Source organism: Synechococcus sp. MU1651 (genome assembly GCF_023630635.1).
GTDB lineage: Bacteria > Cyanobacteriota > Cyanobacteriia > PCC-6307 > Cyanobiaceae > Parasynechococcus.
On record NZ_JAKUHJ010000002.1, the window covers coordinates 111,617 to 165,744 of the forward strand.

The window sequence follows — 54,128 nt, forward strand, 5'->3', positions numbered from 1 at the left end:
CCGAAGACCCCCAGATCCAGTCCCTACGCGAGGCCATTGCCCGGGTGAAGGCGGAGTACGACGCGGTGGTGAAGCAGGAGGAATCACGCGTGCGCGAGGCCGGCGGCCTTCACGTGATCGGCACCGAACGGCATGAGTCCCGCCGGGTCGACAATCAACTGCGCGGCCGGGCCGGCCGCCAGGGCGACCCCGGTTCCACCCGCTTCTTCCTCTCGTTGGGGGACAACCTGCTGCGGATCTTCGGAGGGGATCGCGTTGCCGGCCTGATGAATGCTTTCCGCGTGGAGGAAGACATGCCGATTGAATCCGGCATGCTCACCCGCTCCTTGGAGGGGGCCCAGAAAAAGGTGGAGACGTATTACTACGACATCCGCAAGCAGGTGTTCGAGTACGACGAGGTGATGAACAACCAGCGCCGGGCGGTGTATTCCGAGCGCCGGCGGGTGCTCGATGGCCGGGCCTTGAAAAAGCAGGTGATCGGCTACGGCGAACGCACCATGGCGGAGATTGTGGAGGCCTATGTGAATCCCGATCTGCCGCCCGAGGAATGGGATCTGGCTCAGCTAGTGGGCAAGGTGAAGGAGTTCATCTATCTCCTCGAAGACCTCACCCCCGAGCAGGTGCAGGGCCTTGGCATGGAGGAACTCAAGGCGTTCCTGCAGGAGCAACTTCGCAATGCCTACGACCTCAAAGAGGGACAGATCGAGCAGCAACGGCCAGGGTTGATGCGGGAGGCGGAGCGCTTCTTCATCCTTCAGCAGATCGACACCCTCTGGCGGGAACATCTCCAGGCGATGGATGCCCTGCGGGAGTCCGTCGGCCTGCGTGGCTACGGCCAGAAGGACCCCCTGATCGAATACAAGAACGAGGGCTACGACATGTTCCTCGAGATGATGACCAACATGCGCCGGAACGTGATCTTTTCGATGTTCATGTTCCAGCCCTCCCGCTCTGCATCTGAGGCCTGAGGCGCCAGCTTCAGCTGGTTTCTTCGCCCAGAAACTCCAGGATCTCCCGGTCTTTGAGGTTCTGGGCCTCACCGCGGCACACCTCGCGCAGCGCCCGGCCTTCCGCCACTTCCCGCAGGCAGCGCTGCAGGTTGCTCACGGTGCTTTCCAGTTCATCGATCCGCTCCATCAGGTTGCGGATTACGTTGGCTTCGGCGTCCGGCAGGGCGGAGTGGGCCAGGGGATTGATCCGCACGCCGCTCTGGTGGATCACCCGTCCGGGGATGCCCACCACGGTGCAGTCGCTTTCCACATCGCGCACCACCACGGAGCCAGCGCCGATGCGGGTGTTGGTGCCGATCGTGATCGCACCCAGCACCTTGGCGCCGGCTCCCACCACCACGTTCTCGGCAAGCGTGGGGTGGCGTTTGCCGTGCTCTTTGCCCGTGCCCCCCAGGGTCACCCCCTGGTAGAGCAGGCAACGGTTGCCGATTTCAGCGGTTTCACCGATCACCACGCCCATGCCGTGGTCAATGAACACCCCATGACCGATCGTGGCGCCCGGGTGAATCTCCACGCCGGTCAAGCTCCGACCCACTTGGCTCAATAACCGTGCTGGCAACTTCAGCGGGAGCCTGGAGCGCCACAGCCGGTGACTCAGGCGGTGCATGGTCAGTGCCTGGAAGCCTGGATAGCAGAGCAAAATTTCCAGCGGCCCGCGGGCAGCCGGATCACGCTCGCGGATGATCGCGAGGTCGGCACGGATGTGATCAAACATCGCAGGAGGGTCAGCTGGTGGCCACTGGGGTCTGCAGGCCAATCTCCTTGCGGAGCAGGTCGATCGTATCGGTGCTGAGATAGTTCTCGGCGCAATGCACCTGGGGCATGCGCATCAGTTGGGCCCGGTTCTGGCGCAAGCTCTGCTCCACCAGGGGAAGGCTGGGGCGATCGCAGAGCACGTGGCTGGACGCCCGCAGCAGGGCCAGAAGCCGGCTGCCCACATCCGGTGTTGCGGTCATCAGCAGCAGTTCATTGCCGCGCATTGAGTGGAGAATTACCTCCGCGGCGCGCAGGATGCCGGGGCTGATGCTCACCAGCCCCACGCAGCTGCCGGGGCGCAGCTCCTTAAGCATTGCCAGTTCCTGGCGGAAGTCGTTGAGGTCAATAGCCACGGCACGAACGCTGTGCTTTTTGGCGAGATCCTCCACCGGTTGGAGGAAATAGCGGCTGGTCACTACCGTGCCGTTGCTCGAGTTTTCCAGCACGCTCTCGAGCTCCTCCATTGGCACCACTTCGACCGGCACATCCAGGCAGGGTTCCAGTTCCTCGGCGATCAGCATTGAGGCACCGATGTCTTCCCGTGGCGTGCTCACCAGCACGCGGGCGCCGCAGCGCAGCCGCCAGTCGATCTCCCGTGTCAGCAGTTCCCGGGTCTGCTGCAGTGTGCAGCCGGCATTGAGCAGGCCATCCACGCATTTGCGCACTTCCCGGTCGAGGTCGGTGACGCCCCGATTGCGGATGTGCGGCGGCGTCTTGATTTCCCGGGGCTTTTGCTGGTCGCGCACGTAGATGCCGGAGCCGGCCATGGCTTCCACCACGCCATCGGTTTCCAGCTGGCGGTACACCTTGCTGATCGTGTTGCGGTGCAATCCCGTTTGCATCGCCAGCTGCCGGGTGCTGGGGAGGCGATGCCCCGGCGGGTAGTGCCGCGCTGCGATGGCAAAACAGATCTGGTTGTAAAGCTGCGTCGATGCCGGAATGTCGCTTTCCTGTTGGATATGGAATCGCACGCCGGTGGGACAGGTCGGAATGCGGCCACCATACGGAGCGAATTGCCTGGTGACAATTGGGGGTGTGTCCTGTGGGCCTGTGACAATGTCCAGCTTCCCTTCGCCTGGCTGGGTTGAACTTGCCAATGGCGTTGTGCCACTGCGCTGCTGGTGGGCGCCACCGCAGGTCATTATTAACGATATCGAGTCGAAATCGTTAATAATGCGTGTCTATATCGTGCTGCCTGAGGTGTTTGGGCTCAATGCCTGGGTGCGTAGCGTGGCGGATCGCTTGGCCGCCCAGGGGTATCCAGCCCTGGCAGTGCCGTTGTTCTCCCGTACGGCTCCAGATCTGGAGTTGGCTTACGACGCCTCCGATCTGGCTGAAGGACGCCGCCATAAGGACGCCACCACCAGCGAGCAGATCGTTGCTGATGTCGCCGCCGCAGTCAGCTGGTTCAGGGCTCGTTACCCGCAGGCCGCCATCCATGTGGTGGGCTTCTGTTTCGGGGGGCATGCCGCTTTTCTTGCGGCCACGCTGCCCGGGGTTGAGCACGCTTTTGATTTTTACGGTGCCGGTGTGAGCCGAATGCGGCCTGGTGGTGGTGAGCCCTCTTTGGCTCTGCTGCCTGAGATCAAGGCGCGGCTCACCTGTGTCTTCGGGATGGCTGATCCTTTGATCCCTCAAGAGGATCGCGAAGCCATAGGGGCCGCCCTAAGCAAGGTCGATCCCGCCGGCCATCGCTTGCGCGTTGTGGAGTATGCCGGTGCCGATCACGGCTTCATGTGCGAAGCCCGCAGTGCTTTCAATCCCCAGGCTTCAGCCCAGGGATGGCGCTTACTGCTGGCTGGCGACCCTGTGGCTTAGCCCTGGGGGCTGGCCACCTTGGCGGCGGTGGGCTTTGGCGGTGCGGGGATGGTGCGCACGGCCTTGTTGGCGGCCTGCTCCTTGTCCTCTTTCTTCACCAGCGGCGTTTTGCGCGGGGTGAGGAACATGATCATGTTGCGGCCCTCCCGCTTGGGCGCCTGCTGGATTTCGGCCTTCTCCTCAAGATCCTTGGCCATCCGCCGCAGCAGCGTTTCCGCCAGCGCCGTGTGCTGAATTTCGCGGCCGCGGAAGATCACGGTGCATTTCACCTTGTCGCCCGCCTTGAGGAAGCGCTGGGCCTGACCGATCCGCACGTCGTAGTCGTGCTGGTCGATCTTGTAGCGCATCTTGACCTCCTTAACTTCGGTCTGGTGCGACTTCTTCTTGGCTTCCTTGGCTTTCTTTTCCTGCTCGAACTTGAACTTGCCGTAGTCCATGATCCGGCAGACCGGGGGGTCAGCCTTCTCGCTCACCAGCACCAGATCCAGTTCCCGGTCGCGGGCCACATCCAGGGCTTCTTCGCGGCTGATCACGCCCAGCTGAGCGCCGTCTGAGTCGACCACCCGCAACTGGGGGTAGTTGATCCGGTCGTTGATGTTGGGCAGCTCCCGAACCGGGGCACGACGGTCAAAACGGGGACGTGGGGGCATTCAGGCGGTGACGGGGACAGGTGCAGACAACTTCGCTTAATACAACGTCTGCATCCTTCACCTTAGATGTTGCTCGATCAACGTCATGGCATTCGTCAGCGTTGCCTGGTCGGCCAGCCAGTGGGGGCTGTGCTGACGCCGGAACCAGGTGCGTTGGCGTTTGGCGAACTGGCGGGTGCGTTGGCTGGTGATCCTCACCGCATCTGCAGTGCTCAGGCTGCTGCCGATCACCTGCAGTGCTTCGCCGTAGCCGATGGTCTGCAGCAGCGGCAGATCAGCGCCGTAGCGCTCGCTCAGGCGCCGGGTCTCGTCCACTAGCCCATCGCAGTACAGCTGCTCGGTGCGTTGCTGGATGCGCTGGCGCAGGTTGGCGGGGTTGAGGCCCAGTTCCAGCACCCGCCAGGGCGGAGGCGTTGCTGTGGCCTGGCGGCTCATCGGTTGCCCGGAGGCGTAGAGCACCTCCAGGGCGCGCTGGGTGCGCACCGCATCAGCGGGGGCGATTTTGGCGGCGGCCGTGGGGTCGGCGGCCTGCAGCAGGGGGTGGCAGATGCCCTGGCCCAGGGCCGTCAGCTGCTGGCGCAGCTGTGGTTGGGGTGCAACGGCCGGAGGTTGCAGGCCACTGGTGAGGGCCTTGAGATACAGACCGCTGCCGCCCACCAGCAAGGCCACGCCCCGCTGCTCCAGCGCTTTGTTGATGCAGGGGGTCGCGATCGCCTGGAATTCCTGCAGGGTGATTGGCTGATCCGGCGAACGCAGGTCCAGCAGATGGTGCGGCACCCGCGCCTGTTGCTCCGCCGTAGGCTTGGCGGTTCCGATGTCCATCTCCCGGTAGAGCTGGCGGGAATCCACGTTGATCACTGGTAGATCCAGCCGTTCGGCGATGTCCAGCGCCAGGGCGGTTTTGCCGCTGGCGGTGGGCCCGAGCAGGGTGATCACCAGGGGGTGGGAGCTGTTCAAAAGGGTGAGGGGGTGCAGCCCGGCTTGGGATGGGCGCTGAGAGGCCTCTGCAAGCCTCTATAGACAGCCGGTGGTAGATTGACATTGTCAGGTCGAGGTTTAGAGCCGTTGCGCCCGCCCATGACCCGGTTTCCTGGCTTGAGACTTTCTGAATGAGCGACGCTTCCAAGGTCCAGAACGCCTACGGCGCTGAGCAGATTCAGGTGCTGGAGGGGCTTGAGCCCGTTCGCAAGCGCCCGGGCATGTACATCGGTTCCACCGGACCGCGGGGCCTGCACCATCTGGTGTACGAGGTTGTTGATAACTCGGTCGATGAAGCCCTGGCGGGCCATTGCGACCGCATTGTTGTGGTGCTGGGAGAAGACGGTTCCGCCTCGGTGAGCGACAACGGCCGCGGCATTCCCACCGATGTGCACCCGCGCACGGGCAAGAGCGCCCTGGAGACGGTGCTCACCGTGCTGCACGCCGGCGGCAAGTTTGGCGCTGGTGGTTACAAGGTGTCCGGCGGTCTGCACGGTGTTGGCGTCTCGGTGGTGAACGCCCTGAGCGAATGGGTGCAGGTGACGGTGCGCCGTCAGGGCCAGGTGCATCGCCAGCGTTTTGAGCGCGGCGCGGCCATCGGGGGGCTGGCGTCGGAGTCGCAGCCCGCAGATGAGTCCGGCGAGACCGGCACCACCGTTTGCTTCAAGCCTGACCTCGAAATTTTCACTGGCGGCATCGTTTTCGACTACGCCACCCTCTCGGCCCGTTTGAGGGAGCTGGCCTACCTCAACGGCGGCGTGCGGATCGTGTTCCGCGATGAGCGGGAGGCGGCCCGGGATGAGGAAGGGAATCCCCATGAAGAGACCTACTTCTACGAGGGCGGCATCAAGGAATACGTCGCCTACATGAACAAGGAGAAGGACGCCCTTCATCCGGACATCATTTACGTGAATTCCGAGAAGGACGGCGTTCAGGTGGAGGCAGCCCTGCAGTGGTGCTCCGATGCCTACTCCGACAGCATCCTTGGGTTTGCCAACAACATCCGCACCGTGGATGGCGGCACCCACATCGAAGGCCTGAAGACGGTGCTCACCCGCACCCTCAACGCCTTCGCCAAGAAGCTGGGCAAACGCAAGGAATCCGATTCCAACCTGGCGGGAGAGAACATCCGAGAAGGCCTGACAGCGGTGCTGTCGGTAAAGGTGCCGGAACCGGAATTTGAAGGTCAGACCAAGACCAAGCTCGGCAACACCGAGGTGCGCGGCATTGTCGACAACCTGGTGGGTGAATCCCTCAGCCAGTTCCTCGAGTTCAATCCCTCCGTGATCGGCCTGATCCTGGAGAAGGCGATTCAGGCCTTCAATGCCGCTGAAGCCGCCCGCCGGGCCCGCGAACTGGTGCGGCGCAAGAGCGTTCTGGAGAGCTCAACCCTGCCCGGAAAATTGGCCGATTGCAGCTCCCGCGATCCCGGCGAATCCGAGATCTACATCGTGGAGGGAGACTCTGCTGGTGGCTCCGCCAAGCAGGGCCGCGACCGTCGCTTCCAGGCGATCCTGCCGCTGCGGGGCAAGATCCTCAACATCGAAAAGACCGACGACGCCAAGATCTACAAGAACACTGAGATCCAGGCCCTGATCACCGCCCTGGGCCTGGGGATCAAGGGTGAGGACTTCGACGTGAAGAACCTCCGTTACCACCGGGTCGTGATCATGACCGATGCCGACGTGGATGGCGCCCACATCCGCACCCTGCTGCTCACCTTCTTCTACCGCTACCAGAAGGAGCTGGTGGAGGGCGGCTACATCTACATCGCCTGCCCGCCGCTCTACAAAGTTGAGCGCGGCAAGAACCACACCTACTGCTACAACGAGGGCGATCTGCAGAAGACCCTGGAGGGCTTCGGCGAGAAGGCCAATTACACGATCCAGCGCTTCAAGGGTCTTGGCGAAATGATGCCCAAGCAGCTCTGGGAAACCACCATGGATCCCACCACCCGCACGATGAAGCGGGTGGAGATCGAGGATGCCCTCGAGGCCGATCGCATCTTCACGATCCTGATGGGCGACAAGGTGGCGCCCCGCCGTGAATTCATCGAAACCCACAGCGCCGAGCTGGACATGGCAGCCCTCGATATTTGATGACGGCTGATCGAACAGGGACTGTTTCGACAAGCAGTGTCCTTCGTTGGAGTTGGCTGCTGGGGGTGGCGTTGATGGCTCCGGCTGCCCTGCCTGCCGGTGGTGCCGACCGGCGTCAACCGCAACCCCGTCGTCGCGCGGCCTCCGGGCCCCTGCACACCAGTTCCGATCAACCTCTGCGCCTCAGCCCGCTGGCCGTGGCGCCTCGGTTGAGCACCCTCAAGGCGGGTTCATCCCTTCGCTTGTTGCGGCGTTGGTCCACCGCTGACGGCCAGGACTGGCTTCATGTGCAAACTCTCTCTGGAGATCAACGCCGTGGCTGGCTCCGCGTCTGAGGCTGTTTTGGTTGGGCTCGGGGCCATCCCCGGTGCCTGGCTGCGCTTGAAGGTGGTGAATCACTTTCAGCCGATGGTGCCCAAGAAGCACTGGGGCACCTTCATCGTGAATGTGATGGCCTGTTTCGCCCTGGGCTTGGTGCTGGCCCTCAATGAAACCTGTGCCTCCAGCAGAGGTATTGCCTTGTTGATGGGGGTGGGCTTTTTTGGCAGCCTCAGCACCTTCTCCACCTTCGCCGTGGAGCTGCTGAACGAGTTGCGGGCCGGCCAGACGCTCACGGCTGTGGTGCTGGCGCTGGCCTCGATCGGGGCAGGCTTGCTGGCCTCTGCTTTGGGTTACGGACTGGGGACCCATGCCTGAGACCAAACCGAGCCTGCAGCTGGAACTGCAGGAGCTGCTGCTTGTTGGCGTGGGCGCAGTGCCCGGAGCGCTGCTGCGCTGGCAGCTGGCCCTGCATCTGGGGGATCAGAACCTGCTGGTGAATGGTCTGGGGGCTGCCCTGTTGGGTTTGCTGGCCGGGCTCCCCGCTGCTCCACGGCGACAGTTGCTGCTGGGAATTGGCTTCTGCGGCTCGCTTACCACCTTCAGCAGTTGGATGCTGGCGGCCATGAAGCACCTGAGTTCCGGTGATTGGGCCGCCGCATTGGGTTTGATTGGGCTGACCCTTGGGTTGGGAGTTGGTGCCGCAGCCCTTGGGTTCAGCCTGGGGCGACGGCTCAAGCCGCCAGCGCCGCCTCAATCGCCGACTTGAGGTCTTCAGGGGTGACGCCGCTCTTGAAGCGGGCGATCACGGTGCCGTCCTTGCCCACCAGGAACTTCTCGAAGTTCCACTCCACATCACCAGAGGGATCCATCTGGTTGAGGGTGGTGTAGGGCTCGGTGGTGCTTCCCTTGGCGTGCACCTTGTCGAACAGTTCGAAGTCGGCGCCGTAGGTGGTGGAGCAGAAGCTTTTGATCTCCTCCAGGGTCCCGGGCTCCTGGGCGCCGAAGTCGTTGCAGGGGAAACCCAGCACCGCCAGCCCCTTGGCGGCGTAGGCCTCGTTCAGGGCCTGCAGGCCGGCGTACTGCTTGGTGAAGCCACAGCGGCTGGCCACGTTCACGATCAGCAGCACCTTGCCGGCGTAGTCGCCCAGGGATTTGCTGCTGCCGTCAGGGGTGGTGACGGAGACGGAACTGACGCTGATCGCCATGGTGAAACGGGGATGGAGCGCAGAGGATAACCGGCTGTAACGGCCATAGACTGGGCTCCCGGCCGGAGGGGCATGACGGAGGCATCGGGGCTGAGCAGCGGCAGCGTGACGGTGGAACACCACCTGCTGGCTGAGGTTGTTACCCAACAGCTGGAAGGGATGCTTGTCGTGGGCAACTACGACGCCGTGAAGCTGCTGCTCGAGCCGGTGCAGCCGGTGGACATCGCTGAAGCGATCAGCAACCTCCCTGCCAACCTGCAGGCCATTGCCTTTCGTCTGCTCAGCAAGGACGAAGCCATCAGTGTTTATGAATATCTCGACACGGCCACCCAACAGAGCCTGCTGAGCCTGTTGCGCTCCGGTGAGATGCGGGAGGTGATGGAGGAGATGTCGCCGGATGACCGCGCCCGGTTGTTCGAGGAGTTGCCCGCCAAGGTGGTGCGGCAGCTGCTGAGCGAGCTCAGCCCGGATGAGCGTCAGGTAACGGCCCGGTTGCTGGGTTACCGCTCTGAGACGGCCGGTCGCTTGATGACGACCGAATACATCGCTTTTAAAGAGAACCAGACGGCGGCGGTGGCGTTGGAGATCGTGCGGCGGCGTGCCCGCGACACCGAGACGATTTATTCCCTCTATGTGACGGACGCCGAGCGACGCCTCACCGGCATCCTGTCCCTGCGGGATCTGGTCACAGCAGATCCCCAGGCTCGCATCGGTGATGTGATGACCGAGGAGGTGCTCAGCGTCAGCACTGACACTGACCAGGAGAAGGTGGCGCGCACGATTCAGCGTTACGACTTCCTTGCCGTTCCTGTGGTGGATCTGGAACAGCGTCTCGTGGGCATCGTCACCGTGGACGACGTGATCGACGTGATCGAGCAGGAGGCCACCCGTGATCTCTACGCCGCCGGCGCGGTGCAGGCGGGCGATGACGACGACTACTTCAGCAGCAATCTGTTCACCGTTGCCCGGCGCCGCGTGGTGTGGCTGGCGGTGCTGGTGCTGGCCAGCTTTTTCACCTCAGAGGTGATCGCCGCCAATGAAGACGTGCTGCAGCAGGTGGTGTTGCTGGCGGCCTTCATTCCCTTGCTCGGTGGCACCGGCGGCAACGTGGGGGCCCAGAGCTCCACGGTGGTGATCCGTGGTTTGAGCACCCAGAGCATTTCCAGCCTTGGCCCCTTGCGGGCCATTGGCCGCGAAGCCATGGCGGGGGCGTTGCTGGGGGTGTTGATGATGCTGCTGGTGGTTCCCTTTGCCTGGTGGCGCGGCGAAAGCGCATTGGTGGGCCTCTCGGTGGGGATGAGCCTGCTGGCGATCACCACCCTGGCCGCCACGGCCGGTGCAGCGTTTCCGCTGCTGTTCGACCGCATGGGTCTGGATCCGGCGTTGATGTCCACGCCCTTCATTACCACCTGCACGGATGTGGCGGGCACGCTGATCTACCTGAAGACGGCGGGGTGGCTGCTGGTGCATCTGCCGCAGCTAGTGCAAGCCACAGGTATTTCTACCCATTTCTTCGCCTTCGGCGTTTTCTGAGAGTCTGTTTACGTTTCTTAGGAGTACGCTTCATATAACTCAAAGAAGCACTCCATGGCCCCGGCTGCGACCGCTGCTTCCAAGCCGAAAACCGCTGCGAAGGCTGCAAAAACAGCCACGGCTGACGTTGACCTGGTTCGCTCTTATCTGCGCGACATCGGCCGCGTGCCGCTGCTGACCCACGAGCAGGAAATCACTCTGGGCCGCCAGGTGCAGGAGTTGATGGATCTGGAATCGCTCGAGTCCGAGCTTGAGAGCAAGGCGGGTGAAAAGCCCAGTCGCGACCAGCTGGCCAAGGCGTCAGGGCTGTCTTCGATGCAGCTCAAGCGTAAGCTGCAGCACGGCCGTCGCGCCAAGGAGCGGATGGTGGCCGCCAACCTTCGGCTGGTGGTGAGCGTGGCCAAGAAGTACACCAAGCGGAACATGGAACTCCTGGATCTCATCCAGGAAGGAACCATCGGCTTGGTGCGTGGAGTTGAGAAGTTCGACCCCACCCGTGGCTACAAATTCTCCACCTATGCCTATTGGTGGATTCGTCAGGGCATCACTCGGGCCATTGCGGAGAAGAGTCGCACGATCCGGCTGCCGATTCACATCACCGAGATGTTGAACAAGCTCAAGAAGGGTCAGCGAGAGCTGAGCCAGGAGCTCGGACGCACGCCCACCGTCACCGAGTTGGCCGAGTTCGTTGAGCTACCGGAAGACGACGTCAAAGACCTGATGTGTCGTGCCCGTCAGCCGGTGAGCCTGGAAATGAAGGTGGGTGATGGTGATGACACCGAACTGCTGGAGTTGCTCTCCGGTGATGGCGATCTGCCCAGTGATCAGGTCGAGGAAGATTGCTTGAAGGGCGATCTGCGCAGCCTCCTGGGCCAGTTGCCCCACCTCCAGGAGCAGGTGTTGCGCATGCGTTACGGCATGGATGGGGAAGACCCCATGAGCCTTACCGGTATCGGTCGGATCCTGGGCATGAGCCGCGACCGCGTTCGCAATCTTGAGCGCGATGGCCTGGCCGGTCTGCGCCGGGTGAGTGATCAAGTTGAGGCTTACGTCGCCTGTTGAGTTGATCTGGCGTTGATCAGCCGTTGCAGCACCGGATTTACCTGATCCGGTGCTTCGTCATGAGGACAGTGCCCTGCGTTGTGAATCACTGAAAGGGATTGGATGCACTGCAGGGTTTGTGCCCAACGCTCGGCTTCAGCGATGGGCTCCCAGGGATCCTGCTCACCCCAGATCAGATCAACTGGAAGGCTTAGCTCTTCCATCAACTGTGGGGCGAGATGGTCGTCGAACAGGTTGATGAATCCGCGAAAGGCCTCAGCAGCACCCCTGCGTTGGGTCGGTTGAAACAGCAGATCCACCAGGTCGTCGTCGATGTTGGCGCCACTGGGATAGGCCTGCTTCAACACACTGCGGATCACGCCGGGCCGTGCCGCATTGCGGAACAGCGCGGTGCTGAGCCAGCGCTGCCGCACCATCGTCTTGAGCAACGGTCGGATCCAGGTCATCCAGGCCGGTTGTGTGGCTAGTTGCTTGTCGTCCATCAAGCGCTGGGCGCAGTCGATCAGCACCACGCCCCGGCATCGTTCCCCCAGAAGTTGTGCGGCTCGCAGGGCCACAACCCCGCCGATCGAGTTACCCACCAGGCGCACCGGGCGATCGATGACTTCGCGGCAGAAGTCAGCCACCTGTTGGCCCCAGAGATCAAAGCCGTAATGAACGGCATCCGCTGAATCGGGTTCATCCTTCAGGCGGGCGCGGGGCTGATCGCTGAGGCCGAAACCAAGCAAATCAATGGCGTAGGTGGGCAGCAGTTCGGCCAGCACCGGTTGGTTGAAACGCCAGTGGTTGGTGTTGGCCCCGAAGCCATGGATCAGCAGCACGGCCTCTTCGGCATGGGGGTCGCCCATCAGGCTCCAGCCGATCGATCGTTCGTTCCAGCTCCAGAGGTTGTGGCTTGGGATCACGCCTTGGCTTGCTGCGCCCGTGCATCCTGGCGAGCGAACTATATGGATGACGTTTTTGCCCAGGCTCAGTTCTGACGCCAATGGCGAACCCATGGACTTGCTCAGCGCCGCCGATGTAGTGGTTCTGTCGTCAGCTTTGTTGGCCTGGTGGGAGCACCATGGCCGTGGCGGCATCCCCTGGAAGCTGTTGCCTGGTGGTGAGCGTCCAGCACCGGACCAGGAGCTCGACCCCTACAGCATCTGGATCGCAGAGGTGATGCTGCAGCAGACCCAGTTGGCGGTTGTGCTCCCGTACTGGGAGCGTTGGATGGCGGTGTTCCCCTCGGTCGAGGCGCTGGCCGCGGCAACTCTCGATGAGGTGCGGCTGCAGTGGCAGGGCCTCGGCTATTACTCACGGGCCCGCCGGCTGCATGAGGCAGCCCAGTTGCTGGTGAGCGGGCCTTGGCCTCGCACCTTGGAGAGTTGGATGGCATTGCCGGGCATCGGCCGCACCACCGCCGGCAGCATTCTTTCCAGTGCCATCAATGCACCCTTACCGATCCTGGATGGCAACGTCAAACGGGTGCTGGCACGATTGACGGCCCATCCGCGCCTGCCGGCCCGCGACGACGCCTTGTTCTGGAGATGGAGCGAGGCCTTGCTTGATCCGGTTCGGCCACGGGACACCAACCAGGCCTTGATGGACCTGGGGGCCACGGTTTGCACACCGCGGTCTCCCTCCTGCCACCACTGCCCTTGGCAGGTGCACTGTGCTGCCTACGCTTCTGGCGATCCATGCCGCTGGCCCGTGACCGACGCCCCCAAGCCCCTGCCCTTCCAGGTGATTGGTGTGGGGGTTGTGCTCAACGCGGCCGGGGAGGTGTTGATCGACCAGCGGCTGGAGGAAGGGCTGCTGGGGGGGATGTGGGAGTTCCCTGGTGGAAAACAGGAGCCGGGTGAAACGATCGAAACCTGCATCGCCCGTGAGTTGAAGGAGGAGCTCGGCATTGCCGTGACGGTCGGCGCTGAACTGATCACCGTGGATCACGCCTACAGCCACAAAAAGCTGCGTTTCGTGGTGCATCTCTGCGACTGGCTATCTGGGGAGCCGCAGCCCCTTGCCAGTCAGCAGGTGCGTTGGGTGCAGCCAGATGACCTCGGGAATTACGCCTTTCCGGCCGCCAATGCGCGAATCATTGAGGCGCTGCTTGGCAGGTTGGCCAGCTCTGCTCACCCTTAGGGAAGGTCTTGATGCGGTCGGATGGCAGTTGGTCCCGTTGTCGTCTGTCTCGGTGAAGCCCTGATCGATCGGCTTGGGCCGCCGGGCGGTGACCCGGCGGTGGATTGGCCTGTGGACGACCGTCTGGGAGGAGCGCCAGCAAATGTGGCCTGTGGATTGGCCCGCTTGGGTACCCCCGTGGCCTTTGCCGGACGACTCGGCCAGGACGCCATTGGTGCTGCCTTTTCCAGGTTGTTTGCAGAGCGTGGTGTCGAGACTGCGTTGTTGCAGCGGGATGCCGAGCGTCCCAGTCGCATCGTGCTGGTGCGCCGTGCGCGTGACGGGGAACGGCAGTTTCAGGGCTTTGACGGAGATCAGGGGGCCGGCTTTGCCGACCAGGCGTTGGAGCCGGTTGCCCTACCCCCGGCCCGATGGTTGTTGATTGGCACCCTTCCGTTGGCAGCACCAACGTCGGCTTTGGCTTTGTTGTCGGCCGTGCGCCAGGCCCAGAGCCAAGGCACGGCGATTGCCCTTGATGTGAATTGGCGTCCCACGTTCTGGGATGCCACCGCTGATCCCGCTGCGGGCCCGACGGCTGCGGCGAAGGCTGCGATTCAACCGCTCCTGGACCAAGCGGCCCTGATCAAGCTCGCGCGGGAGGAAGCCCTCTGGTTGTTCAACACCGATGATCCCGGTGCAATCCAGCAGGCCTTGCCCCAGCGACCCGATGTGGTGGTCACCGATGGGGCGGCCCCGGTGCGCTGGCAATTGGGGACTGATTGCGGTCAGCAGGCCGCCTTTCAGCCTCGCGTCGTGGTGGACACCACCGGTGCTGGTGATGCGTTCACTGCTGGGCTGTTGCACCGCTGGGTCGCCGCGCCCCAGGAGCGCATCCGTTTTGCGGCGGCCTGTGGTGCTCTGGTCTGTGGCGGGGCCGGTGGCATTGATCCCCAGCCCACGCCGGCTCAGGTGGAGGCCTTTTGGGGAGAGGTGAGCTGAGCGAGCCGCCCTTCGTCTTGATGGCGAAGCTCCAGGAGCCAGGCCTCGGCCAGATCAAGCCCCAGCCGTTCCGGCCACTCCACAGCCATCAACGCCCCGGTGGAGCGGGCTTCCTCCTCCTCCTGAAGAAACAGTTCATCGGCGGAGGCCGGTTGCTCTAAGCGATAGAGATCGAGGTGCACCAGCTGTGGTGCCCCCTGGGGGTAGTGCTGCGCCAGGGCAAAGGTGGGGCTGGTGATCGGCTCGGTGATCCCGAGGCCTTCGGCCAGGCCCTGCACCAGCGATGTTTTGCCGGCTCCAAGGGGCCCGCTCAACAGCAGGATGGCTCCCGTTGGAAGCTCGCGCGCCAGCAATCGGCCCAGGGCCCGGGTCGTCTCAAGGGTCTCAAGCGCCCAGACATGCCCTGTAGAGTCCGCCTTAAGCGAGCCCGAAGCCTCGGCGTCTCTGCAGAGATTCAACTCCACGATTCATTAGGGAGCACCGAAACCATGGTGGCAGCGCCCACGACCGCGGCTGAGCTGAAGCTTGGCGTCGATTGCGTCATCGCCGATATCAACCAGGCCGACTTTGGCCGCAAAGAGCTCGACATCGCCGAGACCGAAATGCCCGGTCTGATGGCGCTGCGTGAGAAGTACGGCAGCGAGAAGCCTCTCAAGGGCGCACGCATCGCCGGCTCCCTGCACATGACGATTCAGACCGCGGTTCTGATCGAGACCCTGGTGGAGCTGGGCGCTGAAGTGCGCTGGGCCTCCTGCAACATCTTCTCCACCCAGGACCACGCCGCTGCAGCCATTGCGGCCCGCAACATCCCGGTCTTCGCGGTGAAGGGCGAAACCCTGGAGGAGTACTGGGAGTACACCCACCGCATTCTCGAGTGGGGTGACGGCGGCTCCCCCAACATGATCCTGGATGACGGCGGCGATGCAACCGGTCTGGTGATGCTGGGCAGCAAGGCCGAGCAGGACATCACCGTTCTGGATAACCCCGGCAACGAAGAGGAGACCTTCCTGTTCGCTTCGATCAAGAAGAAGCTGGCCCAGGACCCCAGCTTCTATTCCCGCACCAAGGCCCAGATCCAGGGTGTGACCGAGGAGACCACCACGGGTGTGGCGCGTCTCTACAAGATGCAGAAGAGCGGTGAGCTGCCCTTCCCCGCCATCAACGTCAACGACTCGGTCACCAAGAGCAAGTTCGACAACCTCTACGGCTGCCGCGAGTCCCTGGTGGACAGCATCAAGCGTGCCACCGACGTGATGGTGGCCGGCAAACAGGCCCTGGTGATCGGCTACGGCGATGTGGGCAAGGGTTCGGCCCAGTCCCTGCGTGGCCTTGGTGCCACCGTCTGCATTGCGGAAGTGGATCCGATCTGCGCCCTGCAGGCCGCCATGGAGGGCTACCGCGTGGTGCGCCTGGAAGACGTGGTTGAGGAGATGGACATCTTCGTGACCGCCACCGGCAACTACCAGGTGATCCGCAACGAGCACCTGGTCAAGATGAAGGATGAGGCGATCGTCTGCAACATCGGTCACTTCGACAATGAGATCGATGTCGCCTCCCTCAAGAACTACGAGTGGGAGAACATCAAGCCGCAGGTGGATCACATCACCTTGCCCAGCGGCAACAAAATCATCCTGCTGGCGGAAGGCCGCCTGGTGAACCTGGGCTGCGCCACCGGCCACCCCAGCTTTGTGATGAGCAACTCCTTCACCAACCAGGTGTTGGCTCAGATCGAGCTGTTCACCAAGGGCGATGAGTACGCCAAGGAGGTGTACGTGCTGCCCAAGCATCTCGATGAAATGGTGGCTCGTCTCCACCTCGGCCGCATCGGCGCCAAGCTCACCGAGCTCAGCAAGGACCAGGCCGACTACATCAATGTGCCCGTGGAAGGTCCCTACAAGCCTGACCACTACCGCTACTGATCACGATCCAGCGGATCGGAACCTGATCCTTACGGCCCCATGGAAGACTTGCGCGATCGAGCGCAGTCTCCATGGGGCTTTCTGATCTGATCACACAACTGCCGGAGCTGATCGGCCAGGCGGTGGAGGCGAATCAGGTGCTGGGTTACACCGCGATTTTCGCGGCGATGTTTCTCGAGAATCTGTTCCCGCCGATTCCCTCCGAGCTGATCATGCCCCTCGGGGGCTTCTATGTGCAGCAGGGTCAGCTGGATCTGGTGCCTGTGGTGTTGGCTGGTTTGCTGGGCACGGTGCTTGGTGCTCTGCCTTGGTACGGGGTCGGTCGCTTGATCAACGAGGAACGGATCGAAGCCTGGTTGCAACGCCACGGTCGCTGGATTGGTATCAGTGCCGATGAGTTGGCCCGCAGCCGCCGCTGGTTCAGCCGCTATGGCACAGCCCTGGTGTTCTGGGGGCGCTTGGTGCCTGGCATTCGCACGCTGATCTCGGTCCCGGCGGGCATTGAAATGATGCCGATGGCGCCGTTTCTGGTCTGGACCACCGCCGGCAGCCTGATCTGGACGGCCCTGCTCACCGTGGCCGGCATGGTTCTGGGAGAGGGCTACAGCAACGTTGAGCTCTGGATTGACCCGGTCTCCAAGGCTGTGAAGGTGTTGCTGGTGGTGTCGCTGCTGGCGGGCGCGATCTGGTTGGGTCTGCGCATCTGGCGCCGGCGTCAGTCGTCCGACTGAGCACCGGCGCTGGGGTCTCGCTCGGGCAGGAGGCTCAGAAGGGGATGTCCTCATCAGAGGTCTGGCCGCCAAAGCTGCTGGCGGCTTCCTGGTTGTCCCGTTTGGAGCCCAGCAGTTCGAGCCGATCCACACGGACCACGGGCTTGCTGCGCTCTTCGCCGCTGGCACGGTCGGTCCAGCGGTCCAGCTTGAAGCTGCCGATGATGCCGAGCAAGGAGCCCTTCTTCACGTAATCCGCGGCGACCTGGGCCTGCTTGCCCCAGATCTCGAGGTTGAACCAGTCGGGTTCATCGTCGCGGCTGCGACGGTTCACCGCCATGGTGAGGTTGGCCACCATGCTGCCGGACTCGAAGTAACGCACTTCGGGATCGCGGCCGGCACGGCCGACGAGGGTGACGGAATTAACGCCCATAGACAATTCATCTCCTGAATTTGGATTCATGATGCGGCACCGGTCGGGTGACTGCTTTTAAGGAGTTCCACCCAAGCCGCTGGGTGTAACAGGCAACCGCTGAGAACGCCCCTATGATCCGGCGGTCTTGGCTGCGGTGTCTGTGTTCTTTCGTCGTTTCCAGCTGTCGCGCGACATCGGCATCGACCTGGGCACCGCCAACACCCTGATCTACGTTTCCGGCCGCGGCATCGTGCTGCAGGAGCCCTCCGTGGTGGCTCTTGATCTAGAGCGTGGCACCACCATGGCGGTGGGTGATGAAGCCAAATTGATGCTCGGTCGCACCCCTGGAAACATCCGGGCCGTTCGTCCGCTGCGTGATGGGGTGATCGCGGATTTCGATGCCGCTGAGCAGATGCTCAAAACCTTCATCACCAAGGGCAATGAGGGCCGCGGCATCATGGCCCCTCGTCTGGTGGTGGGCATCCCAAGTGGCGTCACCGGTGTGGAGCGTCGCGCCGTCCGCGAAGCCGGCATGGCTGGGGCGCGCGAGGTTCACCTGATTGATGAGCCGGTGGCAGCGGCCATTGGTGCGGGCCTTCCGGTCACTGAGCCCGTTGGAACGATGATTGTCGACATCGGTGGTGGAACCACCGAGGTGGCGGTGTTGAGCCTCGGTGGCACGGTGCTGAGTGAATCCGTTCGCGTTGCCGGCGATGAGATCAGTGACTCCATAAGTGTTTACCTGAAAAAGGTGCACAACATGGTGGTGGGCGAGCGCACGGCCGAGGAGATCAAGATCCGCATCGGCTCCGCCTTCCCCGACGACGAGTTCGATCAGCAGTCCATGGATGTGCGTGGTCTGCACCTGCTCTCCGGTTTGCCCCGCACCATCAACCTCAAGGCCGGTGATCTGCGGGAAGCGATTGCGGAGCCGCTCAACGTGATTGTGGAAGCGGTGAAACGCACCCTGGAGCGCACACCCCCTGAGTTGGCGGCCGACATCGTGGATCGCGGCATCATGCTGGCGGGTGGTGGTGCGTTAGTCCGAGGCATCAGTGACCTGATCAGCCACGAGACCGGCATCTTTGTGCACATCGCCGAAGACCCCCTGCTCTGTGTGGTGAACGGTTGCGGCCAGGTCTTGGAGGACTGGAAACGCCTGCAGCGGGTGGTCGACACCCCGGAATTCGTCCGCGCCGCGGCAGGCGTCTGAAGTCATGGCCCCGACGCTCCGTCCCGGCAAGAGCCGCTGGCGCGGATTGGGGCAACTCACCCCCTGGCTCCTACTTGTGGCCGGGCTGTTGATGGTGCGTCTGAGCAAGGGCGCTGGTTTCAGCGATGCCTACGCCCTGCTCAGCCGCCCGTTCTGGCCGGGTTCCGCGCAACGGGAATGGGTGGCGGCTGCGGTGGATCTGGAGGAGCGCTCTCGCCTGCAGCTGCTGGAAGAGGACAACCGGCGCTTGCGCGCTCTGCTGGAGCTCAAGCAACAAGGATCAGCGCAAGGGAACGTTTCGGCTGCCGTGATCTCCCGCTCGCCGCGGGGGTGGTGGCAGCAATTGCAGCTGGGCAAGGGCTCGCTGCAGGGCATCGGTCGGAGCGATGCGGTTCTTGGCCCTGGCGGTTTGGTGGGTCGTATCGACAGTGTCACCCCCGCCACGGCGCGGGTGAAGTTGCTCACTGCCCCGGGCCATGAGATCGGCGTCTGGCTGCCCCGCAGCCGCCGCCACGGATTGCTGGTGGGCCGCGGCAACAGCCGTCTATCGCTTCGTTTCATCGACAAGGACCCCGACGTGCGGCCCGGGGATCTTGTGGCCACGTCCCCGGCCAGCACCCTGTTGCCCCCCAACGTGCCGGTGGGGGTGATCCAGTCGGTGGATGAACAGGCTGTTCCTGCACCGGTCGCTCTGGTGCAGTTGATCGCAGCACCGGAGGCGATCGACTGGGTGCAAGTGCAGACCCGTTGAAATGAACCACTGACATGACGCGTCTGCACCGACAACCGATCTGTGTGGCCTCAGCTTTGGTGGTGCCGTTTCTGGCCTTGGCGTCGCCGCCTTGGTTGGCCATCGATGGGATTGGTCCCGCCTGGGCTGTGCTCTGGCTGTTGCCCTGGGCTCTCGTGGATGGTCCGGTGTCGGGGGCGTTGTCGGGTGTGGCGTTGGGGCTGGTGCTGGATGGTCTCAATCTGGGCGGTGTCAGTCAGGTGCCGGCGCTGCTGCTGCTGGGCTGGTGGTGGGGACGGCTGGGGCGGCGTGCAGCCCCGATCCAACGCAGCCTGAATCTGGGTTTGTTGGCCTGGCTCGGGTCCGTGGGTCTTGGTTTGTCGTTGATCCTTCAGCTCTGGTGGCGTCAAGGCGGAGTGTTGGATCCCCTCACCCAGAGCTGGGGCCTGCAGACCCTTTGGTGCCAAGCCCTGGTGACGGGTTTGCTGGCGCCGGTGTTGGTGTCGTTGCAGTTGCTGCTCTGGCGCAGGAGGGTTCCCTCATGAGGATGACGCGTCGGGATCTGCTGTTGGGGACAGCGGCCATGGGGTTGGCGGCCTGCGGCCCGAGGACCCCACAGACCAGGGCCTTGGAGTTGTGGACCCTGCAGTTGGCTCCCAAGTTCAACCCCTATTTCGCCGATGTTCTGGGGGACTGGGGCGGCCTCCATCCCGATGCGCCCGTGCGCTGGACGGATCTGCCTTGGGGGTCGGTGGAACGCAAGTTGCTGGCGGCGGTGTTCGCGCGCACGGCCCCGGATGTGGTGAACCTCAATCCACCCTTCGCGGCCAATCTGGCCAGCAAGGGGGGACTGGCTGACTTGACCCCGCTGCTGCCGGCTGATGCCGCTGGTCGCTATCTGCCCTCGGTGTGGCAGGCCTGCCGTGACCCCGATGTCGGTCAGATCGCTTTGCCCTGGTACCTCACGGTGCGGCTGAGTCTGGTGAACCGGTCGCTGTTGGATCAAGCCGGCATTGCTGCTCCGCCCAGCCGCTGGGATCAGGTGCCGGCCTTCGCCCGTCGGATCCGCGAGCGCACGGGCCGTTACGGCCTGTTCCTCACCACCGTTCCGGATGACTCAGCTGAGCTCCTGGAAACCCTGGTGCAGATGGGAGTGACCCTGCTGGATTCCCAACGCAGGGCCGCCTTCGACAGTTCTGAGGGGCGCCGGGCCTTTCGTTTCTGGAGTGATCTCTACCGGGAGGGGCTGCTGCCTCGGGAGGTGGTGAGTCAGGGCCAACGCCGGGCAATCGAGTTGTTCCAGAGCGGTGATCTGGCCCTGGCGGCCACGGGGGCGGAATTCCTGCGCAGCATTCAGACCAATGCGCCAGGGGTGGCCGCGGTGACGGAGCCCCATCCCCCGGTGACCGGTGCAGATGGCACAGCCAATGTGGCCTTGATGACGTTGGCGGTGCCGCGTCAGAGCCAGCGCGGCCAAGAGGCCTTGGATCTGGCGCTGTTTCTGACCAATGCCGATCAACAGGCGCGCTTCGCTGCCGAGGCTCGGGTGCTGCCGTCGTCGTTGGAGGCCTTGGCCCGGGTGCGTGAAGCGTTGGAGCAGGAGAAGCCCGCGACCACCGCGGAGCGCCAGATTCGCCAGGCCCGTTTGTTGTCGGCCAGCACGTTGGACCGGGCCAGGGTGTTGGTACCGGCGCTGCCGGGGATCAAGCGCCTGCAGAAGATCCTTTACACCCAGATGCAGCGGGCGATGTTGGCCCAGATCAGCCCTGAGCAGGCCTTAACAGCTGCGGCGTCGGAATGGAACCGTTATGCCCGTTCGCGCTGGCCCGAGGCCGCCGGCAATTCTTAAAACAATCGGTAAACCGGCTGCGCGCCAGGGTGTTTGCATCGGTGTCCAGGCCCTGACCAGTAAGGTTGCAGCTCGTTAAGGGTTTGATTCGGATGACGGGCGACCTGCCCTCACAACCGAAAGCGACCGTTCTCGTCGTTGATGACGAGGCTGCAGTCCGGCGCGTTCTGGTGATGCGCCTGCAGTTGTCGGGCTACCGCGTCATCTGCGCTGAGGACGGTGAGCAGGCCCTGGAGATGTTCCACAACGAGTCCCCCGACCTGGTGGTGCTCGACGTGATGCTGCCCAAGCTGGACGGTTTTGCTGTTTGCCGCCGCCTGCGTGCCGAATCATGCGTGCCGATCATTTTCCTCTCCGCGGTTGAAGCGATCTCCGAGCGGGTGGCCGGTCTTGATCTGGGCGCAGACGACTACCTGCCCAAGCCCTTCAGCCCCAAGGAACTCGAGGCACGCATCGCCACGATTCTGCGTCGCGTGGGCCGGGGCAATGCGGTTGTTGAAAGCCGTGAATTGCCCACGGGGCAAGGCGTTTTGCGGCTCGGTGATCTGGTGGTGGACACCAACCGACGCCAGGTGACCCGGGGTTCGGAGCGTATCAACCTCACCTACACGGAATTCAGCCTGCTGGAGTTGCTGTTCCGCGACCCCGGCCATGTGGTGCCCCGGGCCGAAATTCTGGAGCAGCTCTGGGGTTATCCCCCTCGCCGTGCCGCCGATCTGCGCGTGGTCGATGTCTATGTGGCGCGGTTGCGCGGAAAACTGGAGCCTGACCCTCGCAATCCAGAGTTGATCCTCACGGTGCGAGGCATTGGTTATGCCTCCCAGCGCATGGGTGAGGCCTCCGCTGCCGGTTGATCAACCCGCGGGCGGGCAGGATGGCGCCCGACTGACCTGCTGCTGTGTCTGAGCTGCGCGACACCCGTCTGGAAAAGGCCAAGACCTTGGAAGAGCTGGGGCAGGGCCCCTATGCCCTCACCTTCAGCCCCAGCCATCGCATGGCCGAGCTGCAGGAGACCCATGCCGATCTGCCCAAGGGCGAAGAGCGGGACGTCAGCGTTTCCGTGGCGGGACGGGTGATGACCCGCCGGGTGATGGGAAAGCTGGCCTTTTTCACCCTGGCCGATGAAACGGGCTCCATCCAGCTGTTCCTGGAGAAGGCGGGCCTGGAGGCCCAGCAGGAAGGCTGGTTCAAACAGATCACCTCACTGGTGGACAGCGGCGATTGGCTTGGGGTGAGCGGCACCCTGCGTCGCACTGACCGCGGCGAGCTGTCGGTGAAAGTGAGCGACTGGCGCATGCTCACCAAGGCGCTGCAGCCCCTTCCCGACAAGTGGCATGGATTGGCCGACGTGGAGAAGCGCTATCGCCAGCGCTATTTGGATCTGGTGGTCTCCCCCGACAGCCGTGAGACCTTCAGGCGCCGGGCCCGCCTGGTGAGCGGCATTCGTCGCTGGCTCGATCAGCGTGATTTTCTCGAGATCGAGACCCCCGTGCTGCAGAGCGAACCCGGTGGCGCTGACGCCCGGCCGTTCGAGACCCACCACAACGCTCTCGATCTGCCCCTCACCCTCCGGATTGCCACCGAGTTGCACCTCAAGCGCCTGGTGGTGGGCGGCTTTGAGCGGGTGTATGAGCTGGGCCGGATTTTCCGCAATGAAGGGGTCAGCACCCGCCACAACCCCGAGTTCACCTCGGTTGAGATTTATCAGGCCTACAGCGATTACCTCGGGATGATGGAGCTCACCGAGCAGATGGTCAGCGCGGTGTGCCAGGAGGTCTGCGGCACGACCACCATCACCTATCAGGGCACCGAGATCGATCTGGCCCCGCCGTGGCGGCGCGCGACGATGCACGAGCTCGTGCAGGATGCGACGGGGCTTGATTTCAACAGCTTCAGCAGCCGGGATGAGGCGGCTGCGGCGATGACCGCCAAGGGTCTGCATGCGCCTGAGCTGGCCGACTCCGTGGGCCGTCTGCTCAATGAGGCCTTTGAGCAAGCGGTGGAGACGACCCTGATTCAGCCCACCTTCGTCACCGATTACCCGGTGGAGATTTCGCCCCTGGCCCGGCCCCATCGCAGCAAGCCCGGCTTGGTGGAACGCTTTGAGTTGTTCATCGTCGGCCGTGAGCACGCCAATGCCTTCAGTGAGCTCACCGATCCCGTCGATCAACGCCAGCGCCTGGAGGCCCAGCAGGCGCGCAAGGCGGCGGGTGATTTGGAGGCCCAGGGGTTGGACGAGGACTTTGTCACGGCCCTCGAGGTGGGCATGCCCCCCACCGGAGGTCTGGGGATCGGCATCGACCGGCTGGTGATGCTGCTCACCGACAGCCCTTCGATTCGGGACGTGATCGCCTTCCCGCTGCTGCGGCCGGAGTCCCGCAAGGGAGAACCACCCTCAGTGGAATAATGGGACGAGTGGCATGGTCCTATCCCCATGAGTGGAGAACGCGTCGGATTTCGCTTCAAGCACGCTGATGCCGTGGTCAAGCGGAATCCCCAGGGCCGTTCCCGCCGGGGATGGGTGATGGAGCCGGTGGAGCAGACCACCAGCCGTGGCACCAAGATGCCTGCTTACCGCATCCGCTGGCGCGACAGTGAGCGCCCGGAAATCGTGCTGCAGCACATGCTGATCGCCGATCCGGATCCCACACCTCCGCCCGAGGGTGTCAGCCTGGAGCCCCCCGCTCCCAAGGCCTGATTTAATTCAGCCCAGCGTCACGGCGCAGCTGCTCAAGCTCCTGTTCCGCTTCAAACAACGCCCAGTCCTTCTCCAGTATTGAGGGGCTGGGCGTTTGCTTTTGCTGTTGAAGCTCCTGCAACTGCCGCTCCACCTCGTTGAAGCGGCGTCCCAGATCCTCCAGGTCGGCCCAGAGGGCGCGGCCCTGGTTCATCAGGCTGGTGAGGTGTTGTTCGGCGCGCCCGGCCAGATCGGCTGCGCCGGCGGTCCTGGCCCGCTCCACCCGGCTGCGCCAGGCCCGCACGTCCTCGGCCAGCCTCAGCAGCTGCTGGCGTTGTTGCTTCGCCTCGCCCTGCAGTTGCTGGCGTTGCCGTTGCAGGGCTGCCGCCCGATCCTTCAGGTGCTGTTCGCTGAACAGGTGCTCCTGGACGGGGTTGTTGCGCAGAAAGGCGGAGAGACGGGCGTCCAGCTCCCGCTCCAACTGCTCCAGCCAGCTGCTCATGCCTCGCCAGGGGTGGTGATCACCGGTTTTTCGATCTCTTTCTCCAGGGGCTCGATTGCGGCGGTTTTGGAGTTGAGGATCATCTGGGTGAGTTGCGCTGCTTTCACTTCTCCCACTTCGCCTTCCAGTTCTCCCAGGCGATCGAAGGCCGCCATGTAGACCGCCTCCAGGTCTTGGATCAGCTGCTCACGCTGCCTTTTGATGGCCTGACGCCGTTCGTCTGATTTCATCCCGCCTGAGCTCCTCGTCGCAATCTCTTGGCTCAGTTTGCCGGCAAAAGCAGATCCAGAGCGATCGGTACCATCTGCTCATCGATGCGGCTGAATCCCTTGAGCGGTTCCGGCACGGTGTTGGTGGAGCGTTACCGCCTGGAGGAGCGGCTGAGCGGGCCCGATCCCTTTCGTGGTTCGCTCTGGCGTGCGGTGGATGTGATGGCCGGGGATCTGCCGGTGGCCATTCGACAACTGCAGACCCCGGAGTCCCAGAAGCGGCAGCAGGCGCTGTGGCCGCAGTTGCAGGCCCTGCTCCATCCCCAAGTGCCCCGCTGCGGCGAGCTGTTGGAGCTGGATGGCTCTGTCTGGCTTATTCGCGACTGGCAGGACGGTGTCAGCTACGACGTGCTGTTGCGGCAGAGGCGCTTCGCTGCCGCCGAGGTGCTGCTGTTGTTGCGCCAGATCCTGCCGGTGCTGGCGCTGTTGCATGGCTGCGGCTTGGTGCACGGTGATCTGAATCCCCGCCAATTGCTGCGTCGCCGCGGCGATGGCTTACCGGTGCTGCTGGACGGTGGCCGGCTGCAGCGGCAGGGAGCTACAGAGCCGGATGCTGCCTGGAGCGATCTGCACGACCTGGGGGTGACCGCTGTGGCGTTGCTGGGCGGGATCGCAGGTCAGGACGGCGGCTGGCCGGAACACCTCGAGCTGGACGCAGGATTCCGTCAGGTGCTGGAGCGCCTGCTCTCGAAAGAACCGGAGCGGCGTTTCAGCCAGGCCTCCGAGGTGCTGAAGGCGCTGGAGGAGGTGGCGTTGCCCGCGTCCGAACCGGAGCCTGGCGTGTCGGTGCGAACCAGTCGTGCGCTAGCTCGCGAGCAGGGAGCGGAAGGTCGCCTCTGGCCCGTGGTGATCGCGCTGGCTTTGTCGGCTCTGGTGGGTTCCGCCATCGGTTGGTTTCTGCTCCCGCGCAGTTCCACCGCAGATAGGGCATCTCTCACCGGTAGGGAGGGGGCGACTTCAGCCCCATCCGACAGCCTGCCGTCGGCGGAGCTGGATCAACGCCAGCAATTGCTCAGCCGGCTGCGGGCGCTTCAAGTGGATCGCGGCTGGTTTGTCGAACTTGTGGATGCCAGCCAGCTCAGAAGGGAGCCGCAGCAGGATGCGCCGTACCGCAGGGTCTGGACCGAGCTGGCTGAGCAATGGCTGGCTCGGATTGCCTTGCTGCCGCCGGCGATTCGGGCTCAGTTGGGGCGTCTGAAGGCAGCGGACTGGCAGCAGCCGCGTGAGGCGCTGCTGAAACAGGGCGTTCATCCGCGGGTCGTGGAGCATCTGGTGAGTGCTGGAGCCCAGGATCTGCTGCCGGTCACCATGCGTGGCCGCAAACCCGCCAACCCCTTTCTTCAGCTCTGGATTGCAGCGGCGATTCAGAGCCTTGATGACGTTGAGATCGTGCGTCTCAAAGCGCGCCCGCTTGAACCCGCCATCACGTCATTGCCGATCCCTCCTGGTGGCGCGCGTTTGGTGCTGGTGGAGGCTCCAGCAGGTGATGCCGTGGCCCTGGGCATCAACGGCACACCGCTGATGCAGATGATGGTTTTCGGCGTCAATGGGCAGGTGGAGGCGGAGCGTGGTCCGCTTCGGGTGACTCGGATTGCTCCGGAGGCGGGCTCGCCGCTGCAGGTCCTGGTCACCAACGAAGGGGTCTCTTCGAGTCTGTTCACCCTGTCCTGTCGGGCGAACCCGCTCGATCAGTAGCGCTCCATCGCTGCTTTCACGTCCTTCTTGGATTGCTTTTCCTTTTCGGCGGCGCGCTTGTCGTGCAACTTGCGCCCTTTTCCCAGCCCGATGGTGAGCTTGATCCAGGACCCCTTGAGGTGAATGTTGAGGGGAATCAGCGTGAGCCCTTTTTGATCCACCAAACCGCGCAGCTTGTCGATCTCACGGCGGTGGGCCAGCAGTTTGCGGGTGCGCAGTGGGTCGTGGTTGAAGTAACTGCCGGCGTGGGTGTGGGGTGAGATGTGCACGTTGTGCAACTGCAGCTCTCCATTGCGGATCAGGCAGAAGCCATCGCGCAGGTTGGCCTTGCCGTTGCGGATCGACTTCACCTCGGTGCCCACCAGCTCGATGCCGGTTTCGAGGGTTTCGAGGATCTCGTACTGGTGCCGTGCCTGCCGGTTGTCCGCCAGCATCCGATTGGCGGCGGCCCGTGCCGCGGCTGCGGCTGCTTTTTTCGCTCCTCCCTTGGCCATGGCTGCGGCTGCGTCTTCCGACCCTATCCAGGTCTGGGTACCCTGCCCGCATGGCGATTGTCTCCTCCAGCTCCGGTCGCAAGCCACCACGCCGCCCTGAAGCGCTGGTGGACCCCCAGCCGGCACCTGAAGAGGTGGTGAGTCGGCCGGAAGACAAGCTTCGGCCCCAGCGCCTGAACGACTACATCGGCCAAAGCGAGCTCAAGCAGGTGCTGGGCATTGCGGTGGAAGCGGCGCTTGGCCGCGGCGATGCCCTCGATCATGTGTTGCTCTATGGCCCGCCGGGTTTGGGCAAAACCACCATGGCCATGGTGTTGGCCGAAGAGATGGGGGTGCAGTGCAAGGTCACCAGTGCACCGGCCTTGGAACGCCCGCGCGACATCGTTGGCTTGTTGGTCAACCTGCAGCCCCGTGATCTGCTGTTCATTGACGAGATTCATCGTCTGAGCCGGGTGGCGGAGGAGCTGCTTTATCCGGCGATGGAAGACCGTCGCCTCGATCTCACCGTGGGCAAGGGCAGCACAGCACGAACCCGTTCCCTCGACTTGCCGCCCTTCACCCTTGTGGGGGCCACCACCCGCGCCGGATCGCTGAGCTCCCCGCTGCGGGACCGGTTCGGCCTGATCCAGCGGTTGGAGTTTTACGGCCAGGACGACCTGGAAGCGATCGTTGAGCGCACCGCCGGGCTGATCGGGGTCACCCTCACACCGCAGGCCCGCAGCAGCATTGCCGCCTCCTGCCGCGGTACGCCCAGGATTGCCAACCGCCTGCTGCGCCGGGTGCGTGATGTGGCCAGCGTGCGTGGCGGTAGTGGTGGAGCCATTGATCAGGCCCTGGTGGGAGAGGCCCTGAGCCTGCACCGCGTGGATCATCGGGGCCTCGATGCCAGCGATCGGCGTTTGCTGCAGCTGCTGATCGACCACCACGGTGGTGGCCCGGTGGGCCTGGAGACTCTGGCGGCGGCCCTTGGCGACGATCCCGTCACCCTGGAGACCGTGGTGGAGCCGTTTCTGTTGCAACAGGGGTTGCTGATGCGCACCCCCCGAGGACGCATGGTCACGGATGCGGCCCGCAGTCATCTGGCCGAGGCGGCATGAACCGGTTTCTCGTCCTGTTGATGAGTCTGGTGCTGGCCATGCCAGTGCAGGCCCTCGACCTGCAGGGGCTTTATGAGCAGGCGCTGACGGTAAGCCGTCAGGGGGATTTTGTGGAGGCGTTGCCCCTTTGGGACCGCTTTCTGGAGCAGGCTCCAGACGATGCAGCAGCGCTGAGCAACCGCGGCAATGTGCGTCTCGCTCTGGGTGATCCTTCCGGGGCCATCGACGATCAGAGCGCCTCGATTGCGCTGGCGCCGGAGGAAAGCGACCCCCATCTGAACCGGGGCACGGCGGAGGAAGCGCTTCAGGACTGGTCCGCGGCAGCGGACGACTATCTCTGGATTCTGGAGCGCGATCCGCAAGATGCCTCAGCCCTCTACAACCTGGCCAATGTGCGTGGCTCGCAAGGGGACTGGCCTTTGGCGCGAGAGCTTTATGGCCAGGCTGCTCTTGCCCGCCCCGGCTTCGCCATGGCCCGCTCCAGCGAGGCGCTGGCGGCCTGGCAAGCAGGGGATCTCGAATGGGCGGAGGCGGAATTGCGCAAACTGATCCGTCGCTATCCCTTGTTTGCCGATGCTCGGGCGGCCCTCAGTGGCCTGCTCTGGCGCGAAGGATCCAGTGGTGAAGCCGAAAGCCACTGGGCCGCGGCGGCCGGCCTGGATCAGCGTTACCGCCAGGCCGATTGGCTGGAGCAGGTGCGCCGCTGGCCACCGCAGCCGACGGCGGATCTAATGGCGTTCCTGGCCTTGGAGGCGTCCTGAGATGACCCAAGCGGCGTCCCTTTCCGATCGACTCAGCCGGGAGCTGCCTGAGCTGCTGCAGCTGCGCCGGCATCTGCATGCCCACCCTGAGCTCAGCGGTGAGGAACATCAGACGGCTGCTCTGGTCGCCGGTGAACTGCGTCAGCTGGGTTGGCGGGTTCGTGAGGGAGTTGGCCGCACGGGCGTGGTGGCCGAGTTGGGGCCTGATCACGGCCCCACGGTGGGTTTGCGGGTGGACATGGATGCGCTTCCGGTGGAGGAGCGCACCGGGCTGAGCTATGCCTCCACCCGCCAGGGCCTGATGCATGCCTGTGGCCACGACCTTCACACCTGCACGGGCCTTGGTGTCGCGCGCTTGCTGGCTCAGGAGCCCCACTTAGGGGCTCGAGTGCGGCTGCTGTTTCAACCCGCCGAAGAGTTGGCCCAGGGGGCGGTGTGGATGCGGGATGCGGGGGCGGTGGAAGGCCTTGATGCCTTGTACGGCGTGCATGTGGTGCCGAATCTGCCGGTGGGCACGGTGGGAATACGGCGGGGTTGTCTTACAGCGGCGGCCGGTGAGCTGGAAATCTTTGTTCAGGGTCAGGGTGGCCATGGCGCCCGTCCCCACCAGTCGGTGGATGCTGTTTGGCTGGCGGCTCGGGTGATCACAGAGCTTCAGCAGACCATCGCCCGCCGCTTGGATGCGTTGCAGCCGGTGGTGATCAGTTTCGGCAAAGTGGAGGGCGGTCGCGCCTTCAACGTGATTGCCGATCAGGTGCGCTTGCTGGGTACGGTGCGCTGCCTGGATCTGAAGCAGCACGCCCAGCTGCCGGCTTGGATCGATGAGACGGTGCAGGGGATCTGTGCCAGTGGAGGGGGTACGGCAGTGGTGAATTACCGCTGCATAGCGCCACCGGTGCACAACGATCCGCAGCTCACGACCTTGCTCGAACGTTGTGCGGTGGAGTGTCTGGGGCGCGACAAGGTGCTGCCGGTGGAGCAGCCTTCCCTGGGGGCGGAAGACTTTGCTGAGCTGCTTCGGGATGTGCCGGGAATGATGGTGCGGCTGGGCGTGGCCGGGCCCGAGGGGTGTGCGCCGCTGCACAACGGAGCGTTCGCACTGGAGGAAGGTGCCCTCGGGGTTGGCATTGCGGTTCTCACGGCCACCGTGCTGGCCTGGATCACGGAGAACACCTCGGCATGAACCAACGTCGTGCGGTGATTTGGGTTTCCCTCGGGGCTCCATTGCTGATCCTGCTCGCATTGCTGGCTACCAACCAGCGCCAAGGCAAGGACCGGGTGCAGGTGTTGCCCGCGATCTTGGTGGGTTCGGGTTTGATCATCAGCAGTGCTCTCGGTCGGCAGCGCCGCCGCGCCAGGCTGTTGGCCGATCTTCAACGGGCGCGCACCCCTGGCAGCAACCCATGAACGAAACCGATCCGCAACGCCCTGATCTCGAGGAGGTCCGCCAGGCCATTGCCAGTGGGGATCCGGTTCAGGCGATGCCGGCGATCACAAAGCTCCGCCATTGCTCGGATGCTGAGGCTGTGCCGTTGCTGGTGCTGGGCACGGAGCAGAAGCCCTTTCTAGTGCGTTCCTTGAGCTGCAATGGATTGGGCTACAAGCGCACCGAACAGGGCTGGACTGTGCTGAGTGCGTTGATCACCGCCGATGAAGACCCCAATGTGCGGGCCGAGGCAGCCAATGCTTTGGCCAGCTACGGAGTGGAGCGGGCCTGGCCTTTTCTGCGTTCGGCCTTTGAAGCTGATGCAGCCTGGCTGGTGCGCTGCAGCATTCTGTCCACCTTGGCGGAACAACCTGATATTGATTTGGCTTGGTTGCTGGAGTTGGCAACCATGGCAATCGCTGATGCCGATGGCACCGTGCGGGTGAGTGGGGCTGAAATTCTCAGTCGGATCGTTCGGGAGGGGGGTACCGATTCCATCGCGGTGCAGGCCAGAGGCTTGTTGCAATCTCTGCAGCAGGACAGCGACCACCGGGTGGTGGCTGCGGTGCTCAATGGTTTGCAGGTCAGCTGAAGGGTTGTTGAGCAACGCTTGCTAGCGTTCAAACATCACTAGGGGTGTCCGGGTTTTCCCATGAACCCAGACTGAGATCACACCCTCCGAACCTGATTCCGGGTCATGCCGGCGCAGGGAAGTGCTTGAGCGTGATCCACGGCCAAACGTCGACCCCTGGGCTGTCCGTCGCACCTCAGATCATGCGCGCTTCCTGGGTTGAGTCCCGTAAGGGTCAGGCCAACGTCTCTCAGATGCATTACGCCCGTCAGGGAGTGGTCACCGAAGAAATGGCCCATGTGGCGAAGCGGGAGAACCTGCCCGAATCGCTGGTGATGGAAGAGGTGGCCCGGGGGCGAATGATCATCCCGGCCAACATCAACCACACCAATCTGGAGCCGATGGCGATCGGCATCGCCAGCAAGTGCAAGGTGAACGCCAACATCGGCGCCTCTCCGAATGCGTCTGATGCGGCTGAGGAGGTGAAGAAGCTGAAGTTGGCGGTGAAGTACGGCGCCGACACCGTGATGGATCTCTCCACCGGCGGCGTCAACCTCGATGAGGTGCGCACCGCGATCATCGGTGCATCCCCCGTTCCGATCGGCACCGTGCCTGTTTATCAGGCTCTTGAGAGCGTCCACGGATCGATCGAGAAGCTCGATGAGGACGATTTCCTCCACATCATCGAGAAGCACTGTCAGCAGGGCGTCGACTATCAGACCATCCACGCTGGCCTGTTGATTGAGCACCTTCCCAAGGTGAAAGGCCGCATCACCGGCATCGTCAGCCGCGGCGGCGGCATCCTGGCTCAATGGATGCTGTATCACCACCGTCAGAACCCGCTCTACACGCGGTTTGATGACATCTGCGAGATCTTCAAGCGCTACGACTGCACCTTCTCCCTTGGCGACTCGCTGCGTCCCGGTTGCCAGCACGATGCATCGGATGCTGCTCAACTGGCTGAATTGCACACCCTCGGTGAACTGACCCGTCGCGCTTGGAAGCACGACGTGCAGGTGATGGTGGAGGGTCCCGGCCACGTTCCCCTCGACCAGATCGAGTTCAACGTGAAGAAGCAGATGGAGGAGTGCAGCGAAGCACCCTTCTATGTGCTCGGTCCCTTGGTCACCGACATTGCTCCCGGTTACGACCACATCACCTCTGCGATCGGTGCGGCGATGGCCGGTTGGCATGGCACGGCGATGCTCTGTTACGTGACGCCGAAGGAGCACCTCGGTCTTCCCAATGCTGAGGATGTGCGCGAAGGCCTGATCGCTTACAAGATCGCTGCCCATGCTGCAGACATCGCCCGCCATCGCCCCGGCGCCCGTGACCGTGATGACGAGCTCAGCCGCGCCCGCTACAACTTCGACTGGAACAAGCAGTTTGAGCTGTCCTTGGATCCTGAGCGGGCCAAGGAGTATCACGACGAAACCCTGCCGGCTGACATCTACAAGCAGGCTGAGTTCTGCTCCATGTGCGGACCGAAGCACTGCCCGATGCAGACCAAGATCACTGATGAAGATCTCGAAGGTCTTGAAAAGGTGCTCGAAGCAAACACCGGCGCTGCAGAGCTGACGCCGGTCAAACTCGACAAAGCCGACTGATTGCCTGCTTGCAATAAGATCTTGGCCCGACGTCCGTTAGGACGTCGGGCTTTTTGGTGTAGGGCCATTAGTCGGGTTGGTGGCATAAAAAAAGACCCCCTGCCGAGGCAGGAGGCCTTGTTATTGAAGTGTTCTGGCGATCAGCCGAGCAGGGCCTTGGCTTTGGCCACCACGTTCTCCACCGTGAAACCGAATTCCTTGAGGCAGGTGCCGCCGGGGGCGGAAGCGCCGAAGCGGTTCATGGTGACGCTGTCGCCATCCAGGCCAATGAAACGGTGCCAGCCGAAGGATTCAGCGGCTTCCACCACCATGCGCTTGCGCACGGCGTTGGGGAGCACCTCTTCCTTGTAGGCGTCGGTCTGCTCGTCGAACAGCTCGACGCAGGGCATGGAGACCACGCGCACCTTCTTGCCTTCAGCGGTGAGCTGTTTGGCGGCCTGGACGCAGAGGTCCAGTTCGGTGCCGGTGCCGATCAGGATCAGATCGGGAGTTCCAGCGCAGTCTTCCAGCACGTAACCACCCAGGGCCACCTTGTCGATCGAGGAGTTCGCCTGGTTAGCCATGCCTTGGCGGCTGAGGCAGAGGGAGCTGGGGCGCTTGCGGTTCTGGATCGCCACCTTGTAAGCACCGCTGGTCTCATTGCCGTCGCCAGGGCGGAACACCAGCATGTTTGGCATCGCCCGCAGGGAGGGGATGGTTTCGATCGGCTGGTGGGTGGGGCCGTCTTCGCCGACACCGATGGAGTCGTGGGTGAGAACGTAGATCACGCCCAGCTCGCTCAGGGCCGACAGGCGCATGGAACCACGCATGTAGTCGGCGAAGACCAGGAAGGTGCCGCCGTAGGGGATCAAGCCGCTGTTGTGATAAGCGATGCCGTTGAGGATGGCTGCCATGGCGTGCTCACGCACACCGAAGTGCAGGTAGCGCTTCTCCGGGCTGCTGGCTTGATAGGAGCCGGTTTCACCCTTGATGTCCGTGTAGTTGGAGTGGGTGAGGTCGGCGGAGCCGCCGATCAGTTCGGGCAGGTTGGGGCCCAGAGCACCTAGGCAGATCTGGGAGTGCTTGCGGGTAGCCAGACCACCGTCTTCAGGGGTGTAGGTGGGCAGGTCCTTGTCCCAACCCTCGGGCAGCTCGCCGCGCAGCATCCGCTCGAACTCGGCGGCTTCGCTGGGGTACTTGGTGCGGTAGGTGGCCAGGGTCTGGTTCCACTCGGCCTCGAGGCTGGCCCCGCGGTCGATGGCCTGGCGGAACTGGTCGTAGGCGTCCTGGGGAATTTCGAAGGGGGCGTAGTCCCAACCCAGTTGCTGACGGGTCAGGGCTGCTTCCTCCTCGCCCAGAGCAGCACCGTGCACACCGGCAGTGTCGGCCTTGTTGGGGGAGCCGTAGCCGATGGTAGTGGTCACCTTGATGATCGACGGCTTGTCGGTCACAGCCTTGGCAGCCTCGATCGCCTTGGCGATGGCATCAACATCGGTGTTGCCCTCGGCCACGTGCTGCACGTGCCAGCCGTAGGCCTCGTAGCGCTTCAGCACGTCCTCGGTGAAGGACACATCAGTGCGTCCATCGATGGTGATGCTGTTGTCGTCGTACAGGGCGATCAGCTTGCCCAGCTTCAGGTGACCGGCCAGGGAGGCAGCTTCGGAGGACACACCCTCCTGATTGCAGCCGTCGCCCATGATCACGTAGGTGTAGTGATCCACCACGGTGGCGTCGGCCTTGTTGAACTTGGCCGCAAGGTGGGATTCAGCAATGGCCAGGCCCACGGCGTTGGAGATGCCTGCACCCAGGGGGCCGGTGGTCACTTCAACGCCAGGGGTCTCGAAGGTTTCGGGGTGGCCAGGAGTCTTGGAGCCCCACTGGCGGAACTGCTTGATGTCCTCAATGGAGACCGAGTCGTATCCGGTGAGGTGCAGCAGCGCGTAGAGCAACATGCAGCCGTGACCGGCGGAGAGCACGAATCGGTCGCGGTTGAACCACTTGGGGTTCTTGGGGTTGTGCTTGAGGAACTTGTCCCAGAGGGCGTAACCCATGGGTGCGCAGCCCATCGGCAGGCCGGGGTGGCCGCTGTTGGACTTGTTGATGGCGTCGACAGCCAGCATCCGAATGCTGTTGATGCAGAGCGTGTCGAGTGACGCGGGCGCAGCGACCATGGTGTTAAGAGGAAAAGTTGGAGCGATTTTGACGCACGACGTGAGCGCGGAGGCTCAGCTGGCGCGTTTGAAAGCCAGGCAGACGTTGTGGCCGCCGAAGCCGAAGGAGTTGGACAAGACAGTTCCCAGTGTCTGATCCCGCGCCTCGTTGGGCACGACATCCAGATCACAGTCGGGATCCGGTGTGGTGTGGTTGATCGTGGGAGGCACGACGCCGTGTTGCAGCGCCAGCACGCAGGCCACAGCCTCGATGCCACCAGAACCACCCAGCAGGTGACCGGTCATCGATTTGGTGGAGCTCACCGGAATCTGCAGTGCACGTTCACCCAGGGCGCTTTTGATCGCCGAGGTTTCGTTTTTGTCGTTCGCCGGGGTGCTGGTGCCGTGGGCGTTGACGTAGTCGATCTCGGATGGATCAATGCCGCCATCGGCCAGGGCAAGGCGCATCGCCTCGGCGCCACCGACGCCGCCGGGTGTGGGGGAGGTGATGTGGTGTGCGTCGCAGGTCATCCCATAACCCACCACTTCACCCAGGATCGTGGCGCCACGGGCCTGGGCGTGCTCGAGGGTTTCGAGCACCAGCACGCCGGCACCTTCACCGATCACGAAGCCATCGCGCTCCTTGTCGAATGGACGGCTGGCGGTAGCCGAGTCGTCATTACGGAACGACAAGGCCTTGGCACTGGCGAAGCCGGCCACTCCCAGGGGAGTGATCGCCGATTCGGCGCCACCGCACACCATCGCGTCGGCTTTGCCCATTTGGAGCAGACGGAAGGCATCGCCAACGGCATTGGAGCCGGCAGCGCATGCGGTAGCCACGGCGGAGCTGGGTCCCTTGGTGCCCAGGGCAATGGCAGCGAGGCCCGTGGCCATGTTGGGAATCATCATCGGCACCGTGAACGGGCTCACCCGTCCCGGCCCACGACCCTCAAGCACGTGGGCTTGGGTCTCCATCGTCAGCAGGCCGCCGACGCCAGAGCCAATGATCGTGCCAATTCGATCCGCGTTCTCGTCGTTGATATCAAGGCCTGCATGGGCAACAGCCTGTTTGGCAGCCACCACGCCGAACTTGCAGAACCGATCCCAGCGCTTGGCTTCCTTCGGTTCGATGAAGCCGGACGGATCGAAATCCTTCACCTCCGCCGCAAAGCGACAGGCGTGTTCGGATGCATCGAACAGGGTGATGGCCTCCACTCCGTTTCTACCGGAGGTGAGGCCGTCCCAATAATCCTGAACCGTGTTGCCGATCGGTGTGACCGCGCCGAGGCCGGTGATGACGACGCGATGGAGACCATCCACCATTGCGTTGCTCAGGCCTGTTTGTCTTCGATGTATTTGACGGCGTCGCCGACGGTGGTGATGCCTTCAGCGGCTTCGTCGGGGATCTCGATGTCGAAGGCCTCTTCCAGGGCCATCACGAGTTCCACGGTGTCCAGAGAATCAGCACCCAGATCGTTCTGGAAGTTGGATTCGGGCTTCACTTCGCCGGAGTCAACACTGAGTTGCTCCGCAACGATTGAGCGCACCTTTTCGAGAATCGCTTCCTGGGACATAGCCGTGGCAACGGGACGCTGCATCTTACGGGCACGCCTTCGTGGTCCCTTTCTCAATGACCGCGCCGTTAACAACGGTGACGGCCTGGCCATGGACCGGCGAAGGACGGGTACGTTTGCCGCAAGCCTTCGTATGCATCGGGCACATGTCCCACGCCGTCAAGATCTACGACACCTGCATCGGCTGCACCCAGTGTGTGCGTGCCTGCCCTCTCGACGTGCTTGAGATGGTGCCCTGGGACGGCTGCAAGGCCGGCCAAATTGCCTCTTCGCCTCGAACGGAAGATTGTGTCGGTTGCAAGCGCTGCGAAACCGCCTGCCCCACCGACTTCCTCAGCATTCGCGTCTACCTGGGCGACGAGACCACCCGCTCCATGGGTCTGGCCTACTGATTTGCCCCGTTTCACCTCATAAGCTCGGCCCGGCTTCAGCCGGGCTTTTTTTGTATGTGCGGAATCGTTGCCCTTGTGGGCTCCCGAGAAGCAGCACCCCAGCTCCTGGAGGGCCTTCGCCAGCTGGAGTACCGGGGCTATGACTCCGCAGGGATTGCCACGGTGGCTGCCCAGGGGCAGCTGACCTGCTTGCGGGCCAAGGGCAAGCTTCGCAATCTCACCGCTTGTGTGGACACGGAGGGTGCTCCGGGGCAATGCGGCATTGGCCACACCCGCTGGGCCACCCATGGCAAGCCGGAAGAGCGCAATGCCCATCCGCACCGCAGCAGCGATGGAGCGGTGGCTGTGGTGCAGAACGGAATTATTGAGAACCATCGGGTCCTGCGGGAGCAGCTGGAGGCTTCCGGGGTGGTATTCCAGTCGGAGACTGACACCGAGGTGATTCCCCACTTGCTGGCTGCGGAACTGCAGCAGCTGCAAGCAGCAGGTGGAACCCCTGGCGGTGGGCTGTTGCTGGCGGCCCTGCAGCAGGTGCTGCCCAAGTTGGAAGGGGCCTATGCCCTGGCGGTGATCTGGGATCAGGCCCCGGGGGCGCTGGTGGTGGCCCGCAAGGCGGCCCCCCTGTTGATCGGCTTGGGGGAAGGGGAATTCCTCTGTGCCAGCGACACGCCGGCCCTGGCGGGCTTCACCCGCACGATCCTTCCCATGGAAGACGGCGAGGTGGCCTTGCTCTCACCCCTCGGCGTTGAGCTTTATGACGCCGCAGGGGCCCGTCAGCAACGCATGCCCACCCAGCTGAGCGGTGTGGACCACGTGGCTGACAAACGTGAGTTCCGTCACTTCATGCTCAAGGAAATCCATGAGCAACCGGAGACGGCGGAGCTGTGGGTGGCGCGTCATCTGCCCCAGGGACTGCCGCCGGAGCAGCCGGTGGCCCTGCCGTTGGACGATGCCTTTTACGCCGGGATTGAACGGATTCAGATCCTGGCCTGTGGCACCAGCCGCCACGCCGCGATGGTTGGGGCCTATCTGCTGGAACAGTTCGCTGGGATTCCCACCTCGGTGCACTACGCCAGTGAGTTCCGCTATGCGCCGCCGCCGCTGGCCCCCCACACCCTCACCATTGGGGTGACTCAGTCCGGTGAAACGGCTGACACCCTGGCTGCCCTGGCGATGGAGGCGGAGCGGCGTCTGGCCCATGGAGATCCGGCCTTCGCCCCCCGCCAGCTGGGGGTGACCAACCGTCCGGAGAGCTCCCTCTCGCGCCAGGTGCCCCACATCCTCGACATCGGGGCCGGCATCGAAGTGGGCGTGGCGGCCACCAAGACCTTCCTCGGCCAGCTGCTGGCCTTTTATGGGCTGGCGATGGCCTTTGCGGCTCGCCGTGGCTCTCGCCCGGCGGCTGAGATCAATGCCTTGGCGGACGAATTGCGCGGCCTGCCCCAGCAGTTGCGCCAGCTGGTGGAGCTGCACGACCAGCGTTCCGCAGCCCTGGCCCATCGCTTTGCCGATACCCAGGACGTGATTTTCTTGGGCCGGGGAATCAACTATCCGATTGCCTTGGAGGGGGCGTTGAAGCTCAAGGAGATCAGCTACATCCATGCCGAGGGCTATCCGGCTGGGGAGATGAAGCACGGCCCGATCGCCTTGCTGGATTCCCGCGTGCCGGTGGTGTCGATCGCTGTGCCCGGTGTGGTGTTCGAGAAGGTGCTCAGCAATGCCCAGGAGGCCAAGGCCCGCGATGCGCAGTTGATCGGTGTGGCGCCCCAGGGGCCTGACACCGATCTGTTTGATGAACTGCTGCCAGTGCCGGAGGTGAGTGAGTGGATCAGCCCCCTGCTCACCGTGGTCCCGATGCAGTTGCTGAGCTATCACATCGCCGCCCATCGCGGCCTGGATGTGGACCAGCCCCGCAATCTGGCGAAGAGCGTCACTGTGGAGTGATCACCGCTTTGGCTGCAGCGGCGAGATCGCTGCGGCCATAAGCGTCGTCGAAGCGAACGATGTCGTCTTCGCCGAGGTAGGCACCGCTCTGCACCTCGATCAGTTCCACGGGAATGCGGCCGGGGTTGGTGAGCCGGTGTTTGCAGCCCAGGGGAATGTAGGTGCTCTGGTTCTCGCCGATCAGCTGCGACTCGCCGTCGCGTTCCACCATCGCGGTGCCCTTGACCACGATCCAGTGCTCCGCCCGGTGGTGGTGCATCTGCAGCGACAGGCTGGCGCCGGGTTTCACCGAGATCCGTTTCACCTGCCAGCGGGTTCCTTCAGTGACGCCGGTGTAGTGGCCCCAGGGACGGTAGATCTTGCGGTGCGCCTTGCCCTCCGGGCTGCTGGCGGCCTCCAGCTGCTTCACCACGGTCTTGATCTCCTGGGCCTTGGAGCGATCCGCAATCAACACGGCGTCGTCGGTTTCCACCACCACGAGGTTTTCAACCCCCAGACCCACCACCAGGCGGTGTTCGCTGCGCAGATAGCAGTCGCGGCTGCCTTCGCTGATCACGTGGCCCTGCAGCACATTGCCGTGGGAATCCTTTTGCTCTGAGGTTTCCCAGAGGGCGCTCCAGCTGCCGACGTCGCTCCAGCCCGCATCCAGTGGCAGAACACTGCCCAGTTCCGTTTTTTCCATCACGGCCACGTCAATGGCCACGTTGGGGCACTTGGCAAAGGCTTCCCGCTCCAGCCGATGGAATTCCAGGTCAGCTGTGTCCTGCTCCAGAGCGGCCCGGCAGCAGCTCACCACTTCCGGGGCCAGTCGCTCCAGTTCGGCCAGCATGGCGCTGGCGCGGAACAGGAACATGCCGCTGTTCCAGGTGAAGCGGCCGGTGGCCAGGAATTGCTCTGCTGTGGCCTGATCGGGCTTCTCCACGAAGCGCTTGATCGGCACATGGGACGGTCCCCCAAGGGAGAAGGGTTCGCTGGCTTCGATGTAGCCGTAGCCGGTTTCCGGGGCCGTTGGCACGATCCCGAAGGTCACCAATCGTCCCGCTTCGGCGGGTTTGCGGCCGGCGTCGATGGCCTGGCGGAACTGGGCGGCATCGCGGATCAGGTGATCCGCTGCCAGCACCAGCAGCAGGGGGTCTTCGCCGTTGGCCGTGGCCTGCAGCGCGGCCACTGTCACCGCCGGGGCGGTGTTGCGGCCCATCGGTTCCAGCAGGATCGCGTTCGGTTCGACCCCGATCTGCCGCATCTGTTCGGCCACGATGAAGCGGTGGTCTTCATTGCAGATCAGCAGGGGAGCTGCCAGGGCGTCCAAGCCATAGAGCCGCTGTTGGGTCTGCTGCAGCAATGTGGCTTCGCCGTCTCCGCTCAACGGCCAATACTGCTTGGGGTAACTCGCCCGCGACAGCGGCCAGAGCCGTGTGCCGGTGCCCCCGCAAAGGATCACAGGAATCAGCGGTGTGGAGGCCATCACGTCCTGAGAGCGGTGACCCAGAATCGCTTGCCCTATGGGGTTCTGTCGATGCCCCGAGAGAGATCTGTCAGAGCTCCAGTAGGCCTGGCGGTGGCGTGAGCAGCAGCCAGCCGTCCTCCAACTGCACCTCTGGCACGATCGCCTCCACAAAGGGAATCAGCAGCTTGCGGCCCTCCGATGTGGTGATTTCCAGTAGGTCGTTGCCGCCGCTGATCAAATCGCTCACGGTGCCAACGGCAGGGCCATCGGCCGCGAGCCGTGCCTCCAGGCCCAGCAGATCAAGCAGGTGAAATTCCCCCTCGTCCAATTCGGGCCGGTCATCCGCTGACACCAGCAGTTCTTGGCCCACAAGGGTTTCGGCGGCGCTACGGCTGTCGATTCCTTCAATCCGAACCACGAACAGCGACTTGCCGGGCAGTTGCCGCCCCTTCTTGAGTTGGATCTCCGTCGGTGCACCCCCCTTGCGGCTGCGCAGCCAGCGGGGCCCCGGCGCTGTGAACCGCTCGGGAAAATCACTGGCGGGGTTCACCCGCAGTTCCCCCTGTAGCCCCTGGACTCCCACGATCTTGCCGACGCTGAGCCAGTCGTCGCTTTCCGCCATGCCATCCGCCGCGCACTCTGCCGATAATGGCTCCAGATCCGTCCGCGAACGAGCCATGGCGCCTGCAACCGCTCCGATCCTCCCCGGCGCCACTGTCACCGTGGCCGATGCCACTTCGATCTACAACGGTTACACCGGCTTTGTGCAGCGAATCAGCGGCGACCGTGCGGCCGTTTTGTTTGAAGGTGGAAACTGGGACAAATTGGTGACCCTGCGGTTAAAGGACCTTCAGCCGGCCTAAGGCAATAGATGCTGACTGAAGCCTGCGACAACGGCTGCAGTCAACGGTGCTGGAAGCCAGCGCCCCCGCGGGCAAGGCTTACAACGCTGTCATTTTTGGGGCAATTCTTCTAAGTGTTCTGGCCCTCTTGCTGGAACCCGACCCCCTGGGCAACTCAGCCCTGCGCCAAACCAATGTGCCCTGGATCGATCTGGTTCAGAACGTTTGCTTGGCGGTGTTTGTGGCGGATTTCGTCCTTCATCTGGCCTTGGTGGAGAGGCCTCGCCGTTACTTGTTCAGCTTCACCGGATTGATTGACGCTTCGGCGGTGCTTTTTTTCTTCGTGCCGCAGGTGCGCAGTGAGCTGTTGCTGTGGGTGTTCAAGTTCGGTCGCATCCTGCGGGTGTTCAAGCCGCTCAAGTTCATCGATGAAGCCCGCGTGTTGGGGCAGGCATTGCGGGGAAGTGCCCGCACCATCGGCGTCTTTCTGTTCTTCGTCTTCCTGCTGCAGGTGGTGCTCGGCTACAGCATCTTTGTAATCGAGAGCGCCCGGCCTGATTCCCAGTTGCAGACGGTGGCGAGCGGCGTCTACTGGGCGATCGTGACCATAACCACCGTCGGCTACGGCGACGTGGTGCCCCAGACGGAACTGGGTCGGCTGCTGGCCTCAGTGGTGATGCTCCTGGGTTTCGGCATCATTGCCATTCCCACAGGGATCCTGACGGTGTCGGGGGTGCGCCATCACCAGCAGAGGTCGGTGGAGCTGGTCTGCAGCAGCTGCGGGCGTCAGGGGCACCGCAAGGGTGCCCGTCACTGCGATGCCTGTGGCGCGTCGCTGCCTTCCAGGGCCTGAAGAGCTGCTGTTGCCGCGCTCTGCTCGGCCTCCTTGCGGGATCGGCCTTTGGCCTCCGCTAGGCCTTGGCCTTGGATGCTCACCCGGCAGCGGAAGCGTTCGGGGTCGCCGTGCTGGCGGCTGCATTCTTCGGTGGTGTATCTGGGCAGTCCCAGCCCCTGGCCCTGGCTCCACTCCTGCAGGGCTGTTTTGCCGCCGAACTGATGGGGAGTTGCCAGCACCGCCTGGGCGGTGGCGCACCAGTGGGGGGTGAGCCAGCGGTGAATCGCTTCAACGTTGCCGAGGGCGCTGTACAACGCACCGATCAGAGCCTCGGTGGCATCGGCTCGCAGCCTGGATTCGGCGGACCGATCCCCCTGGGCGTGCCGCCCCAGCAGCAGATGCTGTTCGATGCCAAGTGCTGCACCCACGTCCGCCAGCCAGCGATCGCTGACCAGCTGGGCCCGCAGGTTGGAGCAGGCACCCACCGCCAGATCGGCGTGGTGGCGATCAATGAATTCGGTGGCGGCGAGCCGCAGCACCGCATCACCAAGGAACTCCAACCGTTCCAGGTTGCGGGCCCGGCCGCTCGACACGTGGGTGAGTGCCTGATTCACCAAGGCGAGTAGCTCAGGGTTGATTGGAATCTCAGCGTCGAGGCGCTGGATCAGGTTGGTGAGCTCTGCGGCGCGGGATGGATCCATCAGGACTCCTGAGCAACGCTGAAAAAGGGGTGAAAGCAGGACATAAGCCGGGTTCTGTTCACGCCTCCTTGGAGGGTGGGTGGCTATCTATCTGGGACCGCCGTTACCGACGGCCTCAAGCGGCGCGTTCAAACGGAACGGGGCCAATGGCCAGCCATCGTTCCTTGGCCTTGCTCCCAGCCGGGGTTTACCGAGCCAGCACCTCTCGATGCTGCTGGTGCGCTCTTACCGCACCTTTGCACCCTTGCCTGTGCCGGCGAACCGGCCATCGGCGGTGTGTTTCTGTGGCACTCTCCTCACGGTCACCCGCACTGGGCGTTACCCAGCAAGCCTGGCCATCAGGGAGCCCGGACTTTCCTCAGCCGACACTCAAAGAGATCGGCCGCAACCACCTCGCCTGCTTTCAGATCTCATCATGCCTCGTGGGCATAATTCAGTGGTCTGGGGCTGTAGCTCAGCTGGATAGAGCGACGGTTTCCTAAACCGTAGGTCGTGGGTTCGAGTCCCGCCAGCCCCGTGAGAATTGCTCAAGAGGTAGTGAGCGCTACATCTGGTGGGGTGTTCAGATCGTTCACCACCGCTAGGGTTGGTGCAACCAGGTTTGGGTGCCATGACCCAGCTTCACGATCTCCGTCTGCGGCTGTTGGTGCAGCAGGAAAGTGAGCGGATTGCTGAATCCCAGCCCACGGATCTGGATTTATCCGTGGTGCAGGCCCGCTGCCTGTGCTGGCTTGCTCTCCTGGCGGAAGCCCACGAAGATCAGGCCAGTGACGCGGAACGTCGCGGAGACACGGAACAGGCCATGGGCTGGTTCGCCGATTCGATGCGGCTGCGGGATGTGATCGGTGTGGTGTCCTCCATCGAGATCCCTCTGCCCGACACCGCTGGTGAGGATGGCCCTCAGGCCGAGGAGGATCTCGGGCCTCAGGCGGCTTGATCGGTGGCATAGTGGGTAATGACCGCGAGGGACTGCATTGCCGGAAGAGCCCTGCCAGTGCCCGGATTGCCAACGGTTTTACCGGGAGCATGACCGGCTGATCCGGGAGTCCCCCACGCTTCGTCAGCAACAGGAGCTCAACTGGGCAGCACTCCAGTCGTTCCGCACCCTGTCGGGCCGGGTGCTCGAGGATCTGCAGAAGCAGCACGGCTCCCGCCAGACCGCCGAAGCAGGCGCTTCGAAGCCTGCAGCATCCGGCGCGCCTGTGCCGGAGGAATCAGGTGATGGCATCCAGCAGGCCATTGCCGATCTGGAGAACATCAACGCCCATCTGTTCTCGATCGAGGCGTTGATGGAGCGGGTGTTTGATGTGCGCGTCCCAGAGGAAATCGAGCAGAAGTTCCGCGAACTGGCCGGTGAGCTGGCTCCAGACCCGTTGAACGTGGACCGTCTACGGCTCAATCGCCTATTGCATCAGACTCCTGATCTGCCCGATCGGAGCTGAAGCGCTGCATCTTGGTTCCAAGCCCTGGACAGGATCCAGGGCTTTTTTTGTGGCTGTTTTCAGCGCACGTCGCAGGTGATCTCCACATTGAGAGGATCCACGGCCCAGATGTTTTTGCAGTACTCGCCGATGGAACGGTCGGAGGAGAAGAACCCGGTGCGGGCCGTATTCAGCAGTGACATGCGATTCCAGTGCATCCGGTCGCTCCAGGCACGGCTGACCGCCTCCTGGGCCCGTAGGTAGTCGGCGTAGTCGGCCATCACATAGAAGGGGTCGTTGCCGGTGAGGTTGTCGAGCAGAGGGCGGAAAAGTTCGCCGTCGCCGTTGCTGAAGTGCCCCATCTCGATCAGCCGCAGGGCCTCCTGCAGCTCCGGCAGTGCGGCGATCACATCGCTAGGGCGGTAGCCGTCCTGCTGCAGGGCCGTGATCTCTTCCACAGTCTTGCCGAACAGGAAGAAGTTCTCGCTTCCCACCAGCTCGCGGATCTCCACATTGGCCCCATCAAGGGTGCCGATGGTGAGGGCACCATTCATGGCGAACTTCATGTTGCCGGTGCCGGAGGCTTCCTTGCCGGCCGTGGAGATCTGTTCAGAGAGGTCGGAGGCGGGATACACCTGCTCCCCCAGCTTCACGTTGTAGTCCGGCAGGAACACCACCCGCAGCAGGCCATCCATGTCGGGATCGGCATTGATGGTGTCGGCGATGCCGTTGAGGAAGCGGATGATCAGCTTCGCCATGTAATAGCCGGGAGCGGCTTTGCCGCCGAAGATCACGGTGCGGGGCGCCATGCCATCGGTCTGGCCGTTCTTGATCCGCAGGTACTGGGTGATCACCTGCAGGGCGTTGAGGTGCTGGCGCTTGTACTCGTGGATGCGCTTCACCTGCACGTCGAACAGGCTTGCGGGGTCCACCAGCACGCCGGTGTTGCGGTGGATGTAGGTGGCCAGCTTGCGCTTCACCGACAACTTGGTGTTGCCCCAGAGCTCGAGGAAGCCCTGGTCGTTCTGCCGCTCCTCCAGCTTGCGCAGGCTCTCCATGTTGGAGATCCAGTCCGGCCCCACGTGCTGATCCAGCAGGGCTGACATCTCGGGGTTGGCCAGGGCGACCCAGCGGCGTGGGGTGACGCCATTGGTGACGTTGGTGAACTTCTCCGGCCAGAGCGCTGCGAACTCAGGCAGCAGGTCGGTTTTCACCAGATCGGAGTGCAGCGCCGCCACACCGTTCACATGGTGGGCTCCGATCGTGGCCAGGTGGGCCATGCGCACGGCTTTGCTGCCTTCTTCATCGATGATCGAGAGCTTGCGCTGGATGGCGTCGTTGCCGGGATAACGCAGCCGCACCTGCTGCAGGAAGCGCCGGTTGATCTCGTAGATCAGCTCTAGATGGCGGGGCAGCAGGCTGCTGAACAGGTTGAGGTCCCACTTCTCCAGCGCTTCCGGCAGCAGGGTGTGGTTGGTGTAGGCCACGGAGCGGGAGGTGATGTCCCAGGCCCGGTCCCACTCCAGATGCCGATCATCGATCAGCAGCCGCATCAGCTCCGCCACGGCGATGGCCGGGTGGGTGTCGTTGAGTTGAACCGTCCAGTAGTTGGGAAAGTCCTCCACGGACAGGCCTCGGTTGTCGAGGCTGCGCAGCATGTCCTGCAGCGAGCAGCTGACGAAGAAGTGCTGCTGCTTCAGGCGCAGACGCCGGCCTTCGTCGGTGCCGTCGTTGGGGTAAAGCACCTTGGAGAGGGTTTCGCTGCCCACCTTTTCCTCAACGGCGCCGTAGTAGTCGCCGATGTTGAAGGCATAGAAGTCGAAGCTTTCGGTGGCATCCGCGCGCCAGAGCCGCAGCCGGTCGCAGATGTTGACGCGATAGCCCAGCACCGGCACGTCATGGGGAATGCCGATGGCGTGTTCCGCCGGGATCCAGCGGGAGCGGTAGTTGCCCTTGTCGTCGATGTAACTCTCGGTGCGACCGCCGAAGCCCACGAAGCAGGCCTCGTCGGGCTGGGGCAGTTCCCAGGGCCAGCCTCCCTTGAGCCATTTGTCGGTGATCTCCACCTGCCAGCCATCGCGGATCAGCTGATCGAAAATGCCGAACTCGTAGCGGATTCCGTAGCCGGTGGCCGGGATTTTCAGGCTGGCGAGCGATTCCATGTAGCAAGCGGCCAGACGGCCGAGGCCTCCATTGCCCAGGCCCGGTTCCTCCTCCACATCCAGGATCTGCTGCAACGACTCGATGCCGAAATTCTTCAGGGCCTCTTCGGCTTCCTTCTGAATTCCCAGATTCAGCAGGTTGCTGTGGAGCTGCGGGCCGATCAGAAATTCCGCCGATAGGTAGGCCACCGATTTCTGCGGGCGGGCCCGCATCGCTTCGGTGGTGGCCAGGTAGCGCATCATCAGCCGATCACGCACCGCATAACTCAGGGCCATGTAGAGGTCATGGCGGCTGGCGGTGGGGGCGAGCTTGCCGAGCGTGAAGAACAGGTGTTCCGTCATGCCGTCGAACACGCTCTTGGCATCGAGGCCGGCGCGTTCTGGGTCGTTGTGACAGCCGGGGGTCGGCAGACGCAGATCGAACGGTTGTGACGTGGTCATGGGGGTTCAGCGAGCCATGGAGCGTGGAATCACCGTCAGGCCAGGGGTGCTCGGAGCCCAACTCAATGAATTACCCGGACCGTAGCCATCACAACTGGGGCTGCCTGAAAAAAAGCGCTTAATACAGCATTCCCGGTCAATTGGGATCATCCAGCGAACAGTTCAGCGGCGGAATCACCATTAAGGTTCAGCGTGAGACATGCCCGGCTTGATGCTGCTGCCCACTCTGCTGAGCGAAATCAGCAGTCATGACCTCGAATTGGCGGAAACGCTGATCGGCGTTCTTCGCTTCATGCTGATCTTCGTGGCGGCCCGCACCCTCGCTGAGGTGCTGGTGCGCTTTGAGCTCCCCACGATTCTTGGAGAACTCCTTGCTGGCGTGCTGATTGGTGCTTCGGGCCTTCACCTTCTGGTGCCGCCGGAGACCCAGGTGCAGCTTTCCGGAGCGTTCTCCGAGGTGGTGGCCGGCCTTTCGCATGTGCCGGTGGAGGAGATTCCAGCCCTCTACAACGAGAGCTTCGGCGCCTTGCAGGCGGTGGCCACGCTGGGGCTTTATTCCCTGCTCTTCCTCACGGGTCTTGAAAGTGAGCTGGAGGAACTGATGGCGGTGGGGGCCCAGGCCTTCAGCGTTGCCGTGGTCGGCGTGGTGCTGCCCTTCGCCCTCGGCACCCTTGGCTTGATGGCGATCTTCCACGTGGATGCGATCCCAGCCATCTTCGCCGGCGCATCGATGACGGCCACCAGCATCGGCATCACCGCCAGCGTTTTTGGTGAACTGGGCTATCTGCGCACCCGAGAAGGCCAGATCGTGATCGGCGCCGCCGTGCTCGACGACATCCTCGGCATCGTAATCCTGGCCATCGTGGTGTCCCTGGCGGCCGGCGGCAGCCTTGAGATCGGGCCCATCGTTCAGCTGGTGGTGGCGGCCGTTCTGTTTGTGGTGGTGGCCTTGTTGTTGAGCCAAAAGGCTGCCCCTGCTTTCGACTGGGTGATTGATCAGCTCAAGGCTCCCGGCGCCAAGCTGATCGGTTCCTATTTGCTGCTGGCCGTCAGCTGTTTTGTCGCTTCTGCCATTGGTCTGGAGGCTGCACTTGGGGCCTTCGCCGCTGGTTTGATCGCCAGCACCTCCAAGCATCGCCACGAGATTCAGGCGGCGGTCACCCCCATCGTTGGCTTGTTCGCCACCGTCTTCTTCGTGCTGGTGGGTGCAGGAATGGACCTCTCAGTGATCAACCCCTCTGATCCGGGGGCCCGTTCCGCCCTGGTGGTGGCCGCCTTCCTGTTCGTGGTGGCGATCATCGGCAAGGTGGCTGCAGGCTGGGCCATCTTCAGCAAGGAAAAGACCAACAATCTGGTGGTGGGTCTGGGAATGATGCCCCGCGGCGAAGTCGGCCTGATTTTCCTGGGCCTGGGCACCGCTTCAGGGCTGCTCAGCCCTGGCCTTGAGGCGGCGATTCTGCTGATGGTGATCGGCACCACCTTCCTGGCGCCGGTGCTGTTGCGCATCGTCCTCAAAGACAAGCCCCCTGAAGACGGCAATCAGGTTCCCGACGAATTTGCTGCCGATCCTCTGGCGGGTGCCTCCTGAATCAGTTGTCTTTTCCAGCATTGGCGAGGACGATCAGAACACTCCAGCCCACGGCCACAACACCAAGGCTGGAGGCCCAGCTCGGACCCAGGACCCAACTGAATCCGAGCTGGGTGACAACGCCCGTGACGAGGGCCAGCAGCAGGCTGCTGATCACCAGCACCGGTTGACGCACCGCTTCGGGAAGACCACCTTCTTCCAGGCTGGATTCCAACGTGCTGAGCGGTGCGCTCAGCGGCACGTAAAGGGCGATGGCCCAGAGCAAAGCTCCGCGCCAGACGGATGCGTCCGCCAGCGGTCCGCCCATCAACTCGTAGCTCACCATCCAGGCCGCTTCAGTGCTGCTTAGCATCGCGTCCCTCGCAGCCGGCTGTGGATCGCGTCACCTGGAGCCATCTCGGCCACGCCGTGCACACGGTGCAGCAGCATCCCGAGCAGGACAACACCGATTGCCCGGCGCTTCTGTTGGTGCATGGGTTCGGAGCATCCACCGATCACTGGCGCCACAACATTCCCGTGTTGGCCCAGACCCACGCCGTGCATGCAATTGATCTGCTGGGCTTCGGCAGAAGTGCCAAGCCGGCGGGTCTCAATTACGGGGGAGCCCTGTGGCGCGATCAACTGGTGGCCTATGTGCGCGAGCGGATTGGCCGTCCGACGGTGATCGCCGGCAATTCCCTCGGTGGTTTTGCGGCCCTTGCTGCCGGGGCCGCGTTGGGATCGGACTGTGCGGGAGTTGTGCTGCTCAATGCCGCCGGTCCCTTCAGTGATGAGCAGAAACCGCCGCAAGGCTGGGGTGCCATCGCCCGCCAGAGCATCGGCACGGCCCTGCTGAAGAGTCCTGTGCTGCAGCGGTTGTTGTTCGAGAACCTGCGCCGACCCGCCACGATTCGCCGCACCCTCAATCAGGTGTACGTCGACAAGACCAACGTCGACGATTGGCTGGTGGAGTCGATCCGGCGCCCCTCCCTCGATCCCGGCGCCTTCGGGGTGTTCCGCACGGTCTTCGATATCCCCCGCGGTCAGCCCCTCGATGAGCTTTTCGCGGAACTGACGGCGCCCCTGTTGCTGCTCTGGGGCATTCGTGATCCCTGGATCAACGCCCCCGGCCGCCGCTCCACCTTCCAGCGCCATGCTCCTGAAGCCACCACCGAGGTGGTTCTGGAGGCCGGGCACTGCCCCCACGATGAGGTGCCGGATCAGGTGAATGCGGCGTTGCTGCAATGGCTGGAGGGCCTCAAGTTGGCTGCGGCACCGACAAATGTGGATCTGCTGGCTAAGTGAATGAATGAGCCACCCCGCATCGGCGGATGCCCATGACCCTCACCCAGCAGTCGGCCCCCTACGCCCACTGGGACTTTGTGCATCCCAGCAGCGGTGATCGGTTGCGAATCATTCCCGAGCGGGGTGGTCTGGTGAGTGGATGGTGTTGCGGGGGGCGGGAGATCCTGTATTTCGACCAAGAGCGTTACGCCGATCCGAGCAAAAGCATTCGCGGCGGCATTCCGGTGTTGTTTCCGATCTGCGGAAACCTGCCCGGGGATGTGCTGCCGGTGGATGGCGTCGACCATCCCCTCAAGCAGCACGGCTTCGCCCGGGATCTTCCCTGGCAGCTTCAGTTGCTCGAGGATCAGTGCGGTGTGTGCCTCAGCCTCTCCAGCAACGACGAAACACTGAAGGCGTATCCCTTCCCCTTCCGTTTGGAGATGGAGCTGCGCCCGGTGGCCTCTGCCTTGGAGATCTCCACCACGGTGCACAACTGCGGTGATGCCGCCATGCCGTTCAGTTTTGGTCTGCACCCCTACTTCAACGTGAGCGATCTGGCCCAGACCCGGCTCACGGGTCTGGCGGAGCGCTGCCTCAACCATCTGGAGATGGCGGAGGCCGCCACCGCCGATCAGCTCAAGCGGCTGCCCGAAGGGGTGGATTTCCTCTGCCGGCCTGCGGGTCCTGTCAGCTTGATCGACGACGCCACCGGCGTGACGATGCAGCTGCAGCATCAGGCACCGCTGGATCTCAGCGTGGTTTGGACTGAGCCCCCGCGGCCAATGGTTTGTCTGGAACCCTGGACCGGTCCGCGCCAGGCCCTGGTGAGTGGTGATCGAAAACTGGTGCTCGAGGCCGGTGCAATGCAGACCCTGGCCTGTCGCTACAGCGTCTCCTGATTCACCCCCGGCAGGCGGCCGCGGCTGAGCTGCTGCTTGGGGTCGAACTGGCGTTTCACCGCTTCGATCAGCGGTCGGGAAGGACGGTCAAGCCAGACCGGCACGGTTGATTCGGCCGCGCGTTTCAACAGCGTCATTTCGCCGCCGAGGCGGATCACGCTGCGGCGTAGCGCCTCCAGCTGGTGATCCGCTGTCGCCGCGTCGCACCAGCCATCACCGCAGCCGGCTCCTGCGGCCAGCTCCCAGGTCCATGGTTTGAGGGCCCTCATCGCCTCATCCCGCAACAACCGGTGCAACTGGGCCGGCGGTAGCACCAGCCGCACCAGCTGCGCAGAGGGGCTGGCATCGAAGGGTGTGGTGAGGGCATCGGAACAAGCCTGGCGTTCGGAGCTGAGCTGTTGGTTCAGCGCCAACGCCTCGAGCTGCTTCAGCTGATCGTTCACCGCCTGCTCCGAGACGCTGCTCACCACCAGCCGCAGCCGCCAGGCACCATCGCCGCCGTTGATCCAGTCACAGCGTTCCGGCGTCAGGCTGGAGCGCAGCAGTTCGCTGCGAAAGGCCTCTTGGGCCTTCAGGTCGCCTTCCACAAGCAGGCTGCTCCGGGAGGGCCGCAGCGGTTGCAGCCGCAGGGTGAGTTCGGTGATCAGCGCCAGGCTGCCCCAGCTGCCGCAGAGCAGCCGCATCAGGTCGTAGCCCGCCACGTTCTTCACCACCCGTCCACCGGCGTGGGCTTCGACGCCATCCGCCCGCAACAGGCCGATGCCAATGATCTGATCGCGCACCCCCAGATGACGCTGCCGCAGTCCCCCCGCCAGTCCACGGGCCACCAGGCCGCCGATGCTTCCGGCAGCGCCGGCTCGGGGCCAGTCAATGGGCAGCCATTGCCCCTGCTCCGCCAGCAGATCCTGCAGGGCCTGCAATGGCATGCCGGCTTCCACCGTGATGGTCAGATCGTCTACGGCCTGGTCGATCACCTGGTTGAGCTGCCGGCAGGAGAGCACCTCATGGCGGGGATCCAGCGGCGGACCCCAGTCCAGGCGTGTGCCCAGGCCACTGGGACTCCAGGGGGTGCCGCTCTGGTGCCACTGGCGCACCAGATCAATCAGAGCACTGCGGCTGGCGGGGGAATGGCTCACGGCACGATGGTGCCATGAAGGTTGTGGTCATTGACGACGATCCCACCGGCTCGCAGACGGTGCACAGTTGCCCGCTGCTGCTGCGCTGGGATGTCGACACCCTGCGCCGGGGGCTGCGTCATGCGTCGCCTCTGTTGTTTCTGCTGGCTGACACCCGGGCGCTGATGCCCACGGATGCCGCGGAACGCAACCGCGGTATTGCGGTGGCCTTGGATCAGGCGCTGCAGCGGGAGGGATTGGCCCGTGATCAGGTGCTGCTGGTGAGTCGTGGGGATTCGACCTTGCGCGGCCATGGGGTGCTGGAGCCTGAGGTTTTGCAGGCGTCCTTCGGGCCCTTTGATGCCACGTTCCATGTTCCGGCGTTCTTGGAAGGGGGCCGCACCACCGTGAACGGGGTGCATCTCCTCCACGGGGAACCGGTGCACACCACGCCGTTCGCTCAGGATCGGCTGTTCGGTTTCACCAGCAGTGATCTGGCCCGCTGGTTGGAGGAGAAGAGTGATGGGTCCATTGCCGCGGCTTCCGTGCAGCGCATCTGTGGCCGGGAGCTTGATGCCGCCTGCGCAGCAGGCCTGCCGCTGTTGATCGATCGTCTGCGTGGGCTCCAGGGCAATGCCTCTGTGGTGGTGGATGCCGAGCGGCAGGAGCAGCTCACCGCTCTGGCAGCAGCGGTGCGCGCCCTACAAGGGCAGAAACGCTTTCTGTTCCGTTCCGCCGCCAGCATGGTGAAGGCCCTGGCGGATCCAGGCCCGCCGCCGCTTGATCCCAAGGGCTTAGCGGGGTTGCGACGGTTGGCTGACGATGGAACGCCTCTGCCGGGCCTTCTGATGGTGGGCTCCCACGTGCCCTTGGCGGATCAGCAGCTGGAGCTGTTGCTGCAGGAATCGGGTTGCCAAGGGGTTGAACTGTCGGTGCCGCGCATCGCTCGGGTGCTGGAGGGGCCGACACCCGATCTGTTGCTGGCGGATCTGGAGCGCGTCTGGTTGCAGCAGCTGCGGGCACTGCTGGATCAAGGTCTGACGCCGGTGTTGTTCACCAGCCGCGGTGAGCTGCGTTGTGCTTCCGAACAGGAGGGCCGGCGCTTGTCCTGCGCTCTGGCCGAGTTGATGGTGCGACTCGCGTCAGCCCTGGCTCCTGATCTGGGCTATCTGCTCAGCAAAGGTGGCATCACCACCCAGACGCTGCTGGCCCGGGGTCTGGCCCTCGAGTCGGTGCAGCTGGAAGGGCAGCTGCTGCCGGGTCTGTCGTTGGTGCGTCCGTCAGCGGGACCCTGCAGCGGACTGCCGATTCTCACCTTCCCCGGCAATCTCGGCGTTGCTGGCACGTTGAGGGACGCCTGGCAGCGGATGGAGGCCGGCTGAGGCGGCCAGCAGTTCCATCGGATGCTGCACCTGGGCCCGATCGCCTAGATGGCGCCGCAGCTGCAGGGTGCAACCGATGTTGGCGCTGGCCACCAGTTCGGCGCCTGTGCTGCTGAGGTCGTCGGCCTTGATTCGGCCCAGTTCGGCGGCTTCCTCTGGCTGCACCAGGTTGTAGATGCCGGCGCTGCCGCAGCACACCCCCGCCTCGGTTGCTTCCCGCAGCTGAACGTTGGGGATGGCCCGCAGCAGCTGGCGGGGCTGGGCCTGGATGCCCTGGCCATGGATCATGTGGCAGGCGTCATGCATGGCCACGACGCCGGGAAGTGGTTGCAGTTGGGCGCGGAACGACTCCAAAAGGCCGCGGTCCGCCAGGAATTCCTGCACATCCAACACCGGAGCGCGGAAGGCCGCCTTGCCGTTCAGGAGCTCGCCGTAGGCCTTCATCGTGTGGCCGCAGCCCGAAGCAGCCACCAGCACCGCATCCAGATCTCCCTCAACGGCATTCATGCTCCGAACCAGATCCGTTGCCAATTGGCGCGTGAGTTCCAGCTCTCCCTGGTGATGGCTCACCGCCCCGCAGCAGCCCTGGTCAGCTGGGATGACCACCTCAAATCCGTTGGCCTGCAGCACTTTCACCGTTGCGGTGCTGACGCTGGGATCGAAGCAGCGCTGCACGCAGCCCAGCAACAGCGCCACGCGGCCGCGGCGTTTGCCGGAGGCAGGATTGATCTGGGGCAGTCGGTCGCTGAAGCTCTCCGGCACCAGGGGTGGCAGCAGCTGCTCCATCGCTTCGATTTCCGGCCCGAACAGACGGGTGAGCCCGGAGCGGCGGGCCAGCTGTTGCAGCGGTGTGCCGGCATAGGCCCGCAAGGGTTGCAGCAGGGCCCGCAGGCGCTGGGGGTAGGGCAGCACCTGCAGCAGCAGCTTGCGGAAGCTGGTTTGCCAACTGCTGCGCTGGTTGGCCTGATTCAGTTTGGGCCGGGTGGCCTCGATCAGCTGGTCGTAGCGGACTCCCGAAGGACAGGCGGAAACACAGGCGTAACAGCCCAGGCAGGTGTCGAAATGGCTGGCCACCGTGGCATCCAGCTCCAGGTCACCGGCTTCGATCGCCCGCAGCGCATGGATGCGGCCCCGGGGCGAGTCCATCTCACTGGCCAGCACTCGATAGCTGGCACAGGTGGGCAGGCAGAAGCCGCAGTGCACGCAGGGGTCTGCTGCGCCGGCGGGAAGCCCGGGGAGCTGGGTGGGAGAGGCCATCGCCTGAGTCTGGCCTGAATGGCAGCTCTGGTGATCAGAAGCGCTGGATGATCGCTTCGGCGAAACCGCTGCAGCTCACCGGATCCACCTGGGGCTCCATCAGTCGGGCCAGGTCGTAGGTGACCTGCTTGTCGGCAATGGCGGCACTGAGGCCCTTGGTCACCAGGTCGGCGGCCTCCTGCCAGCCGAGGAACTCCAGCATCATCACGCCGCTGAGGATCACCGAACCGGGGTTGATCCGGTCGAGGCCAGCGTGTTTCGGGG

The 54,128-nt window shown here is 63.7% G+C and carries 58 protein-coding genes, 1 tRNA gene, 1 other RNA gene and 1 riboswitch (2 of these 61 running past the window's edge); of the genes, 37 read left to right on the forward strand and 23 right to left on the reverse strand.

Features of this window, described 5'->3' with window-relative positions:
• Positions 1-968, forward strand: partial view of a preprotein translocase subunit SecA gene (gene secA / locus NCN05_RS03430; RefSeq protein WP_250397002.1) — the final stretch only. 1,846 nt of this gene lie to the left of the window's left edge; only the last 968 of its 2,814 coding nucleotides appear in the window; its start codon lies beyond the left edge, outside the window; its stop codon occupies positions 966-968.
• A gap of 10 nt (positions 969-978) precedes the next feature.
• Here the strand turns inward: secA and cysE are convergent, their stop codons facing one another.
• Complete coding sequence (gene cysE, locus NCN05_RS03435) at positions 979-1,725, reverse strand: serine O-acetyltransferase (protein ID WP_250397003.1); 747 nt, start codon at positions 1,723-1,725, stop codon at positions 979-981.
• Between the two features lie 10 nt (positions 1,726-1,735).
• A complete protein-coding gene (locus NCN05_RS03440; RefSeq protein ID WP_250397004.1) occupies positions 1,736-2,737 on the reverse strand; it encodes a GntR family transcriptional regulator in 1,002 nt (333 codons plus the stop codon).
• Between the two features lie 202 nt (positions 2,738-2,939).
• Here NCN05_RS03440 and NCN05_RS03445 point away from each other — a divergent pair, with 202 nt between their 5' ends.
• Positions 2,940-3,584, forward strand: a complete 645-nt coding sequence (locus NCN05_RS03445; protein ID WP_350223283.1) for a dienelactone hydrolase family protein — start codon at positions 2,940-2,942, stop codon at positions 3,582-3,584.
• On the opposite strand, the gene infC is transcribed toward NCN05_RS03445, so the two are convergent.
• Both infC and miaA read right to left on the reverse strand, forming a co-directional pair.
• Positions 3,581-4,234, reverse strand: a complete 654-nt coding sequence (gene infC / locus NCN05_RS03450) for a translation initiation factor IF-3 (RefSeq protein WP_250397006.1) — start codon at positions 4,232-4,234, stop codon at positions 3,581-3,583. The genes NCN05_RS03445 and infC overlap by 4 nt on opposite strands.
• A gap of 57 nt (positions 4,235-4,291) precedes the next feature.
• The gene (miaA, locus tag NCN05_RS03455) at positions 4,292-5,191 is read right to left on the reverse strand and encodes a tRNA (adenosine(37)-N6)-dimethylallyltransferase MiaA (RefSeq protein WP_250397007.1); all 900 of its coding nucleotides are present in this window, start codon (positions 5,189-5,191) and stop codon (positions 4,292-4,294) included.
• Between the two features lie 152 nt (positions 5,192-5,343).
• Between miaA and gyrB the strand changes: the two genes are divergently transcribed.
• From gyrB to NCN05_RS03475, 4 genes are read left to right on the forward strand one after another with little or no spacing between them, the layout of a single operon-like run.
• Positions 5,344-7,311 carry a DNA topoisomerase (ATP-hydrolyzing) subunit B gene (gene gyrB / locus NCN05_RS03460; protein ID WP_250397008.1) on the forward strand — a complete coding sequence of 656 codons (1,968 nt, stop codon included), beginning with the start codon at positions 5,344-5,346 and terminating at the stop codon, positions 7,309-7,311.
• Positions 7,311-7,646 (forward strand): SH3 domain-containing protein, encoded by a 336-nt coding sequence (locus NCN05_RS03465; RefSeq protein ID WP_186514434.1) that lies wholly within the window; start codon positions 7,311-7,313, stop codon positions 7,644-7,646. Before gyrB ends, NCN05_RS03465 begins: the two co-directional genes overlap by 1 nt.
• Entirely contained in the window at positions 7,627-8,007 is a 381-nt protein-coding gene (locus tag NCN05_RS03470; RefSeq protein ID WP_250397101.1) for a FluC/FEX family fluoride channel, read from the forward strand. Before NCN05_RS03465 ends, NCN05_RS03470 begins: the two co-directional genes overlap by 20 nt.
• Positions 8,000-8,398 (forward strand): fluoride efflux transporter FluC, encoded by a 399-nt coding sequence (locus tag NCN05_RS03475; protein ID WP_250397010.1) that lies wholly within the window; start codon positions 8,000-8,002, stop codon positions 8,396-8,398. Before NCN05_RS03470 ends, NCN05_RS03475 begins: the two co-directional genes overlap by 8 nt.
• Here the strand turns inward: NCN05_RS03475 and NCN05_RS03480 are convergent.
• Positions 8,364-8,837, reverse strand: coding sequence for a glutathione peroxidase (locus NCN05_RS03480; protein WP_250397011.1), 474 nt, complete (start codon positions 8,835-8,837; stop codon positions 8,364-8,366). The genes NCN05_RS03475 and NCN05_RS03480 overlap by 35 nt on opposite strands.
• A 72-nt stretch (positions 8,838-8,909) precedes the next feature.
• Here NCN05_RS03480 and mgtE point away from each other — a divergent pair, with 72 nt between their 5' ends.
• Positions 8,910-10,370, forward strand: a complete 1,461-nt coding sequence (mgtE, locus tag NCN05_RS03485) for a magnesium transporter (protein ID WP_250397012.1) — start codon at positions 8,910-8,912, stop codon at positions 10,368-10,370.
• 54 nt (positions 10,371-10,424) lie between these two features.
• Positions 10,425-11,432 (forward strand): RpoD/SigA family RNA polymerase sigma factor, encoded by a 1,008-nt coding sequence (locus NCN05_RS03490; RefSeq protein WP_250397013.1) that lies wholly within the window; start codon positions 10,425-10,427, stop codon positions 11,430-11,432.
• On the opposite strand, the gene NCN05_RS03495 is transcribed toward NCN05_RS03490, so the two are convergent.
• Positions 11,417-12,280 (reverse strand): alpha/beta fold hydrolase, encoded by an 864-nt coding sequence (locus NCN05_RS03495; RefSeq protein ID WP_250397102.1) that lies wholly within the window; start codon positions 12,278-12,280, stop codon positions 11,417-11,419. The two genes, NCN05_RS03490 and NCN05_RS03495, sit on opposite strands and share 16 nt — an antisense overlap.
• Positions 12,281-12,428: 148 nt before the next feature.
• On the opposite strand from NCN05_RS03495, the gene mutT reads away from it, so the two are divergent.
• Both mutT and NCN05_RS03505 read left to right on the forward strand, forming a co-directional pair.
• Entirely contained in the window at positions 12,429-13,556 is a 1,128-nt protein-coding gene (mutT, locus tag NCN05_RS03500) for an 8-oxo-dGTP diphosphatase MutT (RefSeq protein WP_250397103.1), read from the forward strand.
• Positions 13,557-13,577: 21 nt separating this feature from the next.
• Complete coding sequence (locus NCN05_RS03505; RefSeq protein ID WP_250397014.1) at positions 13,578-14,534, forward strand: carbohydrate kinase family protein; 957 nt, start codon at positions 13,578-13,580, stop codon at positions 14,532-14,534.
• On the opposite strand, the gene tsaE is transcribed toward NCN05_RS03505, so the two are convergent.
• The gene (tsaE, locus tag NCN05_RS03510; protein ID WP_250397104.1) at positions 14,501-14,992 is read right to left on the reverse strand and encodes a tRNA (adenosine(37)-N6)-threonylcarbamoyltransferase complex ATPase subunit type 1 TsaE; all 492 of its coding nucleotides are present in this window, start codon (positions 14,990-14,992) and stop codon (positions 14,501-14,503) included. The two genes, NCN05_RS03505 and tsaE, sit on opposite strands and share 34 nt — an antisense overlap.
• Positions 14,993-15,022: 30 nt before the next feature.
• Between tsaE and ahcY the strand changes: the two genes are divergently transcribed.
• Both ahcY and NCN05_RS03520 read left to right on the forward strand, forming a co-directional pair.
• On the forward strand, positions 15,023-16,453 hold the full coding sequence (gene ahcY, locus NCN05_RS03515; protein ID WP_250397015.1) for an adenosylhomocysteinase: 1,431 nt from the start codon (positions 15,023-15,025) through the stop codon (positions 16,451-16,453).
• A gap of 71 nt (positions 16,454-16,524) precedes the next feature.
• Positions 16,525-17,184 (forward strand): DedA family protein, encoded by a 660-nt coding sequence (locus NCN05_RS03520; protein WP_250397016.1) that lies wholly within the window; start codon positions 16,525-16,527, stop codon positions 17,182-17,184.
• A gap of 34 nt (positions 17,185-17,218) precedes the next feature.
• Here the strand turns inward: NCN05_RS03520 and NCN05_RS03525 are convergent, their stop codons facing one another.
• Positions 17,219-17,596, reverse strand: coding sequence for a single-stranded DNA-binding protein (locus tag NCN05_RS03525; RefSeq protein WP_250397017.1), 378 nt, complete (start codon positions 17,594-17,596; stop codon positions 17,219-17,221).
• A 142-nt stretch (positions 17,597-17,738) separates the two neighbouring features.
• Here NCN05_RS03525 and NCN05_RS03530 point away from each other — a divergent pair, with 142 nt between their 5' ends.
• The 7 genes from NCN05_RS03530 to NCN05_RS03560 all read left to right on the forward strand — a co-directional run bounded on the left by NCN05_RS03530 (position 17,739) and on the right by NCN05_RS03560 (position 24,068).
• Positions 17,739-18,791: a rod shape-determining protein gene (locus NCN05_RS03530; protein WP_115131659.1), complete on the forward strand. Its 1,053-nt coding sequence runs from the start codon at positions 17,739-17,741 to the stop codon at positions 18,789-18,791.
• 4 nt (positions 18,792-18,795) lie between these two features.
• Positions 18,796-19,542 (forward strand): rod shape-determining protein MreC, encoded by a 747-nt coding sequence (gene mreC / locus NCN05_RS03535; RefSeq protein ID WP_250397018.1) that lies wholly within the window; start codon positions 18,796-18,798, stop codon positions 19,540-19,542.
• A 14-nt stretch (positions 19,543-19,556) separates the two neighbouring features.
• Complete coding sequence (locus tag NCN05_RS03540; protein ID WP_250397019.1) at positions 19,557-20,066, forward strand: rod shape-determining protein MreD; 510 nt, start codon at positions 19,557-19,559, stop codon at positions 20,064-20,066.
• Positions 20,063-21,370: an ABC transporter substrate-binding protein gene (locus tag NCN05_RS03545; RefSeq protein WP_250397020.1), complete on the forward strand. Its 1,308-nt coding sequence runs from the start codon at positions 20,063-20,065 to the stop codon at positions 21,368-21,370. Before NCN05_RS03540 ends, NCN05_RS03545 begins: the two co-directional genes overlap by 4 nt.
• Positions 21,371-21,462: 92 nt before the next feature.
• Positions 21,463-22,224 (forward strand): response regulator transcription factor RpaB, encoded by a 762-nt coding sequence (gene rpaB / locus NCN05_RS03550; RefSeq protein ID WP_115081463.1) that lies wholly within the window; start codon positions 21,463-21,465, stop codon positions 22,222-22,224.
• Between the two features lie 44 nt (positions 22,225-22,268).
• Complete coding sequence (gene lysS, locus NCN05_RS03555) at positions 22,269-23,777, forward strand: lysine--tRNA ligase (protein WP_250397021.1); 1,509 nt, start codon at positions 22,269-22,271, stop codon at positions 23,775-23,777.
• A 27-nt stretch (positions 23,778-23,804) separates the two neighbouring features.
• Positions 23,805-24,068 (forward strand): DUF8660 family protein, encoded by a 264-nt coding sequence (locus NCN05_RS03560; protein WP_006851112.1) that lies wholly within the window; start codon positions 23,805-23,807, stop codon positions 24,066-24,068.
• A gap of 1 nt (position 24,069) precedes the next feature.
• On the opposite strand, the gene NCN05_RS03565 is transcribed toward NCN05_RS03560, so the two are convergent.
• Complete coding sequence (locus NCN05_RS03565; protein ID WP_250397022.1) at positions 24,070-24,549, reverse strand: hercynine metabolism protein; 480 nt, start codon at positions 24,547-24,549, stop codon at positions 24,070-24,072.
• Positions 24,546-24,779 (reverse strand): hercynine metabolism small protein, encoded by a 234-nt coding sequence (locus NCN05_RS03570; protein WP_115009649.1) that lies wholly within the window; start codon positions 24,777-24,779, stop codon positions 24,546-24,548. Before NCN05_RS03570 ends, NCN05_RS03565 begins: the two co-directional genes overlap by 4 nt.
• 84 nt (positions 24,780-24,863) lie before the next feature.
• On the opposite strand from NCN05_RS03570, the gene NCN05_RS03575 reads away from it, so the two are divergent.
• Positions 24,864-26,513 carry a serine/threonine protein kinase gene (locus tag NCN05_RS03575; protein ID WP_250397023.1) on the forward strand — a complete coding sequence of 550 codons (1,650 nt, stop codon included), beginning with the start codon at positions 24,864-24,866 and terminating at the stop codon, positions 26,511-26,513.
• Here the strand turns inward: NCN05_RS03575 and smpB are convergent.
• A complete protein-coding gene (gene smpB / locus NCN05_RS03580; RefSeq protein WP_115009647.1) occupies positions 26,507-27,007 on the reverse strand; it encodes an SsrA-binding protein SmpB in 501 nt (166 codons plus the stop codon). The two genes, NCN05_RS03575 and smpB, sit on opposite strands and share 7 nt — an antisense overlap.
• Before the next feature lie 50 nt (positions 27,008-27,057).
• On the opposite strand from smpB, the gene ruvB reads away from it, so the two are divergent.
• From ruvB to thiC, 6 genes are all read left to right on the forward strand, one after another.
• Positions 27,058-28,104, forward strand: coding sequence for a Holliday junction branch migration DNA helicase RuvB (gene ruvB, locus NCN05_RS03585; protein WP_115131540.1), 1,047 nt, complete (start codon positions 27,058-27,060; stop codon positions 28,102-28,104).
• Complete coding sequence (locus NCN05_RS03590) at positions 28,101-28,865, forward strand: tetratricopeptide repeat protein (protein WP_250397024.1); 765 nt, start codon at positions 28,101-28,103, stop codon at positions 28,863-28,865. Before ruvB ends, NCN05_RS03590 begins: the two co-directional genes overlap by 4 nt.
• A 1-nt stretch (position 28,866) precedes the next feature.
• Positions 28,867-30,048, forward strand: a complete 1,182-nt coding sequence (locus NCN05_RS03595; RefSeq protein WP_250397025.1) for an amidohydrolase — start codon at positions 28,867-28,869, stop codon at positions 30,046-30,048.
• Positions 30,045-30,272, forward strand: coding sequence for a DUF3188 domain-containing protein (locus NCN05_RS03600; RefSeq protein ID WP_011363156.1), 228 nt, complete (start codon positions 30,045-30,047; stop codon positions 30,270-30,272). Before NCN05_RS03595 ends, NCN05_RS03600 begins: the two co-directional genes overlap by 4 nt.
• Positions 30,269-30,883 carry a HEAT repeat domain-containing protein gene (locus NCN05_RS03605; RefSeq protein WP_250397026.1) on the forward strand — a complete coding sequence of 205 codons (615 nt, stop codon included), beginning with the start codon at positions 30,269-30,271 and terminating at the stop codon, positions 30,881-30,883. Before NCN05_RS03600 ends, NCN05_RS03605 begins: the two co-directional genes overlap by 4 nt.
• A gap of 30 nt (positions 30,884-30,913) precedes the next feature.
• Positions 30,914-31,020, forward strand: a riboswitch (TPP riboswitch).
• A gap of 45 nt (positions 31,021-31,065) precedes the next feature.
• Positions 31,066-32,469: a phosphomethylpyrimidine synthase ThiC gene (gene thiC, locus NCN05_RS03610; RefSeq protein WP_115009642.1), complete on the forward strand. Its 1,404-nt coding sequence runs from the start codon at positions 31,066-31,068 to the stop codon at positions 32,467-32,469.
• A 140-nt stretch (positions 32,470-32,609) separates the two neighbouring features.
• Here thiC and tkt read toward each other — a convergent pair whose 3' ends face one another.
• The 3 genes from tkt to acpP are packed head-to-tail and all read right to left on the reverse strand — an operon-like array spanning position 32,610 to position 36,172.
• Complete coding sequence (gene tkt, locus NCN05_RS03615) at positions 32,610-34,619, reverse strand: transketolase (RefSeq protein ID WP_186509591.1); 2,010 nt, start codon at positions 34,617-34,619, stop codon at positions 32,610-32,612.
• Between the two features lie 54 nt (positions 34,620-34,673).
• Complete coding sequence (gene fabF / locus NCN05_RS03620; RefSeq protein WP_250397027.1) at positions 34,674-35,921, reverse strand: beta-ketoacyl-ACP synthase II; 1,248 nt, start codon at positions 35,919-35,921, stop codon at positions 34,674-34,676.
• Between the two features lie 8 nt (positions 35,922-35,929).
• Positions 35,930-36,172, reverse strand: a complete 243-nt coding sequence (gene acpP, locus NCN05_RS03625; RefSeq protein ID WP_011363161.1) for an acyl carrier protein — start codon at positions 36,170-36,172, stop codon at positions 35,930-35,932.
• A gap of 146 nt (positions 36,173-36,318) precedes the next feature.
• Between acpP and psaC the strand changes: the two genes are divergently transcribed.
• Both psaC and glmS read left to right on the forward strand, forming a co-directional pair.
• Entirely contained in the window at positions 36,319-36,564 is a 246-nt protein-coding gene (gene psaC / locus NCN05_RS03630) for a photosystem I iron-sulfur center protein PsaC (protein WP_006850103.1), read from the forward strand.
• A 54-nt stretch (positions 36,565-36,618) separates the two neighbouring features.
• Positions 36,619-38,508 (forward strand): glutamine--fructose-6-phosphate transaminase (isomerizing), encoded by a 1,890-nt coding sequence (gene glmS, locus NCN05_RS03635; protein WP_250397028.1) that lies wholly within the window; start codon positions 36,619-36,621, stop codon positions 38,506-38,508.
• Here the strand turns inward: glmS and NCN05_RS03640 are convergent.
• Positions 38,495-39,973: a mannose-1-phosphate guanylyltransferase/mannose-6-phosphate isomerase gene (locus NCN05_RS03640; protein WP_250397029.1), complete on the reverse strand. Its 1,479-nt coding sequence runs from the start codon at positions 39,971-39,973 to the stop codon at positions 38,495-38,497. The two genes, glmS and NCN05_RS03640, sit on opposite strands and share 14 nt — an antisense overlap.
• 70 nt (positions 39,974-40,043) lie before the next feature.
• Entirely contained in the window at positions 40,044-40,577 is a 534-nt protein-coding gene (rimM, locus tag NCN05_RS03645; RefSeq protein ID WP_250397105.1) for a ribosome maturation factor RimM, read from the reverse strand.
• A gap of 55 nt (positions 40,578-40,632) precedes the next feature.
• On the opposite strand from rimM, the gene NCN05_RS03650 reads away from it, so the two are divergent.
• Together NCN05_RS03650 and NCN05_RS03655 are read left to right on the forward strand one after the other, a co-directional pair.
• The gene (locus NCN05_RS03650) at positions 40,633-40,818 is read left to right on the forward strand and encodes an NAD(P)H dehydrogenase subunit NdhS (protein WP_250397030.1); all 186 of its coding nucleotides are present in this window, start codon (positions 40,633-40,635) and stop codon (positions 40,816-40,818) included.
• A 46-nt stretch (positions 40,819-40,864) separates the two neighbouring features.
• Positions 40,865-41,650 (forward strand): ion transporter, encoded by a 786-nt coding sequence (locus tag NCN05_RS03655; RefSeq protein ID WP_502988797.1) that lies wholly within the window; start codon positions 40,865-40,867, stop codon positions 41,648-41,650.
• Here the strand turns inward: NCN05_RS03655 and rnc are convergent.
• Both rnc and rnpB read right to left on the reverse strand, forming a co-directional pair.
• Positions 41,608-42,333 carry a ribonuclease III gene (gene rnc / locus NCN05_RS03660; RefSeq protein ID WP_250397031.1) on the reverse strand — a complete coding sequence of 242 codons (726 nt, stop codon included), beginning with the start codon at positions 42,331-42,333 and terminating at the stop codon, positions 41,608-41,610. The two genes, NCN05_RS03655 and rnc, sit on opposite strands and share 43 nt — an antisense overlap.
• A gap of 28 nt (positions 42,334-42,361) precedes the next feature.
• An RNA gene (gene rnpB / locus NCN05_RS03665) (RNase P RNA component class A) lies at positions 42,362-42,737 on the reverse strand.
• A 39-nt stretch (positions 42,738-42,776) separates the two neighbouring features.
• Here rnpB and NCN05_RS03670 point away from each other — a divergent pair.
• The 3 genes from NCN05_RS03670 to NCN05_RS03680 all read left to right on the forward strand — a co-directional run bounded on the left by NCN05_RS03670 (position 42,777) and on the right by NCN05_RS03680 (position 43,775).
• A tRNA-Arg gene (locus tag NCN05_RS03670) sits at positions 42,777-42,850 on the forward strand.
• Positions 42,851-42,943: 93 nt separating this feature from the next.
• The gene (locus tag NCN05_RS03675) at positions 42,944-43,270 is read left to right on the forward strand and encodes a DUF8670 family protein (RefSeq protein ID WP_025362017.1); all 327 of its coding nucleotides are present in this window, start codon (positions 42,944-42,946) and stop codon (positions 43,268-43,270) included.
• A gap of 37 nt (positions 43,271-43,307) precedes the next feature.
• Entirely contained in the window at positions 43,308-43,775 is a 468-nt protein-coding gene (locus tag NCN05_RS03680) for a DUF8661 family protein (RefSeq protein ID WP_250397032.1), read from the forward strand.
• Positions 43,776-43,834: 59 nt separating this feature from the next.
• On the opposite strand, the gene NCN05_RS03685 is transcribed toward NCN05_RS03680, so the two are convergent.
• Positions 43,835-46,357 carry a glycogen/starch/alpha-glucan phosphorylase gene (locus NCN05_RS03685; RefSeq protein WP_250397033.1) on the reverse strand — a complete coding sequence of 841 codons (2,523 nt, stop codon included), beginning with the start codon at positions 46,355-46,357 and terminating at the stop codon, positions 43,835-43,837.
• Positions 46,358-46,568: 211 nt separating this feature from the next.
• On the opposite strand from NCN05_RS03685, the gene NCN05_RS03690 reads away from it, so the two are divergent.
• Positions 46,569-47,945 carry a cation:proton antiporter gene (locus NCN05_RS03690; RefSeq protein WP_250397034.1) on the forward strand — a complete coding sequence of 459 codons (1,377 nt, stop codon included), beginning with the start codon at positions 46,569-46,571 and terminating at the stop codon, positions 47,943-47,945.
• Position 47,946: 1 nt separating this feature from the next.
• Here NCN05_RS03690 and NCN05_RS03695 read toward each other — a convergent pair whose 3' ends face one another.
• Positions 47,947-48,297, reverse strand: a complete 351-nt coding sequence (locus tag NCN05_RS03695; RefSeq protein WP_250397035.1) for a hypothetical protein — start codon at positions 48,295-48,297, stop codon at positions 47,947-47,949.
• A 20-nt stretch (positions 48,298-48,317) separates the two neighbouring features.
• On the opposite strand from NCN05_RS03695, the gene NCN05_RS03700 reads away from it, so the two are divergent.
• Both NCN05_RS03700 and NCN05_RS03705 read left to right on the forward strand, forming a co-directional pair.
• Positions 48,318-49,229 (forward strand): alpha/beta fold hydrolase, encoded by a 912-nt coding sequence (locus NCN05_RS03700; RefSeq protein WP_250397036.1) that lies wholly within the window; start codon positions 48,318-48,320, stop codon positions 49,227-49,229.
• A gap of 26 nt (positions 49,230-49,255) precedes the next feature.
• Entirely contained in the window at positions 49,256-50,110 is an 855-nt protein-coding gene (locus NCN05_RS03705; protein ID WP_250397037.1) for an aldose epimerase family protein, read from the forward strand.
• Here NCN05_RS03705 and NCN05_RS03710 read toward each other — a convergent pair.
• Positions 50,095-51,246, reverse strand: a complete 1,152-nt coding sequence (locus NCN05_RS03710) for an FAD-binding oxidoreductase (RefSeq protein ID WP_250397038.1) — start codon at positions 51,244-51,246, stop codon at positions 50,095-50,097. The genes NCN05_RS03705 and NCN05_RS03710 overlap by 16 nt on opposite strands.
• A 14-nt stretch (positions 51,247-51,260) precedes the next feature.
• Here NCN05_RS03710 and NCN05_RS03715 point away from each other — a divergent pair, with 14 nt between their 5' ends.
• On the forward strand, positions 51,261-52,607 hold the full coding sequence (locus tag NCN05_RS03715) for a four-carbon acid sugar kinase family protein (protein ID WP_250397039.1): 1,347 nt from the start codon (positions 51,261-51,263) through the stop codon (positions 52,605-52,607).
• Here the strand turns inward: NCN05_RS03715 and NCN05_RS03720 are convergent.
• Positions 52,506-53,864, reverse strand: a complete 1,359-nt coding sequence (locus tag NCN05_RS03720) for a (Fe-S)-binding protein (RefSeq protein ID WP_250397040.1) — start codon at positions 53,862-53,864, stop codon at positions 52,506-52,508. The genes NCN05_RS03715 and NCN05_RS03720 overlap by 102 nt on opposite strands.
• Positions 53,865-53,898: 34 nt before the next feature.
• Positions 53,899-54,128: the end of an NADP-dependent isocitrate dehydrogenase gene (locus tag NCN05_RS03725; RefSeq protein WP_250397041.1), read on the reverse strand. 1,195 nt of this gene lie beyond the right edge of the window; the window shows 230 of its 1,425 coding nt (coding positions 1,196-1,425); its start codon lies off the right edge, out of view — the gene reads right to left on this strand; its stop codon occupies positions 53,899-53,901.

Coding starts and splice junctions, on each gene's coding strand:
- cysE (WP_250397003.1), bottom strand. CDS start 1,725: ATGTTTGATCACATCCGTGCCGACCTCGCGATCATCCGCGAGCGTGAT.
- NCN05_RS03445 (WP_350223283.1), top strand. CDS start 2,940: ATGCGTGTCTATATCGTGCTGCCTGAGGTGTTTGGGCTCAATGCCTGG.
- infC (WP_250397006.1), bottom strand. CDS start 4,234: ATGCCCCCACGTCCCCGTTTTGACCGTCGTGCCCCGGTTCGGGAGCTG.
- gyrB (WP_250397008.1), top strand. CDS start 5,344: ATGAGCGACGCTTCCAAGGTCCAGAACGCCTACGGCGCTGAGCAGATT.
- NCN05_RS03465 (WP_186514434.1), top strand. CDS start 7,311: ATGACGGCTGATCGAACAGGGACTGTTTCGACAAGCAGTGTCCTTCGT.
- NCN05_RS03475 (WP_250397010.1), top strand. CDS start 8,000: ATGCCTGAGACCAAACCGAGCCTGCAGCTGGAACTGCAGGAGCTGCTG.
- NCN05_RS03480 (WP_250397011.1), bottom strand. CDS start 8,837: ATGGCGATCAGCGTCAGTTCCGTCTCCGTCACCACCCCTGACGGCAGC.
- mgtE (WP_250397012.1), top strand. CDS start 8,910: ATGACGGAGGCATCGGGGCTGAGCAGCGGCAGCGTGACGGTGGAACAC.
- NCN05_RS03490 (WP_250397013.1), top strand. CDS start 10,425: ATGGCCCCGGCTGCGACCGCTGCTTCCAAGCCGAAAACCGCTGCGAAG.
- NCN05_RS03495 (WP_250397102.1), bottom strand. CDS start 12,280: ATGGGCGACCCCCATGCCGAAGAGGCCGTGCTGCTGATCCATGGCTTC.
- mutT (WP_250397103.1), top strand. CDS start 12,429: ATGGACTTGCTCAGCGCCGCCGATGTAGTGGTTCTGTCGTCAGCTTTG.
- NCN05_RS03505 (WP_250397014.1), top strand. CDS start 13,578: ATGGCAGTTGGTCCCGTTGTCGTCTGTCTCGGTGAAGCCCTGATCGAT.
- ahcY (WP_250397015.1), top strand. CDS start 15,023: ATGGTGGCAGCGCCCACGACCGCGGCTGAGCTGAAGCTTGGCGTCGAT.
- NCN05_RS03520 (WP_250397016.1), top strand. CDS start 16,525: ATGGGGCTTTCTGATCTGATCACACAACTGCCGGAGCTGATCGGCCAG.
- NCN05_RS03525 (WP_250397017.1), bottom strand. CDS start 17,596: ATGGGCGTTAATTCCGTCACCCTCGTCGGCCGTGCCGGCCGCGATCCC.
- mreC (WP_250397018.1), top strand. CDS start 18,796: ATGGCCCCGACGCTCCGTCCCGGCAAGAGCCGCTGGCGCGGATTGGGG.
- NCN05_RS03540 (WP_250397019.1), top strand. CDS start 19,557: ATGACGCGTCTGCACCGACAACCGATCTGTGTGGCCTCAGCTTTGGTG.
- NCN05_RS03545 (WP_250397020.1), top strand. CDS start 20,063: ATGAGGATGACGCGTCGGGATCTGCTGTTGGGGACAGCGGCCATGGGG.
- rpaB (WP_115081463.1), top strand. CDS start 21,463: ATGACGGGCGACCTGCCCTCACAACCGAAAGCGACCGTTCTCGTCGTT.
- NCN05_RS03560 (WP_006851112.1), top strand. CDS start 23,805: ATGAGTGGAGAACGCGTCGGATTTCGCTTCAAGCACGCTGATGCCGTG.
- NCN05_RS03565 (WP_250397022.1), bottom strand. CDS start 24,549: ATGAGCAGCTGGCTGGAGCAGTTGGAGCGGGAGCTGGACGCCCGTCTC.
- NCN05_RS03570 (WP_115009649.1), bottom strand. CDS start 24,779: ATGAAATCAGACGAACGGCGTCAGGCCATCAAAAGGCAGCGTGAGCAG.
- NCN05_RS03575 (WP_250397023.1), top strand. CDS start 24,864: ATGCGGCTGAATCCCTTGAGCGGTTCCGGCACGGTGTTGGTGGAGCGT.
- smpB (WP_115009647.1), bottom strand. CDS start 27,007: ATGGCCAAGGGAGGAGCGAAAAAAGCAGCCGCAGCCGCGGCACGGGCC.
- ruvB (WP_115131540.1), top strand. CDS start 27,058: ATGGCGATTGTCTCCTCCAGCTCCGGTCGCAAGCCACCACGCCGCCCT.
- NCN05_RS03590 (WP_250397024.1), top strand. CDS start 28,101: ATGAACCGGTTTCTCGTCCTGTTGATGAGTCTGGTGCTGGCCATGCCA.
- NCN05_RS03595 (WP_250397025.1), top strand. CDS start 28,867: ATGACCCAAGCGGCGTCCCTTTCCGATCGACTCAGCCGGGAGCTGCCT.
- NCN05_RS03600 (WP_011363156.1), top strand. CDS start 30,045: ATGAACCAACGTCGTGCGGTGATTTGGGTTTCCCTCGGGGCTCCATTG.
- NCN05_RS03605 (WP_250397026.1), top strand. CDS start 30,269: ATGAACGAAACCGATCCGCAACGCCCTGATCTCGAGGAGGTCCGCCAG.
- thiC (WP_115009642.1), top strand. CDS start 31,066: ATGCGCGCTTCCTGGGTTGAGTCCCGTAAGGGTCAGGCCAACGTCTCT.
- tkt (WP_186509591.1), bottom strand. CDS start 34,619: ATGGTCGCTGCGCCCGCGTCACTCGACACGCTCTGCATCAACAGCATT.
- fabF (WP_250397027.1), bottom strand. CDS start 35,921: ATGGTGGATGGTCTCCATCGCGTCGTCATCACCGGCCTCGGCGCGGTC.
- acpP (WP_011363161.1), bottom strand. CDS start 36,172: ATGTCCCAGGAAGCGATTCTCGAAAAGGTGCGCTCAATCGTTGCGGAG.
- psaC (WP_006850103.1), top strand. CDS start 36,319: ATGTCCCACGCCGTCAAGATCTACGACACCTGCATCGGCTGCACCCAG.
- glmS (WP_250397028.1), top strand. CDS start 36,619: ATGTGCGGAATCGTTGCCCTTGTGGGCTCCCGAGAAGCAGCACCCCAG.
- NCN05_RS03640 (WP_250397029.1), bottom strand. CDS start 39,973: ATGGCCTCCACACCGCTGATTCCTGTGATCCTTTGCGGGGGCACCGGC.
- rimM (WP_250397105.1), bottom strand. CDS start 40,577: ATGGCGGAAAGCGACGACTGGCTCAGCGTCGGCAAGATCGTGGGAGTC.
- NCN05_RS03650 (WP_250397030.1), top strand. CDS start 40,633: ATGGCGCCTGCAACCGCTCCGATCCTCCCCGGCGCCACTGTCACCGTG.
- rnc (WP_250397031.1), bottom strand. CDS start 42,333: ATGGATCCATCCCGCGCCGCAGAGCTCACCAACCTGATCCAGCGCCTC.
- NCN05_RS03675 (WP_025362017.1), top strand. CDS start 42,944: ATGACCCAGCTTCACGATCTCCGTCTGCGGCTGTTGGTGCAGCAGGAA.
- NCN05_RS03685 (WP_250397033.1), bottom strand. CDS start 46,357: ATGACCACGTCACAACCGTTCGATCTGCGTCTGCCGACCCCCGGCTGT.
- NCN05_RS03690 (WP_250397034.1), top strand. CDS start 46,569: ATGCTGCTGCCCACTCTGCTGAGCGAAATCAGCAGTCATGACCTCGAA.
- NCN05_RS03695 (WP_250397035.1), bottom strand. CDS start 48,297: ATGCTAAGCAGCACTGAAGCGGCCTGGATGGTGAGCTACGAGTTGATG.
- NCN05_RS03705 (WP_250397037.1), top strand. CDS start 49,256: ATGCCCATGACCCTCACCCAGCAGTCGGCCCCCTACGCCCACTGGGAC.
- NCN05_RS03715 (WP_250397039.1), top strand. CDS start 51,261: ATGAAGGTTGTGGTCATTGACGACGATCCCACCGGCTCGCAGACGGTG.
- NCN05_RS03720 (WP_250397040.1), bottom strand. CDS start 53,864: ATGGCCTCTCCCACCCAGCTCCCCGGGCTTCCCGCCGGCGCAGCAGAC.